This window comes from Streptomyces sp. NPDC057617, from assembly GCF_042800555.1.
Taxonomy (GTDB): Bacteria; Actinomycetota; Actinomycetes; order Streptomycetales; family Streptomycetaceae; genus Streptomyces.
This window is the reverse complement of sequence record NZ_JBHVGV010000001.1, coordinates 346558-403083: the sequence shown is the minus strand read 5'-3', so window position 1 is coordinate 403083 and position 56526 is coordinate 346558. Positions and strand designations below refer to the sequence as shown.

Here is a 56526-nt window from a genome sequence, read left to right as displayed (position 1 = left end):
GATCCGCCAGCTCGGCGTCGGTCAGTTCGGTCAGCGCCGCCTCGCCGGAGCCCAGCACCGCGTCGGCCAGTTCCTTCTTGCGGGCGAGCATCCCGGCGATCCGGTCCTCGATCGTGCCTTCGGTGATCATCCGGTGCACCTGTACGGGCCGGTGCTGCCCGATGCGGTACGCGCGGTCCGTCGCCTGAGCCTCCACCGCGGGGTTCCACCAGCGGTCGAAGTGGACGACATGCTCGGCCCGGGTGAGATTGAGCCCGGTGCCCGCCGCCTTCAACGACAGCAGGAAGACCGGCACTTCACCGTTCTGGAACCGGTCCACCATCGCCTCGCGCTCGGCGACCGGCGTACCACCGTGCAGAAACTGTGTCGGCACTCCGCGCGCCGCGAGATGCTGTTCGAGCAGCCGCGCCATCCGTACGTACTGCGTGAAGACCAGCACGCTCGCGCCCTCCGCGAGGATCGTGCCGAGCAGTTCGTCCAGCAGCTCCAGCTTGCCGGAGCGGTTCGCGATGCGCGGGTGCTCCTCCTTGAGGAACTGCGCCGGGTGGTTGCAGATCTGCTTGAGCCCGGTCAGCAGTTTGACGATCAGCCCGCGGCGCTCCATCCCGCCCGCCGCGCCGATCGCCGCGAGGGTCTCCCGTACCAGCGCCTCGTACAGCCCCGTCTGCTCCGTGGTGAGGGAGACGGCCCGGTCGGTCTCCGTCTTGGGCGGCAGCTCCGGCGCGATGCCCGGATCGGACTTGCGGCGGCGCAGCAGGAACGGGCCGACCAGAGCGGCGAGCCGCTCGGCCGCCGCCGGGTCGTCGCCGCTCTCGACGGACCGCGCGTACCGGGTACGGAAGGTGCCGAGGCGGCCGAGGAGCCCGGGGGTCGTCCAGTCGAGAATCGCCCACAGCTCGGAGAGGTTGTTCTCCACCGGGGTGCCGGAGAGCGCGACCCTGGCCCGGGCGCCGATCGTCCGCAGCGCCTTGGCGGTGGCGGAGTACGGATTCTTGATGTGCTGTGCCTCGTCCGCGACGACCATGCCCCAGTCGGTGCGGGCGAGCCCGGCCGCGTCGAGCCGCATCGTGCCGTAGGTGGTGAGGACGAACTCGCCGTCCGCCAGGGCCTCCAGGCCGCGGGTGGCGCCATGGAAGCGGCGTACGGGCGTACCGGGCGCGAACCGTTCGATCTCGCGCTGCCAGTTGCCCATCAGCGAGGCGGGACAGACCACCAGGGTCGGACCCGCGGCCGAGGCGTCGGTCTGCCGGTGGAGATGGAGCGCGATGAGGGTGATGGTCTTGCCGAGGCCCATGTCGTCCGCGAGACAGCCGCCGAGACCGAGCGAGGTCATCCGGTGCAGCCAGTTGAGGCCGCGGAGCTGGTAGTCGCGCAGTGTCGCGTCGAGCCCGGCGGGCGGGCCGATCTCCTGCTCCGTCCCGCCGGTCCGCTCGGGATCGGCGAGCCGGTCGCGCAGCCGCGCGAGCCAGCCGGACGCCTCGACCTCGACCCGGCGCCCTTCGACCTCGGTGGAACCGGTCAGTACGGCGCCGAGCGCGTCGAGCGGAGTGATCTTGTGGTCCCGGCTGTCCCGGGCGCGCCGGGCCTCGGCGGGGTCGATGAGCACCCACTGGTCGCGCAGCCGGACCACGGGGCGGCCGGCTTCGGCGAGCCGGTCCAGTTCGGCGGGGGTGAGCCGCTGACCGCCCAGCGCGAACTGCCAGTTGAAGGCGAGAAGGGCATCGGCCGAGAGGAAGGCGGGCAGGCCGCTGCTGGATCGCTGTTCGTTCTCGCTCGTGCCTTGGGTGTCGGTGTCGGTGTCGGAAGGGCCTATGACCGCGCGGGCCGTCAGGATACGGGCCAGCTCCCTCGGCCAGTGCACCTGGATGCCGGTCGTGGCCAGCGCGACGGACGCCTCGCCCAGCAGATCGGTGATGTCCTCGTCCGCGAGTTCGATGGCGTCGGGTACGGCGGCCGAGAGCAGCGGGGCGAGCGGGGGCCAGGCGCGGGCGGCGCGGCGCAGTGCGAGCAGCGCGTCCATCCGGGCGCGCGGGCCGAAGGCCGTACCGGTACCGGCGGATCCCGTACCCGTACCCGTACCCGCACCCTTGCCTGTCGCGCCCGTACCAGCACCTGTACCCGACCACACGGTGGCGGCGTCGGCGACGACCGTGGGATTCGCGGCGCTGTACATCTGGAGTACGGCGCGGAAGGCGGGCAGCGCGACATCCCCCGTGAAATCCCCCGCGCCGTCCGGGAGTTCGGGGCCCGGCGGCGCGGCGTCCGCGAGCCCCGGCAGTTCGACGCGCAGCGACAGCCGTACGCCCGCGTCATGACCGGCCGCCACATCTGCGGCCCAGCCGCGCAGTCCTGGAAACCGGCGCGCCGGCCCGGCGGCGAACGCGGGCCCCGCGGCGGCGAGTTCGGCGGCAGGTGTACGGGGCAGCGTGTCGACGACCGCGTCCAGGAAATCCCGCAACAGCCCTTCGGGCGCGGGCAGCATCAGCGGCCCCGGCTGTGCCGCGGGGAGCGGTACGGCGTGCGCGGACGGCGGCATCGCGGCGGCCAGCGCACGGATCCGCTCCAGATCCTCGGCCGTCAGCGGCCCGGCCCGCCAGGCGTCATGGTCCGTACCGGTGAGCCCCGGCAGCAGCCGTCCACGTGCCGCGAAGTGCAGCGCGAGCAGCGCGGCCGCGCCCCAGAAGGCCGTCGACGGTGAGGCATCCGCGTGCGTACGGGCCCTGGTGAGCAGCGGAAGCGAGGCCGGCACGGGCATCAGCAGTGCTCTGACCGTGAGAGGGTGGCCACAGGTGTCGACGACGGCCAGCTCCTCCACGGAGCCCAGTGCGGACGGTGGCTCCGCGCCGTCGGGGTGCCAGTGGGCCGTCCGGCCGGTACGGGCCGGGTCCGCGGGGAGAAAGACCGTGGAGCAGCGGGCGAGTTCGGAGATCCGGGAGAGCGTTGCCGCGGGGAGCCTGTGCACAGCGAAGACGCATTCCTCAAGTTTGACTACTGCGGGTCGGAGCCGCCGAGGGTACCTCACCGCGAAGCCACGCGGGAGCGGCACCACCGTGACCTGACTCACGCCAAGACCGGCCGGGTGTAGCCAGCACCACCGTCGGCCCCGGGGTAACCCCCATCTCTTCCGGGTGGTGGCCACATGGTCGCCGGCGTCCCCTCCCCGTACGTTTCAAGAGGTCAGCGCGTTGCGCGACCTTTCCCCCGCTGGACATCGGCCGATAGACCGGAGACCCACATGCCCCACACCGTCACCGCCACCGTCGCGGAGCCCATACCCGATGCCGCGCCGGGCCGCGCGGGCGGCAGCGACTTCGCGCCCCTGATGCGGACGGTCAAGGAACAGGGCCTCCTGGAGCGCCGGGTCGCCTGGTACGCCCGGGGTATCACCGTCAACTTCCTCTTCCTGGGCGCGATCATCGCCGGGATGGCACTCCTCGGACCGTCCTGGTGGACGCTGCTCCTCGCACCGCCGCTGGCCGTCGTCTCCGCACGGATGGCGTTCATCGGCCATGACGCGGGACACGCCCAGATCACCGCGGACCGGGGGCGCGGCCGTCTGGTGCAGCTCGTCCACGCCAATCTGCTGCTGGGAATGAGCCAGGAGTGGTGGAACGACAAGCACAACCGGCACCACGCCAACCCCAACCACATAGACAAGGACCCGGATGTCGCCGCGGACATCCTGGTCTTCACCCAGCACCAGGCCGTGGGCCGCTCGGGGCTGCGCCGCTGGCTCACCCAGCACCAGGCCTGGCTGTTCTTCCCGCTGACCACACTGGAGGGTGTCGCCCTCAAGGCGTACGGCTTCCGGGCTGTCTTCTCCGGCGGAGACGGCTCGATGGCGCCCCGGCGCCGCGTGGTGGAGGGCCTGCTGCTCGCCGCTCACGTTGCCGCGTATCTCACGCTGCTGCTGACCACCATGACCCTCGCCCAGGCCCTTGTCTTCGCGATGATCAACCAGATGCTCCTCGGACTCCACCTCGGGATGGCCTTCGCGCCCAACCACAAGGGGATGGAGATGCCCGACCCCGAGAGCTGCGCGGACTGGGGCCATCTGCGGCGGCAGGTCCTCACCTCGCGCAATGTGCGCGGCGGTGTGCTCACCGACTGGTTCCTGGGCGGGCTGAACTACCAGATCGAGCACCACCTCTTCCCGAGCATGCCCCGCCCGCATCTGCGGCTCGCCCAGCCACTGGTGCGTGCGCACTGCCGGGCGCTGGGCGTCCCGTACACCGAGACCGGGCTGATCGAGTCGTACCGGCAGGCCCTCGGACACATGCGCGACGTCGGCGAACCGCTGCGCGCGGGCGCATAGTGGAACTGGCGGACGCCGGTGCGCGTTCACCGAGCAGAGCGGCTCTGCCGCGAAGGAGGCGTCGAATGTCGACAAAGGCGAAGATCGCCATCGGGGGAGTGGCCGTAGGCCTTCTTCTGTGGCCCCTGATCGGATTCTGGTTCTCGCTGCTGGTGGTGCTCGGAGTGCCCACGGCCGCGTATCTGATGCTGGACCCGTCGCAGCGACGGAGGCTGCGCAGGATCAGCCGCAAGGAGATAGGCCGCTGAGCCGGCTGAGATCCGTACGGGCTCGCTGAGCCGGGCGGCTCGTCGGGTCGTGGGGTCGTACGGTCCTGTCGGGCCGGGCCGGGGTCAGGCCGGGCGTACGGCCATGTCGTCGAGGGCCGCGAGCAGCGCGGGGAGTTCGGTGCCGCGCCCGATCGGCAGGGCCTCGCCCGGCTCCTCGTCCAGCAGCACGAATGCCATGTCGTCGGTCCTGGCGACGAAGGACCAGCCGGGGCCGTCGGCGCGGAGTGTCCGGGCGTCGCCCGGGGCGAAGCTGGAGCGGACGCGGCCGAGCGGCGGGGCCTTGTCCAGATAGCCGTGGAGTTCCTTCAGTACGCGCCGTATGCCCGGATGCCCGGCGGGCATGGGCTTCTCGCCGGTGTTCTCTCCGGTGCCCTCCGGGTCGACGACGTCCTTGGCGTCGATCTTTGGGGATTTCGCGGGGTCCGGGGGTTTGGGCTCCGCGATCGGCACCCCGGCGAGCCGTTCCCGCCATGAGGCCCACTGCAGGGCGATCTCGTCCGCGCCGAGGCGGCGCTGCGCCGGGCCCCAGCTCTCGGTGTCGGGGGGTGTCAGCACCGGCCAGTCGTCGTCCTCCTCGCAGCCGGGTTCCTGCGCGGGATCGTGCGGCGCGGGCAGGCCGGGTGCGCGTACGGACAGGGCGACCGGCCAGCCGGGCAGCGCGCAGACCACGGTCCGTTCCCCCGGTGACAGGTCGTACTCCATACCGCAGTCCCAGGATGCGATCGCGACGGCGACCAGGGAGACGTCGTCGATCACGACCGTCCAGCGGGCGCCACCGCCGTCCTGGCCCATGACCAGCCCGTATCCCCGGTCGTAGGGGTCAAGGCCCAGCGCGGCGCAGGCCTCCGGATAGTCGTCGCCGAGTACGGCGGGGAAGCGCGCGGGAGTGAGCAGCGCGGCGGTCAGCACATACAGCGGGTCGTCGTCCACGGAGTCGTCCGTTCCGGCCACGGCGCACCTCCCCATACGGTCCGTTGTCGGCGCACCCTAACCAGTGAGTAACGCGGACGTCGAGACTCCGGAACCGAGCCGGTGGTCACACAGCCGGGAGCCGGTGGTCACAGCGCGGGCAGCCGCTCGTCACAGTGAGGGCAGCCCCAGCAGGGTCCGTGCCACGGCCTGCGGAGACTCGTCGCGCTCCCGGGCCAGCGCGATCACCGCGCGGCAGGCGAGTTCGCTGATACCGAAGGCGAGCGCCTCCGGTGAGACCCAGCCCGCAGCCTCGTCGGCCTGCCGCTGGTCGTCCTCCGCGCACGCCGCGACATGGGTGGCGGCGGCCTCGAACAGATTGTGCGGCCGGGGGCGGGGCCGGGGCTGGTGCGCCGCCGGGGCGGTGGCGCGCTCCTGGCCGAGGATTCTGCGCACTCTGCTGAACACCGGGTCCACCTTCCCCCTGCTGTCTGGCATGCCGCTGCGAGGCGTGGGCGCCGCACCGTACGGCCGTCCGCGCCCGCCCCTCCAACGTACGGTCGCCAAGCCTCCGGCAGAAGACCGCCCGACAGGGACGGGACCCCGACAGGGACGGGACGGGGACGGGACCCGGATCAGTCCTGCCGTACCGCCACGGCCAGAAAGCGGGACTCCTCGTCGGTGTACGACTCCAGCCGCCAGCCCGCCCCCGCCAGCAGCGGCCGCAGACGCGGCTCGGCCCGCAGATCGTCGTCCGAGATCTGCCGCCCCTGCCGGGCGGCCAGTGCCGCCCGGCCGAGCGGATGGAACAGCGCGAGCTTGCCGCCGGGCCTGACGACCCTGGCCAGCTCGCGCAGATTCTCGCCGGGGTGCGGAAGATGCGCGATCAGCCCCGCACCGAAGACCGCGTCCAGCGCGTGCGAGCGCAGCGGCAGCCGGCTCACATCGGCGAGCAGCAGCGTCCCGCTGGCCCGGCGGCCGGCCCGTACCGCCTGTTCCAGCATCTCCGGTGTGAGATCCACGCCCAGCACCGTGCCCCGCGGACCCACGGCCTCGCGCAGCGGTGGCAGCGCACGCCCCGTCCCGCAGCCCGCGTCCAGGACGGTGTCACCGGGGCGCAGCCCGAGATCCGCGACGGCAGCGGCGTAGGCGGGACCGTCGTCCGGGAACCGTGCGTCCCAGCCGGCCGCCCTGGCGCCGAAGAATTCCCGTACCCGCGTGTGATCGTGAGGCATGGGAACATGATCGCGCAGTACCGGTTTCCGCCGCGACGCGCGGGCCGCCCCGATTGCCGATAACTTTTTCTGAGAAATCTTCGCGTGTCCTCGTCGGGGACGTCGAAATCGCGGTGCGTGCTTCGACCTGTCCGTGAGAGCGCCCGCAGGGGCGCGACAGTGAGGAGAAGGTCATGAAGTACATGCTGCTCATGCAGTTCAGCGAGAAGACCGTGGACTTCCCGCCGATCACGGAGTGGTCGCCCGAGGAGATCCGGGCCCATATCGCCTTCATGCACGACACCAACGACAAGCTCTCGAAGGCGGGCGAGCTGGTGACGGCGGAGGGCCTCGCGGGCGCCGAGCAGGCCAGGGTCGTACGGGCGGGCAGCGGCGGGACGCCCATTGTCACCGAGGGTCCCTACCCCGAGACCAAGGAGTTCCTGGCCGGGTTCTGGATCGTGGACTGCGACAGCGCGGAGCGCGCGGTCGAGCTGGCCGCGCATGTGTCGGCGGCCCCCGGGCCCGGTGGCAGGCCCCTGAACATGCCGATCGAGGTCCGCCAGGTGATGGCGGGACCGCCGGAGGAGTTGTGAGCACTGACTGATCCGAACGCCCCCGCCGGCCGGGGCGCCGGTCGCCCGGCCCGTCCGGGAGCCGATCCCGTGGGCAAGCCCGTCGAGGACCTGCTGCGCACCCTGGCGCCGCAGGTCGTCGGCGTGCTCACCCGCAGGTTCGGGGACTTCGGCACCGCCGAGGACGCCGTACAGGAAGCACTGCTGGCCGCGGCCGTTCAGTGGCCCGCCGAGGGCGTGCCCGGCAATCCGCGCGGCTGGCTGATCCAGGTCGCGAGCCGCCGTATGACCGAGCAGGTACGGGGCGAGCAGGCGCGCCGACGCCGGGAGGATCTGGTGGCCGCCCGTGAGCCCGCCGACCGGCGGACGGCGCCGCCCGCCGACAGCGACGACCCCGCCGCCCGGGACGACTCACTGATCCTGCTCTTCCTGTGCTGCCATCCCGCGCTGTCCGCCACGGCGGCGATCGCGCTGACGCTGCGCTGTGTGGGCGGTCTGACGACGGCCGAGATCGCCCGCGCCTTCATGGTGCCCGAGGCGACCATGGGACAGCGGATCAGCCGGGCCAAGCAGCGGATCAAGGCGTCGGGGATCCCGTTCGTGATGCCGGACGAGAAGGACCGCGCGGGGCGGCTCGACGCCGTGCTGCATGTCCTCTATCTGATCTTCAACGAGGGGTATGCCGCCGGCGAGGGGCCCGATCTGCAGCGGGTCGAGCTGTCCCGGGAGGCGATCCGGCTGACCAGGGCGGCGTACGGCATGCTCCCGGACGACAGCGAGGTCGCGGGCCTGCTCGCACTGATGCTGCTCACCGACGCCAGGAGCGCGGCACGCACGGGCCCGGCCGGTGAGCTGATCCCGCTGGAGGAACAGGACCGGCGGCTCTGGGACACAGAGGCCATGGAGGAAGGCACGGCGCTGATCACGGCCACCCTGCCCAAGGGGCCGCTCGGCCCGTATCAGGTCCAGGCGGCGATCGCCGCCGTGCACGACGAGGCGGAGACGGCCGAGGACACGGACTGGCCGCAGATCCTCGCCCTGTACGGAGTGCTGGAGCAGCTCGGCCCCAATCCGGTGGTCTCGCTCAACCGGGCGGTGGCGGTGGCCATGGTGCGCGGCGCGAAGGCCGGGCTCGACATCGTCGAGTCCCTCGACGCGGACGGGCGGCTGAAGGGGAATCACCGGTTGGCCGTGGTCCGTGCGCATCTGCTGGAGATGGCGGGTGACCGGCAGGGGGCGATGGAGAACTACCGGGAGGCGGCGAACCGTACGACCAGCCTTCCGGAGCGGCACTATCTGACGATACGGGCGGCGAGGCTGGCGGGGGCTTCCTGAGCGGGCCGGGGGCGCTGCCCACTCAGGGACGGCGGCCGCTGTTGTCTGTCAGACGGCCGCTGTTGTCGATCAGGAGACGCCGCTCTCGCGCAGCCGCTTGCGCTCCCGCGAGGCGCGGAGGTTGACGGCGTTGCCGCAGACCTTGGCGTCGTGCCAGACACCGCTGTTGTTGCGCGAGGTGTCGTAGAAGGCCGAGGCGCACTCGGTGTTACGGCACAACTTGAGCCGTGGCCAGATCCCCGCCCGCTGGGCGAGCAGGGTCTCCGACCAGAGCGCCGACTCCAGCCACTGGCGTCCCCGGCCGACGGGGACCATCCGTACCCGGCCTTCGGCGTCGGGAGCGAGCCGTACGGCGGCGCCTTGACCGGCCGTGCTCGCCTTGCCCGAGCCGGAGGTGTCGCTTCCCGTACCGCCTCCCGTATCGCCTCCTGCGCCGGCGATCAGTTCCTGGAAGACCGCCCTGAGGCCGCGCAGCGCGCCCGGATCCGCCTCCGACAGCGAGCAGTCCGGGGCGTCGAGCCCATGGATACGGGCCCAGGCCCCGGCGGCGCCGGTCAGCCACTCCTCGGCGGACTCGCGGCCGGCCAGCAGATCAGGCGCGTAATGCCTGATCGCGCGCGTGTTGATCAGATCCTGCACCAGTGCGAGCCCATCGGGAGCCTGTCGTATGCGATACCGCCCACTGGCTTCCCAAGACATAGGCAAATCGTACTTGACTATGTCGCGGAAGGCGAGCACTGTGGTCGGCGACAGAAGCTAATCGATAACGCTCCTGTCGCAGGCCCGTTTGATGCGCGCGGTGTGCGCATCCGTAACGCAGTGAGTCGTCACCCCGAGGAGAAGCCATGACCGCCGTCAGTGGAGCAACCGTCCTGGTCACCGGTGGACAGCGCGGACTGGGCCGCGCTTTCGTACAGGAACTGCTGGAGGCGGGGGCCGTCAAGGTGTACGCCACGGCCCGTACGCCCGTCGCCGATCCCGACCCCAGGGTCGTTCCGCTGCCGCTTGAGGTGACCGACGCCGACTCGGTCGCCGAGCTGGCCCGCGCCGCGGGCGATGTCTCGATCGTCTTCAACAACGCGGGGATCGGGGACATGGCCCCACTCCTCACGGCCGATCTGGACCAGGCCAGGGCCCTCTTCGAGACCAATGTCCTCGGCGCGCTGCGGATCGCCCAGACCTTCGCGCCGGTCCTGGCGGCCCAGGGCGGCGGCGCGCTGGTCGATATCCACTCGGCACTGTCCTGGGCGGCCGGCAGCGGCGCCTATGGCGCTACGAAGGCGGCCTTCTGGTCGCTCACCAACACGCTCCGGCTGGAACTGCGCCCTCAGGGCACTCAGGTGCTGGGCGTGCATCTCGGTTACACCGACACCGACATGATCCGGGGGCTGGATGTGCCCAAGGCCGATCCCAGGACCGTGGCGCGCGAGGTGCTGACCGCGCTGGAGAAGGGCGAGAGCGAGGTCCTCGTGGATGAGGCCAGCCGTCACTTCAAGGCCGCGCTCTCGGGCCCGGTGGAGGGGCTGAGCATGTCGGGCCGGTAAGGCCGGCAGCCATCAAGCCGACAGATCGACAGATTGACAGATCGACCAAGTCGGCGAGGTGAAGGGATTCGGGTCCTGACTCCGTTCCAGGCGGAGCCGGGACCCATTCCTTTTGGTCCTTCGGTCCTTCGGCGTCTCGGTCCTTTCGGTCTGTGCGGATTGCCCTTTCACTCCGCCACGGACTCGTAGGCCGAGACCTTGTCGGGCCTCAGGCGCACCAGCAGCTCACCCGGCACACCGTTGCGCTCCCCGTACTCCTCCGCGCGCTCCTCGCCCATATAGCGTGCCGCGATGCGCGTCGCCCATGCGCGCAACTGCCCCGGATCCTCGTCGATTTCGGCCCGGCCCTGGATCACCACGAAGGCGAACGGCGGGCGTTCGTCGTCCACACACAGCGCTGCCCTGCCCTCACGCAGCAGATTGCGTCCTTTCACGGTCTCCCGGCCGGTGTTGAAAACAAGATCGTCCCCGTCCAGCAGAAACCAGATGGACGCGATATGAGGGCTTCCGTCGGCCCGTACGGTGGACAGTTTTCCGGTGCGTGTCCCTTTGGAGACAAAGGCCCGCCACTCGTCCTTGTTCATGTGAGTCGCCATGTCCGCAATTTTCCGTCGGGTACGCGCCCCGCGCGATACGACGCCCCGGGTGTGCGCCGGGTGCCGGGGGCCCGGGGAACGCTTGCCCGGGAGCGGCGGGTGCGGAAGGCTACGGGGCGTTGCCGGCCACGGGGAACATCTGAACGGGGAGGAACGACAATGCCACTCGAAAAGGGACTTGACTGGCTGCTGGACGACCTGACGGAGCGGGTCGAGCACATACAGCACGCGCTGGTCCTGTCCAACGACGGTCTGGTGACCGGGGCGAGTACGGGACTGGTGCGCGAGGACGCGGAGCATCTCGCGGCGGTCTCGTCGGGGCTGCACAGCCTCGCCCGGGGGTCCGGTCGCCACTTCAGGGCCGGTCAGGCCCGGCAGACCATGGTCGAGTTCGATGAGGCGCTGCTGTTTGTCACCGCTGCGGGGGACGGAAGCTGTCTGTGTGTCCTGACCACGGCCGAGGCCGATGTCGGGCAGGTCGCGTACGAGATGACGCTGCTCGTCAACCGGGTCGGCGAACACCTCGGAGTCGCGATCAGGCATCCGGGCGAGACCAGTCTGAGCGGCCTCTGAACTGGGCCTTTCGCTGGGCCTGCTGAGTTGTCCACAGGCCGCGCGAGAAATACCGCCGGCGCGCTACGGTCGTCACCGAGAGTAGTTACGACTCACGGGGGAGGACCACCATGTCTGTCAACGACGCCCACAGCGATTTCCGGAACGAGCAGTGGATCCGGGATCAGGAGCAGGGCCGGAATCCGGATGGCGGAGCGGCAGGGGCCGGTGTCGGCGCCGGTACCGATGCCGTCGCTGGTGTCAGTGCCGCGGGGAAACGGGCGCGTACGGTCGGGGTCGTGCGGGCCGCGCGGGAGCTGGAGCTGAGACGCGGAGAGTTCGAGCTGGCCGCGCAGTTGGGCCATATCCGCACCATCGCCGGACCGGCCGCGGGACGGCGGCAGGTCACCCGGCAGGAGATCGACCGCCTGCGGGCGGCGGAAGGGTTCCCGGACGCGCTGCGCGAGCTGGTGCGGACCGTGGGTACGGCGGAGGGCGCGGAGCTGATCTCCGTCAGCCCTGGCCGCTTCACCCGGCTGGCGCGCGTGGGGTGCGTCGCCCCGGTGACGTTCTATCTGAATCGCTATCGCGCCGTCGTCTGGCTCTATCTGGCCGATGAACTCAAGAAGTTCGCGGACAAGGAACCGGCCCTGCTCACCGGCCGGCTGCCACGACAGCTACGCCTCGGCTCGGACGCGGACGAGGATCGGCGTCCCCGCAACTGGCGGGGCAGACGCATCGGCCAGCTGCTGCACCAGAGCGAGGATCCCTGGGAGCGCGCGGCCGTCGTCGGCTCCGTGCTCGACCCGGCGCATCTGGCCGAGCTGGTGCGTGACCCGTACGAACGGGCTTGTCTGAACCGGCTGCGGCCCGAGCTGGCCCCCGGCCACCCGGAGTCCGAGGCGGCGCAGGCGACGGTACGGCGTCTGCTGCTGGCCGATCATCCGGACGAGATCCAATGGCACCGAGGCAGCCTGGACGTGCTTCTGGAGGAGGCCCGGCGTACGCGCCCCGCCCCGCGCCCCGGCGAACCCGCTCCTGGCCTCGCCGGCCCGCCGGTTGACGGCCTGACCGATGACGACGATCCGGGCGATGACCGGACGGAGCTGGTGCCGGAGATGGTGCCGGTATCCGGGCCCCCGCTGCGCCGGGACGACCGCAAGGGACTGCTGACCCGGCTGAGGATCAGAAGGGAGCGAAGGCCGAAACCCGGCTTCGGGGCGTCGGCCCCAAGGCGCTGACGAACACGCTGCGCAGACCGGAGGAGCACCTCGACGAGACAGGACCGGCCGCTCCAGGAGTCAGCGCCGGGTCGCACCCGTGACGATGGAGCGCTCCTCGGAGAACTTGCCCCAGTTGCCGTCGGGAAGCTTGGCGCGGAGCTTCACCCGGTAGGTCTCGCCGGCCTTCTTGCTCACGAACACGCTGTAGGTGGCCCGGCCCTTGGGAGGCTCGCCGCCCCAGATCAGGGTCGTCGCGAACGCCCCGTTGACATAGATCTGGTACGAGGGGACATCGGTGCCGGTCTTCGGTGCGAACCAGGACAGATCGACATAGTGACCGCCGTCGGCGGAGTGCGTCGCCGCGCGGAAGTCGATCGGGGCGGTGTCGGGGTCGTCGCCGGGGCCGCGCGGCGTGGTGATCTCGATGGCACGGCTGGCGGGCGACGTGTTGTCGGCCGCGTCGCGGGCGGCGACCGTGAAGCGGTAGTGGGTCCCGGGCCGCAGCCGGGTGATGTGGGCCGAGGTCGCGTCGCCGCTCACGCTGTGGATCTTCGAGCCGCCCTGGTAGATGTCGTAGGAGGTGATGCCCTGGTCGCCGGGGGCCTTGGCCCAGCTCAGCCGGGCCGCCCGTGCGCCGTCGCTCCTGCCCGCCAGCTTCTGGGGCTGCGCCGGGGCCACCTTGTCCTCCGCGACCGCGGCGGGCGTGGTGACGGGTATCTCGCCGCTGCGGGGCGAGAACGTGCCGTCGTCGGTCCTGGCCCGGACGGAGAAGGTGTACGAGGTCGACGGCTTCAGCCCGGTGACATCGATCATGGTCGTGCCGGCCGGGACGTCCTTGACCTTGCTCTTGCCCCGGTACACCTCGTAGCCGGTGATCCCGGACTTCTCCGAGGGCTGGTTCCACATCACATGGACCGAAGTGGCGCTGCCCGCCTGGGCGGTGACCCCGGCCGGTGGTGAAGGCGCCTTCTGCTCCTCGTCGTTCGAGCCGCAGGCGGCCGCGGTGAGGACGACGGCGGACGTGAGCGCGGCAAGACTGATGAACCTTCGCATGGCCGTGTCCTCCACCCGGGGGGCAATGGTCTAGACATATATGACACAGGTGTCACGACCACATCAAGGGGGAGGGGTGTATTCGTTCCCTGACCGGGGCGCTGTCCGGCCCCGGTCAGGGGCGGCTCACAGAGAAACGGCGTCAGACGACCCGGTGGACGAGCTGAGTGGTGAGTTCGTAGCGGGCGCCGACGATGGCCAGCTTGCCCTCGGCCACCTTGGCCGCGAGGTCGGGCTCCGCGGCCAGCAGGCCGTGGACGCGGGCGACATTGGCGGTGACGGTCGCGTCCACTCGGGCGTCGCCCTGCTGGGCGTGGTCGATCGCGGGGCGGATCTGGTCGGCCAAGTACTGTATGTGGGCGGGGAGTTCCTCGCCGCTGGTCTCGGCGGCGACGGCCGCGGCCACGGCGCCGCAGGACTGGTGCCCGAGCACGAGGACCAGCGGGATCTCCAGCTCCAGCACGCCGTAGGCGATGCTGCCGAGGACGGCCTCGTCGAGGACCTCGCCGGCCGAGCGCACGGTCATCAGATCGCCCAAGCCCTGGTCGAAGACCAGCTCCGGGGGCACCCGGGAGTCGATGCAGCCGAGGACGAGGGCGAAGGGGTGCTGACCCGAGACGAGCGCCTGACGGAAGGTCTCCGTCTCGTGCGGGTGCTGCTCCCGGAAGGTGCGCCAGCGCCGGTTGCCCTCGTTGAGTTCGCGGAGGGCCTCGTCCGGGGTGGCCGGGCGGGGGCGGGGCTGGGGCCTCTTGCTTGCCGCGCCGGCGGAGGGTGCGGTGAGGGCCACGCCGGCGGTGGCGGCGCCGCCGGCCAGGGCCGCGCGCAGCAGCGTACGGCGAGGTGTGCCGTCGGGCGTGTGGGGCCTATTCGTATGTCTGGTCGATATCACGGCCGGAGACTATCCAGGACACACTCGTCCCTTGGCCGGTCTTGGCGCATTGTTGACCCTCTCTTGAATCAACCGCATCTCAAGCACCGGCTATTGACAGCAAATGCGGACGTAGTCCCGTCACAGTCCGGCCATCCCGTTGCCCGTCCCGACGGCCTGGCCCGGGTGCGTGATCGCTCCCGGCGTGGCAAGGACCCCATGGCCGGTTGTGGTTGCATGGTTCGGTGAATCGACAGACCATGCCGATGGCCGATGACATCCCCATGTGCGATGTCCGGCGTCGCGACGAGGGGGATCTCGGCGATTGCCTTGAGGTGCTCGCCGAGGTGCACGAAGTTGACGGCTACCCGGTGAACTGGCCGCAGTGCCCCGCCGACTGGCTCGCGCGGCCCACCCAGCTCGCGGCCTGGGTCGCCGAACTGGACGGACGGATCGTCGGCCATCTCGCGCTCTCCCCGGCCGGTGCGGGCGATGTGGCCCCGGCGCTGTGGAGCAGCCGCGCGGGAACGGCCGTCGCCGACACCGGTGTGCTCAGCCGCCTGTTCGTCTCCCCGGGGGCGCGCGGCCATGGGATCGGTGCCCTTCTGATGTCCCAGGCGGCCCGGGCCGCCCGCGAACGCGGACTGCACCCGGTCCTGGACGTCGTGGCCTCCGACTCCGCCGCGGCCGCGCTCTACGAGCGCCTCGGCTGGAGCCTGCTGGCCGTGGTCGACCAGCGCTGGAGTCCGGAACAGACCGTCAAGGTCCGCTGCTACGCCGCTCCCTAGGGCCCGGCGGGTCACACGGATGGGGGAATCTTCACAGCCCCCGGAGGACCCTGAAACCCCGGACGCTCGCGGCCCCGGCCCGTCGTCGGGCCGGTGAACACGTCGGTGGACGGATCAGTGAACCGGCCGCCTCAGGCGGCGCGTTGAACTCCGTACCACCAGCTCCGGCTGGAGCACGACCGAGCGGTGCGTGTGGTGCTCGCCGCCCGGGCCTGTCTCCTCCATCAGCATCTCCGCCGCCGCGCGCCCCATCGCGTCGGCCGGCTGCCGTACGGAGGTGAGCGGTACGACGGCCGCCGCGGCGAACTCGATGTCGTCGTAGCCGACGATCGACACATCGCCGGGCACGTCCACCCCGGCCCCGTACATGGCCTGCAGTACCCCCAGCGCCAGCAGGTCATTGGCGCAGAACACCGCGGTGGGACGCTCCGCGAGACCCAGCAGCCGGGCCCCCGCGTCAATGCCGGAGGCGACATCCAGCCGAGCCGACTCGACCTGCCGCAGCGCCTGTTCGGGCAGACCCGCCTCACGCAGCGCGGCCAGCGCGCCGGTACGGCGGTCCCGGCACTGGGGAAGGGACATCGGGCCGCTGATATAGGTCACCGAGCGGTGCCCCGCCGCCAGCAGATGCCGGACCGCGAGCGCGCCGCCCGCCACATCGTCCACCGACACGGAGCACCCCTCGGCGGCGGGCACGGCCCGGTCGACATGGACGTACGGAATGCCCTGGCGCGCGAACTCCCGCACATTGCGCCCGGACGCGTCGGCCGGGGTGAGCAGCACACCGCGTACCCGCTGTTCGGCGAAGAGCGCCAGATACTCCGCCTCCTCGGCCGCGCTGCCCGCGCTGTTGCAGAGCATCACCCCGAGCCCGGCCTCACGTGCCGCGCGCTCGGCGCCCTTGGCGACCGCGACGAAGAACGGATTCGCCATGTCGAGCACGAGGATGGCCAGAATGCGGCTGGTGCCGACCCTGAGCTGGCGGGCCGTCTCGCTCCGTACGAAACCGAGCTGGTCGATCACCGCGCGCACCCGGACGAGGGTCTGCTCCGACACCTTCTCCGGCCGGTTCAGGACATTCGAGACGGTCCCGACCGAGACCCCGGCCAGCCGGGCCACGTCCTTGATGCCGACCGTCTGCGCCACTCGTCCTGCCCGTCCGTCCTGATCACTTCACCTTGGGACCTCTGACCGGTGTGACCATCATATGTGGGGTATGCCCCGCGATCCGCGCCGCGGCCCGGTCCCAGGCTCCCCGCTCACCGCGCGGCTCGTACCGGCGCGGCTCCAGCGTGGCGCGGACCAGGGCGCGCAGTTCGGGGAGCCCACCCTCGACGGCACCCGCCGCGCGCGCCTGGACGAGTACGTTTCCGAGCGCCGCGGCCTCCGCCGGCCCCGCCAGGACGGGCAGCCCGCAGGCGTCCGCGGTCAGCGCGCACAGAAGCGCGTTGCGCGCTCCGCCGCCGACGACATGCACGATGTCCACGGCCCGTCCCGAAAGGCGCTGGGCGTCCTCGACCGCCCGCCGGTGCGCGAGCGCCAGCGAGTCCAGCACACAGCGGGTGATCTCGGCCCGCCCCTCCGGTGCCCGTACACCCAGGCGCCGGCAGGCGTCCGCGATCCGCCGCGGCATGTCCCCGGGCGCGAGGAACACCGGGTCGTCGGCGTCGACGTACGACCGCAGCCCCGGCACCCCGGCGGCCTCGCGCAGCAACCGGTCCAGCGGCTGCGGTGTGCCGGCCGCCTCCCAGCTCCGCAGGCACTCCTGGAGCAGCCAGAGCCCCATGATGTTGCGCAGATAGCGGACCGTGCCGTCGACGCCCAGTTCATTGGTGAAGTTGGCGCGTCTGCTCTCCTCCGTGAGAACGGGCGCGTCCAGTTCCAGCCCGGCCAGGGACCAGGTGCCGGTCGCCACATACGCGAACCGGTCGCCCGAAGCCGGGACCGCCACGACGGCGGACGCCGTGTCGTGCGAACCGACCGCCGTCACCGGGACAGGCCCCGCCAGACCGGTTTCGGCCAGTACATCGGGGAGCAGCTCGCCCGCGGGATCGCCCGGTCCGTGCAGCGGCGCGAAGAGGGTGAGATCGATCCCCAGCGCGTCGGCGACATACCGCGACCAGCCCCGGGTGCGGGGGTCGATGAGCTGGGTGGTGGAGGCGTTGGTGAGTTCGGTGCCCGCCTCGCCGGTGAGCCAGTACGTGAGGAGATCCGGGATCAGCAGCAGCCGCCGCGCCGCCCCGAACACCGCGCTGTCCCGCGCCGCCAGGAGCTGGTAGACGGTGTTGAACGGGAGGTACTGGATGCCCGTCGCCGCGTACAGCCCGGACGGCGGCAGCACCGCCTCCACGGCCGCCGCCCGGCCCTCGGTGCGCGTATCGCGGTAGTGCACCGGGTTCCCGAGCAGCGCCCCGTCCGCGTCGAGCAGTCCGTAGTCGACCGCCCAGGTGTCGATACCGACGCTCGCCGGCGCCCGACCCGCCGCCGTACCCGCGGCCCGCAGCCCGTCCAGCACCCCTCCGTACAGCGACAGGATGTCCCAGTGCAGTGTGCCGCCGGTCCGCACCGGGCGGTTGGGGAACCGGTGCACCTCCTGGAGGCGCAGTGTGCCCGTACCCCCACCGCCGCCACCGCCACCGCCGGAGACATGGCCGACCATGACCCGGCCACTGGACGCGCCGAGATCGACGGCGGCGAAGGGGAGCGGTGCGGTGGGGGACACGAAGGACCTCGTGGATCGGTGACTCGGCAGACAGACAGGTAGACAGGTCGACGGCCGACGGAGCGGACGGCCGCAACAGCGGGCCGCGACGCCCGCCGCACGGACACTCAGCGCAGGAACGCCGCCGCCACCCCCGCGTCCACGGGCACATGCAGCCCCGTCGTGTGGCTCAGATCGCCCCCCGCCAGCGCGAACACCGCGTTCGCCACATGCTCGGGCAGCACCTCCCGCTTGAGCAGGGTGCGCTGGGCGTAGAACTCGCCGAGCTTCGCCTCCTCCACCCCGTACACCGCCGCCCGCAGCGCCCCCCAGCCGCCCGCGAAGATCCCCGAACCCCGCACCACCCCATCGGGGTTGACCCCGTTGACGCGGATCGACAGCCCACCCAGCTCGGCCGCGAGGAGCCGGACCTGATGCGCCTGGTCGGCCTTGGCGGCGGAGTACGCGATGTTGTTGGGACCCGCGAACACCGCGTTCTTGGAGGCGACATAGACGATGTCGCCGCCGAATCCCTGATCGGTCATCACCCGGACCGCCTCCCGCGAGACCAGGAACGAGCCGCGGGCCATGATGGAGTGCTGGAGGTCCCAGTCCCGCGCGGTGGTCTCCAGCAGCGGCTTGGAGATCGAGATACCGGCGTTGTTGACGATGAGGTCCACCCCGCCGAAGGCGAGGACGGCCGCGTCGAAGGCCGCCCCGATCTGCTCCTCGTCCGTCACATCGACGGTGACCGCCACGGCCCGGTCTGCGCCGCCCAGTTCCTCCGCGACCTTCACCGCGCTCTCGCCGTTGAGATCGGCGACCACCACACACGCGCCCTCGGCGGCCAGCCGCCGGGCGATCGCCCTGCCGATGCCCGAGCCCGCCCCCGTCACCAGCGCGACCCGCGTCGCCAGCGGCTTCGGAGCGGGCATCCGGCGCAGCTTGGCCTCCTCCAGCTCCCAGTACTCGATACGGAACTTCTCGGACTCCTCGATCGGCGTGTACGAGGAGACCGCCTCGGCGCCCCGCATCACATTGACGGCGTTCACATAGAACTCACCGGCGACCCGCGCGGTCTGCTTGTCCTTGCCGAAGGAGAACATGCCGACCCCGGGCACCAGCACGATCGCCGGATCCGCCCCGCGCATCGGCGGCGAACCGGGCAGCGCGTGCCGCTCGTAGTACGCCCGGTACTCCTCGCGGTACGCGGAGTGCAGCTCGCCCAGCCGCTCCCGCATCCGCTCCAGCGACGCCCCCGTGGGCAGATCGAGCACCAGGGGACGGACCTTGGTGCGCAGGAAGTGGTCGGGGCAGGAGGTGCCGAGGGCCGCGAGCCGCGGATGTTCCGTACGGGAGAGGAAGTCCAGGACCGGTTCCGTGGCCGTGTAGTGGCCGACCTGACGGCGGTCGGTGGAGACCAGCCCGCGGATCAGCGGGGCCAGCGCGGCCGCCTTCGCCCGCCGCTCGCGCTCGGGCAGCGGCTCGTACCCCGGCAGAACCGGACCGAAGGGCTCCGGCCTGCCACGCTCGGCCAGGAACGCCTCGGCGGTACGGATGATCCGCAGCGAGTTGCTCTCGCACTCCTGCGAGGTGGCGCCCCAGGCGGTGATGCCATGGCCGCCGAGCACACAGCCGATCGCCTGCGGATTCGCCTCCTTGACCGCCGCGATGTCCAGCCCGAGCTGGAAACCGGGCCGGCGCCAGGGCACCCACACCACCGTGTCGCCGAAGCACTCGGCCGTCAGTTTCTCCCCGTCGGCCGCGCAGGCCAGGGCGATCCCCGAGTCGGGGTGGAGATGGTCCACATGGGGGGAGTCGACCAGGCCGTGCATCGCCGTGTCGATGGAGGGGGCCGCCCCGCCCTTGCCGTGCAGGCAGTAGTCGAAGGCGGCCACCATCTCGTCCTCGCGCGCCACGCCCGGGTAGACGCCGGTCAGCGCGCGCAGCCGGTCGACGCGCAGCACGGCGAGTCCGTCGGCGGTGAGGGTGCCCAGATCGCCGCCGGATCCCTTGACCCACATCAGCTCGACATCGTCGCCGGTCACGGGATCGGTGGCGGATCCCTTCGCGGAGGTGTTGCCCCCGGCGTAGTTGGTGGTGCGCGGATCGGCACCGAGCCGGTGCGAACGGTCGAGCAACTCGGCCGCCACCGGATGGAGATGAGGCTGGTCGGTCATCATGTCCCTCTGTGCGAACGGATCTGGTGCGGGTGGTCACGGGATGAGTCTCAGGCGCCCCAGCCGGCCGGGGTGCCGCCGACCCGCTCGGCGGCGATCCGCTTGCCGTAGCCGGAGGCGTGGTACGCGGCCACCGGGTCGGCGTCCGCGTCGAGTCCGGTCCGTACCTCCGCGACCAGAGGCCGCACATCGGTGTTGAACGCGTCCATCAGCACCGCGTTCGCCGCCAGCACATCGCCGCCCCGCTGGGCCGCGTCCAGTGCCTCCGCGTCCACCAGCAGCGCCTTGGCCGTGGCCTCCTGGACATTCATCACCGAGCGGATGATCGCGGGGATCTTCTCCTCGATGTTGTGGCACTGGTCGAGCATGAACGCCGTGTCCGCCGTGAACCCGCCGCCCCTGATCACCTCGTACATGATCCGGAAGAGCTGGAAGGGGTCCGCGGCCCCGGCCATCAGATCGTCGTCCGCGTAGAAACGGGAGTTGAAGTCGAATCCGCCGAGCTTCCCCTCGCGCAGCAGCACCGCCACGATGAACTCGATATTGGTGCCCGGCGCGTGGTGCCCGGTGTCCACGACCACCCGCGCCTTCGGCCCCAGCTTCAGACAGTGCGCGTACGCCGTGCCCCAGTCAGGAACGTCCGTGGCGTAGAAGGCCGGTTCGAACAGCTTGTACTCCAGCAGCATCCGCTGGTCGTCGCCGAGCCGCTCGTACACCGCCGCCAGGGCCTCCGCGAGCCGTCCCTGGCGCGCCGAGATGTCGTCCTGGCCCGGGTAGTTGATGCCGTCGGAGAACCACAGCTTCAGATCGCGCGACCCGGTGGCGTCCATGATGTCCACGCACTCCAGGAGATGGTCCAGCGCCTTGCGGCGCACGGCCGGCTCCGGGTGCGTGACGGAGCCCAGCTTGTAGTCGTCGTCCTGGAAGACATTCGAGTTGACGGCTCCGATGCGCAGCCCCAGCTCCCCGGCGTGGGCGGCGAGCGCGCCGTAGTCGTCCACGCGGTCCCAGGGGATGTGCAGCGCCACCGTGGGTGCCACGCCCGTGTGCGCGTGCACCCGCGCGGCGTCCGCGAGCTTCTCCCGCGGGGTACGCGGCACGCCGGGCTGGGCGAACACCTTGAACCGGGTGCCGGAGTTCCCGAACGCCCAGGACGGTGTCTCGACGGCCTGTGATCCGAGCGCCGCCTTCACCGCGGACTCGGCGGATCGATCCGTCATATCTCAGCGCTCCCGTGGTGCGGACTCGCGGGGCGAGCCGGGGTCGGTGCCGCGATTCCGTGTGAATCGTTTCATCGCGGTGAAGTTATGGGAGTCGTCGAGAGGTGTCAACCCTGCGTGCGGCCCCTCCTTCTGTTCGGACCGTGCCCCACGGAATTCACCCGGAAATGTCGAGCACGGGCCATTGACGCCGCCCGCGAAGGCCGTTTAGCTTCCGGGGAACCCTCGTTGAAACCTTTCACGATGCGAAACCTTTCACGGCACCGGGCGCCGGCCCGCCGCCGCCGAGGAGCCCCCGATGAACCAGCCCGCCCCGGGCCCCGCCCCGGTCCTGGCCCTGAAGGACGTGAGCAAGTCCTTCGGCGCCGTACGGGCCTTGCGGGACGTCTCCCTGCGTCTGTTCCCCGGCGAGGCGCACGCGCTCGCCGGGGAGAACGGCGCGGGCAAGTCCACCCTCATCAAGACCCTCGCCGGGGTGCACAGGCCCGACAGCGGCGAGGTACTCCTCGACGGCAGACCGGTCGTCTTCCACGGCCCGGCCGATGCCCGGGACGCCGGTATCGCCGTCATCTACCAGGAACCGACGCTCTTCCCCGATCTGTCGATCGCGGAGAACATCTTCATGGGCCGTCAGCCCCGCCGCTCCCTGGGCCGTATCGACCACCGGGCGGTACGGGAGACCACCGCGGCCCTGCTGCGGCGGCTCGGTGTGGCGCTCGACCCGGACCGGCCGGCGCGCGGGCTCTCCATCGCGGACCAGCAGATCGTCGAGATCGCCAAGGCGCTCTCCTTCGACGCGCGCGTCCTCATCATGGACGAGCCCACCGCCGCGCTGACCGGCAGCGAGACCGCCCGGCTCTTCTCCGTCGTCAGGAGCCTGCTGGCCGAGGGCGCCGCCGTTCTCTTCATCTCCCACCGGCTCACGGAGATATTCGATCTGTGCCGGCGGGTCACCACCCTGCGCGACGGCCGCCTGATCTCCTCCGGGCTCCTGGCCGGACTCACCGAGGACGACCTGGTCCGCGGCATGGTCGGCCGCGATCTCGGCGAGCTGTACCCCAAGCAGCGGGCGGCGCTGGGGGAGACCGCCCTGTCGGTGCGCAGGCTGACTCGCGAGGGCGTGTTCCGGGACATCTCCTTCGAGGTACGGCGGGGCGAGATCGTCGCCCTCGCCGGGCTCGTCGGCGCGGGCCGCAGCGAGGTGGCGCAGGCCGTCTTCGGAGTCGACCGGGCCGACGCGGGCGAGGTACGGGTCAACGGCCGGGCCCTGCCCGCCGGTTCACCGACCGCCGCCATGGACGCCGGGCTCGCGCTGGTGCCCGAGGACCGGCGGCTGCGCGGACTGGTCATGGAGATGTCCATCGAGCGCAATATCGGACTGACCGGTCTGGGCCGGCTCGGCAGGGCGGGGCTGGTACGGCGGGCCCTGGAGCACCGCAGGGCCGCCGACTGGGCCGTACGCCTCCGCCTCACCTTCAACCGGCTCGGCGACCCCGTCGGCGTGCTCTCCGGCGGCAACCAGCAGAAGGTCGTCCTCGCCAAATGGCTGGCCACGGAACCGGCCGTACTGATCGTCGACGAACCCACCCGGGGCATCGACGTCGGCACCAAGGCGGAGGTGCACCGGCTGCTCTCCTCCCTGGCCGCCGAAGGGCTCGCCGTCCTGATGATCTCCTCCGACCTGCCCGAGGTCCTGGGCATGGCCGACCGGGTGCTCGTCATGCACGAAGGCCGGCTCGCCGCGGAGATCCCGCGCGCCGAGGCCACCGAGGAGACGGTGATGGCCGCCGCGACCGGACGCGCCGAGAGGGCGGCGGCATGACCACCCTGCTGGACAAGCCCGCCGGAACGGGCCGGGACGAGCGGCGCTCGGCCCGCTCGCTCGCCGACACCGTGTTCCGGGCCCGGGAGATCAGCATCGCCGGAGCGCTGGCGCTGCTCGTCCTCGGCACCTGGCTCGCCAACCCGCGCTTCCTCGACGACCAGGGCATCAAGGACCTCCTCCTCAACGCCTCCATCCTGGTCCTGCTCGCCGTCGGCCAGTCCGTGGTCGTCGTCACCCGCAATATCGACCTCTCCGTCGGCTCCGTCGTCGGGCTTTCCGCCTTCGCCTGCGGCACCTTCGTGGCGGGAACCGACCACGGCGTGCTCACCGTGATGCTGCTGGGCACCGCCCTCGGTACGGGATGCGGTCTGGTCAGCGGCGCCCTTGTCAGCTTCGGCCGGATCCCGGCCCTCGTGGTCACCCTCGGGATGCTCTACATCATCCAGGGCCTCGACTACTGGTGGGCGCAGGGCGAGCAGATCAGCGCCAACGACATCCCGCGCCCGGTCCTCGACCTGGGCAGCGGCAGCGTCCTCGGCGTTCCGTACCTCCCGCTCATATCCCTGGCGCTGGTCGCCGTCACCTCGTACTACCTGCGCGCCTACCGCTCGGGGCGCGAGCTGTACGCGATCGGCTCCAGCCCCGAGGCCGCGCGGCTGGCCGGCGTACCGATCCGCCGCAGGATCCTCGGCGCGTACGCCTTCTCCGGCGCGGTCGCCGGATTCGCCGGCGCCCTCTGGCTCGCCCGCTTCGGCACCGTCGTCGCCGACAACGCCCACGGCTGGGAACTCACCGTCGTCAGCGCCGTGGTCGTCGGCGGTGTCGCCATCACCGGCGGTACGGGGACGGTGTGGGGCGCGGCGCTCGGCGCGCTGCTGCTCACCACCATCGGCAGCGCGCTGGTCGCCCTGAAGGTCGACGCGTTCTGGCAGGGCGCCATCACCGGCGCGCTGCTTCTCGCGGCGATCGGTGCCGACCGGGTCGTGTCCCTGCGTATGACCGCCGCACTGAGGAAGAGGAGCGCCCGCCATGGGAACGGCGCCTGAGACGGAGACCACCACGGGGACGGGGGCGCCCGCGCCCCGGCCATCCGCGAAATCGCCCGAGCCCCGGCGCGCGGCGAGTGCCGGAGCGTTCATCAGGGCCGTCGGGCCGCGCTGGGACACCGCGGTCGGCGCGCTGCTCGTAGCGGTCTTCGTCGTCGGCCTCTTCACCACCGACGGCTTCGCCTCCGGCGGGAATCTCGCCTTCGCCTTCAACGACATCGCCGAAGTCGCCCTGATCGCCCTGCCCATGACCCTGCTGGTGGTCGCCGGTCAGGTCGATCTCTCCGTGGCCTCCATGCTGGGCCTCGGCAGCGCGCTCACCGGGGCGCTGTGGAACGCGGGCTGGGCCTTCGAACTGATCGTGCCCGTGGTGCTGCTGGCCGGAGTCGCGGGCGGCCTTCTCAACGGCTGGCTGGTCACCCGTGTCGGGCTGCCCTCGCTCGCCGTCACCATCGGCACCCTCGCCCTCTACCGCGGCCTCGCCTCCGTCGTCCTGGGCAGCGACGCCGTCACCGACTTCCCCCAGGTGTACGCCGACTGGGCCGTGGACACCACGACCGTCCCCGGCACCTTTCTGACCTATCCCGTCGTCCTGTTCCTGGTCCTGGCCGCCGCCACGGCCGTACTGCTGCACTCCACCGCCTTCGGACGGTCCCTGTTCGCCATCGGCGCGCAGGAGGAGGCCGCCCGCTTCGCCGGGATCAGGGTCAGACGGTTCAAGCTGATCCTCTTCGTGCTCGCCGGCGTGTTCTCGGCCTTCGCCGGGATCGTCTTCACCCTCCGGTACGGCAGCGCCCGCGCCGACAACGGCCTCGGCTTCGAGATGCTCGTCATCGCCGCCGTCCTGCTCGGCGGGGTCGACTTCGACGGCGGCAAGGGCACGCTCTTCGGCGCGGTCGCCGGTGTGCTGCTGATCGGGGTCCTCAAGAACCTGCTCACGCTGAACGATGTGCCGAACGAGGTCCAGGTCATCGTGACCGGGCTGCTGCTCGTCGCTTCCGTCCTCACCCCACGGATCGTCACGGCCCTGGCAGAACGACGCCACCGGCGCGCGGCCGGTGTCCCGACCGAGCCCTGAGCCCGCCCTCAGCCCCCCCGAGCCCCGAGTTCCGCCCCTGCGCCCGAAAGGTCCCGCCCGCCATGACCATCCGTACCGCCGCCCGGCGCCGCGCGGCGGCCACCGCCGCTCTCGCCTGCACCTTCGCCGTCGTACTGACCGCCTGCTCCGGCACCACCAAGAACAGCGCGGGGAACGACACCGGAAAGGCGGCCACCTCTGCCGAGGCCGACCCGGACGCGCCCCTGAAGAAGGGGCTCAAACTCGCCTTCCTGCCCAAGCAGATCAACAACCCGTACGAGAAGATCGTCGACGAGGCCGGGATCGCCGCCGCGGCCGAGTACGGCGGCACCGGAAAGGAGGTCGGCCCCTCCGACGCCAGCGCCTCCTCGCAGGTCTCGTACATCAACACCCTCATCCAGCAGCGCCAGGACGCCATCCTGATCGCGGCCAACGATCCGAACGCGGTGTGCGGCCCGCTCAAGCAGGCCATGAAGAAGGACATCAAGGTCGTCGCGTACGACTCCGACACCGCCAAGGACTGCCGCCAGCTCTTCATCAACCAGGCCAGCTCCGAGGAGATCGGCCGCAGCCTCGTCCAGCACCTCGGCGAACAGCTCGGCTACCGCGGCAAGTTCGCCATACTCTCGGCCACCCAGAACGCCACGAACCAGAACACCTGGATCGAGTTCATGAAGGACGAGCTGACGCTTCCCAAGTACCGGAACATGGAGCTGGTCAAGGTCGCGTACGGCGACGACGCGGACCAGAAGTCGTTCCAGCAGACCCAGGGCCTGCTCCAGGCGTACCCCGACCTCAAGGGCATCATCTCGCCCACCACCGTCGGGATCGCGGCCGCCGCCCGCTACCTCAGCGACTCCTCGTACAAGGGCAAGGTCGTCCTCAACGGCCTCGGCACACCGAACCAGATGCGCACGTACGTCAAGGACGGCACCGTCGAGCAGTTCTCGCTCTGGAACCCCGAGGAACTGGGCTATCTCGGGTCGTACGCCGCCGCCGCCCTGGCGTCCGGGCAGATCACCGGCGCCGAGGGCGAGAAGCTCAAGGCGGGCAGGCTCGGCGAATACACCATCGGCAAGGACGGCGAGGTCATCCTCGGCGAGCCGACCGTCTTCGACAAGAACAACATCGACAAGTTCGACTTCTGACCCGGGCCCCGGCAGCCGGCCGGAGGCCCCCGCACCGCTACGGAGCCGCCATGACCGTCCGTACCCCAGCCGTCGTCCGCACGCCCAGGATCGGGCTGGTCGCAGGCGGCCTCGGCGCCTACTGGCCGCAGTTCCCCGGACTGCTTCCGCAGCTCAGGCGATCCGCCGCCCGGGTCACCGAACGCATGCGGGAGTTCGACGCCGACGTCGTCGACGTGGGGTTCATCTCCGATGCGCAGGAGGGCGCGGAGGCCGCCGAGAAGCTGCGCGCCGCCGACTGCGATCTGATCGTCGGCTTCCTCACCACCTATATGACGGCCACGATGCTCGTCCCGGTGGCGCAGCGCGCGGGCGCGCCGGTCCTGCTGATCAACCTCCAGCCCACCCCGGCCATGGACCATGCCTCCTTCGACACCGGCCAGTGGCTGGCGTACTGCGGTGCCTGCCCGCTGCCGGAGATGGCCAACGCCTTCGAACGCGTCGGTGTCCCCTTCCGCTCCGTCTCCGGGCATCTGGAGGACGAGCGCGCCTGGGCGCGTATCGGCCGCTGGATCCGCGCCGCCGGGGTCCGCTCCGTCCTGCGCAACGGCCGGCACGGACTGATGGGGCATCTCTACCCCGGCATGTACGACGTCTCCACCGACCTCACCATGGTCCCGGCGAGTCTCGGCGGCCACGTCGAGGTCCTCGAATTCGACGATCTGCGGGTCCGGGTCGAGCAGGTCGAGGACGGTGAACTCACCGCGAAACTCGACGAGACCCGGGAGGTCTTCACACTCGCCGACTCCGTGGCCGAGGACGACCTTCGCTGGGCCGCGCGGGTCTCCGCCGGACTGGACCGGCTCGTCGCCGACTTCGACCTGGACTCGCTCGCGTACTACCACCGGGGGCTCGACGCCGAGATCCACGAACGGCTCGGCGCGGGCATGATCCTCGGCTCCTCGCTGCTGACCGCCCGTGGCATTCCGGCCTGCGGGGAGTACGAGCTGCGCACCTCGCTCGCCATGCTGATCGCGGACCGCCTCGGCGCGGGCGGCTCGTTCACCGAACTCCAGGCGCTGGACTTCACCGCGGGGGTGGTCGAGATGGGCCATGACGGTCCCGGACATCTCGCCATCAGCGCGCGCAAGCCCCTGCTGCGCGGGCTCGGCGTCTACCACGGCAAGCGCGGCTGGGGCGTCTCGGTCGAGTTCGACGTACGGCACGGCCCGGTCACCCTGGTCGGGGTGGGACAGAGCCGCGACGGCCGGTACCGGCTGGTGGCGGCCGAGGGCGAGGTCGTCCCCGGGCCGCATCTGGAGATCGGCAACACCACCTCCCGGGTCGACTTCGGCCGTGACCCCGGTGAGTGGACCGACGACTGGAGCGCCAGCGGTGTCGGCCACCACTGGGCGCTCGCCACCGGTCGGCTGCTGCCCGACCTGCGGGCGCTCGCCGGACTGACCGGTCTGGACCTGGTTGAGGTGCCGGGCTGACACGGGCCGGGCTGGCCCGCGGTCCTCGCATGGCCGGATCGGCCGGATGTGACAGGCCGTCGGCTCCGCCACTTGGTCTAGACCTTGACAGGTTCACGTGATTCCGGTTTGGTTCCCTCACCCCCCATGGCGAGCGGCCGGACCCCCGGCTGCCCGCGCGAAGGAGTGAGTCGTTTGAGACAGCGCGTCCTTGCCCTGTTCGCGGCGATGGTCTCGGCCATCGCCCTCGCGGTCTTCCTGCCCGCGTCCACCGCCTCCGCCGCCACCTGCGCGGCGGGATGGAGCGCGTCCGCCGTGTACACCGGCGGCAACACCGCTTCGTACAACGGTCACAACTGGTCGGCGAAGTGGTGGACCCAGGGGGAGACCCCCGGCACCACCGACGTCTGGGCCGACCAGGGAGGCTGTGACGGCTCCAGCCCCGGCGGCGGCTCCGGTGCGTGTGACTACCCGGCCTGGGTCGCGGGCCGGGCGTATGTCACCGGAAACATCGTCAAGTACACCGACGGCAAGTTCTACATCGCCGAGCACGACAACCCGGGCTACGACCCGGTCATCAGCACCTGGTACTGGGAGCCGTACACCTGCAGTGGCACCCCGCCGACCGACCCGCCGCCGGCCGGTGGCTTCGTGGTCAGCGAGTCCCAGTTCAACCAGATGTTCCCGAGCCGGAATCCCTTCTACACGTACAGCGGTCTGACCGCCGCGCTCAGCGCCTACCCGGGCTTCGCCAACACCGGAAGCGACACGGTCAAGCGCCAGGAGGCCGCCGCCTTCCTCGCCAATGTCAGCCACGAGACCGGCGGCCTGGTCCATATCGTCGAGCAGAACACCGCGAACTACCCGCACTACTGCGACCCCAGCCAGTCGTACGGCTGCCCGGCGGGGCAGGCGGCGTACTACGGTCGCGGTCCGATCCAGCTGAGCTGGAACTTCAACTACAAGGCCGCGGGCGACGCGCTCGGCATCAACCTGCTGGCCGACCCGTGGCGCGTCGAGCGTGAGTCGGCCGTCGCCTGGAAGACCGGCCTCTGGTACTGGAACACCCAGACCGGTCCGGGCACCATGACCCCGCACAACGCCATGGTCAACGGCCGGGGCTTCGGAGAGACCATCCGGAGCATCAACGGCAGCCTCGAATGCAATGGCGGCAACCCCGGCCAGGTACAGAGCCGGATCAACAACTATCAGCGCTTCGTGCAGATCCTCGGAACCACCCCCGGTTCCAACCTGAGCTGCTGATTTTCTGCCGCCGGACGCGAGGGCCGGTACGGAGACCTCCGGGTCGCCGTACCGGCCCTTGTACGTGCACCCGCCTGCGTGCGTCCGCCTGCCTGCACCCGCCGTAACCGGGATAACTGTTTGTCCATCGCGTCGTTGTGCCGGGCGGGCGATCGCCCCGGACACACCGTCCCGAACGCGACAAGCGGAGGTCCTTCGATGCCGAGTGGAATCCAGGTCGAGCCCAGACCCGTGCGGGTACGGCGTCCCGAGCCGGAGCCCGGCCGTACGGAAGAAGCCCCGGGGCCCGGCCGCGCCCCGACAGGCCGGCGCCGGCTGCTGCGCGCCATGTTCACGCTCGGCATGGTCGCGGGCACCTCGGCGGTGCTCGCGCCGGTCGTCAGGGCGGGCCGGGCATCCGAGGGAGCGGCCGCCGGCACGGTCGACGAGATCTACCGCGGACGGCATATCCGTATCGGCGCCACGGCGACGGCCTCCGGCGCGTCCGACGCGCACGGCGCGCGGTCGTCCGGCTCCACGGCGCCCGAGGTCCGTATCGACGGCCGGCCCCTCCAGCTCATGCGGCGCGCGGACGGCAGCTATATGAGCATCGTCAACCACTACGACTCGTTCCCGACCCCGCTCGCGGCGGCCCGTGCGGCGGTCGACGAGCTGGCGGGCGCCCAGCTCTCGTTCGGCGGACCGACCCACCATCTCTGACCCCCGGGAGGGCCTTCACGGTGTACACCAGAAAGAACTCGCGGAATCTGACCGGCGAGGAGAGACGGAGATTCGTCGGCGCGGTACTGGAGCTGAAGCGGACGGGGGAGTACGACGACTTCGTACGGATGCATATCGAGTTCTACGTCACCGACGGCGAGGACGGACTCCGCGCCGCCCATATGACCCCGTCCTTCTTCCCCTGGCACCGCCGCTTTCTGCTGGAGTTCGAGCGTGCCCTCCAGCGGGTCGATCCTGCGGTGACCGTCCCGTACTGGGACTGGACGACCGACAACAGCCCCGCCGCCGCGCTCTGGTCCGACGACTTCCTCGGTGGCAACGGCAGGGGCGATGACCAGCAGGTCATGACCGGGCCCTTCGCCTACGAGTCCGGACAATGGAGGATCAGCAGCGGGGTGACGGACCGTGAGTACCTCACCCGGAACTTCGGCCGGCCGTCCGCGCCGATCGCCCTGCCCACCAGGGACGAACTGGCCTGGGCGATGAACGAGCCGGTGTACGACAGGGCGCCCTGGAACTCCACCGTCACCTCGGGGTTCCGCAACAGGCTGGAGGGCTGGCTGTCCTCCGGGGCCGAGCGCTGGCGCAACCACAACCGGGTCCACCGCTGGGTCGGCGGGCACATGCTGGGCGCCTCCTCACCCAACGATCCCGTCTTCTGGCTCCACCACTCGTTCGTCGATCTGCTCTGGGACCGCTGGCGGCGCAAGCACCCGAAGGCGGTGTACCAGCCGAAGAACAGGCTGCGCCCGGACGATCCGCAGCACGGCCGGGTCATCAGCCTGAACGAGCCCATGCCGCCGTGGGACGTCAGGCCGTCCGAACTGATGGACCACAGCCGTCTGTACCGTTACGCGCCCTGAAGCCCGGGCTTCGCGGCCCGAGCCCTGACGCGGCCCGGTGTGCTCGCCGTCCTCGCCACCGGTCGCCGCCGGGAAAGTGCGACGGCCCCCCGCGCGGAGGCGCGGGAGGCCGTCTCTCACTGGCCTAGGCGCGGTCTCGGGGGCCGCGCCGTGTCAGACGGTGGTCAGCCGCCGTAACCACCGTGGCCCTCGTGGTGCTCACCACCGTGGTGCTTGTTGTCTTCGTGGTGCATGCCTTCGTGGTGCTTCTTCTCTTCGTGGCGCATGCCCTCGTGGTGCTTCTTCTCTTCGTGGTGCTTCTTCTTGGCCGAGACATTGGCGCAGTGGTTGCCGAACGCCGGGTTGAGGATTCCGACCAGGTCGACGGTGTTGCCGCAGACGTTGAGCGGGATGTGCAGTGGCACCTGGATCACATTGCCGGACAGGACACCGGGCGAGCCGACAGCGGCCGCCTTGGCATCGGCGTCGGCGGCGGCCACACCGGCGCCACCGGCCAGCATGGCGCCTGTGCCGACGAGAACAGCGGTTGCCTTCGCGATACGCGACATCAAGTTTTCTCCTTGGACGTGTGAGGCGCAGCCGCACGATGTGCGGCCTTCACGCACTTCAACGCCGTGACTCACGCTCGGTAACGGACAACCAGCCATTCGGTGCTCGATCCCGCCCATCAGTGACACACCGTATGAAATCCCCCGTTCAGTTGAGCAGCTCCGGCCGGGCCCGACGCCGTCCCCGACCCCGGGTCAGCCGGAGCGGCGGGGCTGGAGGGTGGTGGCGTACGGGCCGCCCCGGGCCAGCAGCTCGTGGTGGCTGCCCGCCTCGACGATCCGGCCGTGCTCCATCACGATGATGCGGTCGGCGTTCCTGATGGTGGAGAGCCGGTGCGCGACGACGAACACTGTTCGGCCCCGGACGAGATGGGACAGCGCGTCCTGGATCAGCCCCTCCGACCGGTTGTCCAGCGCCGAGGTCGCCTCGTCGAGCACCAGCACCCGTGGATCCCTGATCAGCGCCCGGGCGATCGCGAGCCGCTGCTTCTGGCCGCCCGACAGCCGGGCGCCGCGCTGCCCCACCACCGTGTCGAGACCGTCGGGCAGCCGCTCGACGAACTCCATGGCATGGGCCGCGACCAGCGCCTCCCGCAGCGCGCTCTCGTCCGCGCCGCCCTCCAGACCGTAGGTGACGTTCTCCCGGATGGTCCCCTCGAACAGGATCGACTCCTGCGGTACGACGGACAGGAAGCGCCGGTAGGTGCGCAGGTCCAGGGACGCCATGTCCGCGCCGTCGAGCAGGATCCGGCCCTCCGTGGGCCTGATGAAACCGATCAGCAGATTGAGGATCGTGGACTTGCCCGCGCCGGACGCCCCCACCAGCGCGATGGTCTCGCCGGGCCGCACCGACAGGTCGAACCCGCTCACCGAGTGCTCGGTCGCCCCGGGGTAGCGGAAGCCCGTGCCCTGGAAGTCGATCCGCCCCCCGACCCGTTCGACGGAGGTCTTGCCCTCGTTGCTCTCCAGGTCGGGCGCCTGGAGGACCTCGCCGACCGACCGTACCGACTCCAGGCCCTTGGAGATGATCGGGGTCAGATTCATCAGGGTCGTCAGCGAGGCCGTCAGCGCGGTGAAGAAGGTGCTGATCATCACGACATCGCCCGCGGTGAGCCCCATCCATCCGTAGTACGCGACGGCCGCCGAGCCCGAGAGACAGCCGACCGCCATGGTGTTGAGCAGAATCCAGGAGAGCGATCCGAAGCGGCCGTTGAGCAGATCGAGCCGGAATCCGGCGGTGACGACCCGCTCCAGGGTGTTGTCGACCCGGTGCAGGGCCGCGCGCTCCAGACCGTGGGCGCGGGTGATCGGGATCAGGGTGGTCATCTCGCCGACCCGGGAGGAGAGCCGCTCGACCTCCAGCCGGAACTCCTCGTTGTTGCTGCGGATCCGGGAGCGGAGCCGGCGTACCAGCAGCGCCGCCAGCGGGACGACGACCAGGAACACCGGCAGCACGACCGGGGTGCGGTAGCCGATCACCGCAAGACCGCCCAGCAGCGTCATGATGGCGCCGAGCCCCATGTCGGCGCTCTGCTGGGTCATTGTCTCCACGGCCTCGACATCCCGTACGACCTTGGTCTGGAGCACGCCCGCGCTGACCCGGGAGTGGTAGCCGATGGAGAGATGCTGCATCCGGCGGCAGAGGGCCGAGCGCAGCTCACGGCCCATCCTGCGGATGCTGGTGCTCATCAGGCGCGCGTACAGCAGATGCAGCGGGAAGTTGAGGACGAGGACCAGCACCACGGCCCCCGTGTTGAACCAGAGATGGGCGATGGGCCTGTGGTCCACCACCACATCGATGATGTTGGCCGTGATCAGCGGCAGCAGCCAGACCGGGATGTGCTTGACGGCGAAGACGACGACGGCCAGCACCAGCCGGTGACGGTCGGGGCGGAAGAGATAGGCGAGCGTGCGGAGCGGGTGCTCCCCCGAGTAGTGGTGGTCCAGCGGACTCGAACGGGGAGATTCGGGATTCTGCATGGAGAGCGGAGTCCTCTTTCATGATGATCATATAAGCCCTCGGCGTGCAGACAAGCAGTCTCCTCCCACCCGGCCACTGCCGGAAGCGCTTTCCGGGGCGGCTTCCCGGGACGTGGGGCGGCCCGATCGATGAGATGGTGGCCCCATGGCTGATCGGGGTCGTCCTCCGGCCGCCGTGTCGCTGCCGGACGACTGGCCCGCCCATCCGGATCTGAGCCTCGCGCTGAACCACATGGGCGGTTTCGACTGGAATCTCGACAGCGGGCTGGTCCATCTCGACGGGCCCGCGCTCGAGATCTTCGGTCTGCGCCCCGAGGAGTTCGACGGCGATCCCGGCACCCTGCTCGATCTGGTCCCGAACGGCGAGGCGGCCCGGCTCAAGGCCATGATCGCCCAGGCGCTCAAGGAGGGCACATCCTCCTACGGCGCGTACTTCCGGATCCGCCACGGCGACGGATCACTCCGCTGGACCCACACCCAGGCCCATATCCGGCACGAGGCCGGGCGGCCCCGCCGGATCATCGGCATCGTACGGAGCGCCGAGGAGGAGCTGGCCCAGGCCGCCCTCAGAAGCGATATCGACGAGGGGCGGCGCCGGCTGACCGGGCTGGTGGGCCGTACCACCGATCTGCTCGCCCACGCCTCCTCGATGGACGACGTCATCGCCGTACTGACGGACGAGCAGGCACTCGGACAGCTCAAGGCCGTCAGTGTGATGCTCGGGGTGATCGAGGGCGGCCGGATCCGGCTGGTCTCCGAGGGGCGTCTCGGCGCGTATGTACCGGAGCTGCGCTACACCCGGATCGACGAGCGGTTCCCGATGAGCGACGTGGTCCGCACCCAGCGGCCGCTCTTCATCACCTCCTGGAAGGAGTTCCGCTCCGGCTACCCCCTTCTCTGGCCGTATGTCGAACGGCTGTCGGTCGGCTCCGCCGCGTATCTGCCGCTGACCGCCCAGGCCCGGCCGATCGGCGCGCTCGGCCTGCTCTACCCCCGGCACGGCGACTTCAGCGACGAGGAGCGCAATCTGCTGATCGCCCTCAGCAGCGGCATCGCGCAGAGCCTGCAACGCGCCATGCTGTACGAGCAGGAGCACGACCTCGCCGAGGGCCTCCAGCAGGCGATGCTCCCGCGCCGTATCCCCGACGTCCCCGGCGCGCGGACCGCCGTGCGCTACCTCTCCGCGCGGATGGGCCGCAGTGTCGGCGGCGACTGGTACGACGTGCTTCCGCTGCCCGGCGACCGGGTGGGGCTGACCATCGGCGATGTCCAGGGACATGACACCGACGCGGCGGTGGTCATGGGGCAACTGCGCATGGCGCTCTGGGCGTACGCGGCCGAGGGGCATCCGCCCCCGACCGCGCTGGCCCGTGCCTCGGCGCTGCTGCACGAGCTGGGCACCGACCGCTTCGCGACCTGTACGTACGCGGAGGTGAACCTCGTGAGCGGGGCGCTGCGGATCGTGCGCGCCGGGCATCTCGATCCGCTGCTGCGGCACGTGGACGGGACCTGCCACTGGATCCCGGCGGCGGGCGGGCTGCCGCTCGGGCTCTCGACGGAGTTCACCCGGCCGGACGAGATCGGCTACCCCCTCACCACCGGGGTGCTGGGCCCCGGCGAGACCCTGCTGCTCTTCACCGACGGCCTGGTGGAGCAGCGGGGCACCGATCTGGGGGAGCGGCTCGACGTACTGAAGGAGAAGGTACGGACGGGGCCCGCGGATCCGGCGGAGCTGGCGGACCTGCTGTTCGAGGAGCTGGGGCAGGAGAGCGGGGAGGACGACATGGCGCTGTTGCTGCTGCGCCGCGACGCGGCGGGACTCGTGCGCCCTCCGGCGGACGGGGTGCCCCGGGTGTGACCGGGCGCTCCTGAGGTACTTCAGGCACTTCTTCTGTACGGCGGTGTGCGACCGGCTCCTGACGGCCCCTCGGAAACCGGTGCGCCTCCCTCCGCTTCACCGTGTCATCGCGTGTTCTCCCCGGTGTTCCCGCGAACCCCTGGTTCATTGGTGTGTGCACGGCAATGCTGGCGGCCGACAGCGCTTACCAACCGCGCATCCACCGTCTTCCAGGAGAAGTTGTGGGCCCAGGCTTTGCCCGGCGGTCCGCCGTGCTGTTCGCGGCGGTCACCGCTCTGACGGCGGGGGCGGCAGCCCCGTCCTTCGCCGACTCCGTCCCCGACCCCCGTCCCCGCACCGCCGCCGAGATCCTGCGGCCGGTCGCCCCGCCGCCCGCGAGCGCGGCCACCGCCGTTCCGCAGTCCGCCGGGAACGCCGCATCCACCGGCGGCACCAGAGCCATCGCCGACGGCGACGGCATCGAGACCGCGCGAGCCTCGCGTCCGATCGCCCCCGGCATCCGGCTCACCTCGTACGACCGGCTCGAATCCGACAAGTGGCTGCGGGTCGACGCGCTCTCCGTCGATCTCGACGGCACGGGCGCCCAGGCCGACTACCTCTCCTCCGGCAAGGTCTCCGAGCGCCGTACGGTCTCCCAGCTCGCCGCGGCGCACGACGCCGGGCCGGGACGCCGTACCGTCGCCGCCATCAACGCCGACTTCTTCGACATCAACGAGACGGGCGCGCCCCAGGGCCCCGGTATCGCCGACGGACAGCCCGTCCACTCCCCGGCGGCCGGCGCCAACCAGGCCGTCGGTATCGGCCCCGGGAGCGCGGGCCGGATCCTGAAGCTCTACTTCGACGGCACCGTCACCCTTCCCTCGGGACCGCGGGCGCTGGCGGCGTACAACGCGGCCAATGTGCCCGCCGGTGGTATCGGCGCCTACACGTCGGGCTGGGGCGAGGCCGACCGGCGCCTCACCGTGGACCGGGCGACACCCGTCGCGGAGGCGGCCGTCCGGGACGGAAAGGTCGTCTCGGTGTCGGCCGCGCCCGGCACGGGCCCGATCGCCGAGGGTACGACCGTCCTCGTCGGCCGGGAGGCGGGCGCCGTGGCACTGGCCGCGCTGCGGCCCGGCGACCCGGTGGCGCTGGAGTTCCGGCCGCGCACCGACAGCGGCCCCGTGCCGCGCACCGCCGTCGGCGGCAGGGAACTGCTCGTCGTGGACGGCGTGGCACGGAGCCACGAGGGCGAGGGCAACAACACCGCCGCCCCCCGTACCGCCGTCGGCTTCTCCCAGGACGGCAGCACCATGCAGGTGATCACCGTCGACGGCCGGCAGGCCGACAGCGGCGGAGTCACCCTCACCGAGCTGGGCCTGATGATGCGTGAGGCCGGGGCGTACAACGCCCTCAACCTCGACGGCGGCGGCTCCTCCACCCTGGTCGCCCGCGCCCCCGGCAGCGACGCCCTGCGCGTGGAGAACAGCCCCTCCGACGGCAGCGAGCGCACCGTGCCCAACGGTCTCGCCCTCACCGCGCCGGACGGCACCGGCCGGCTCACCGGCTTCTGGGTCGAGACCCGTACCCCCGCGGGCGCGGCACCGACCGTCGACCCGGTCAGGGGCGGCCACCCCGAGCGGGTCTTCCCCGGGCTGACCCGCCGCCTCACCGCCGCCGGATACGACGAGACGTACGGCCCCGCGGCCGGCACACCGCGCTGGCGGGCCGTACGGTCCTCGGTCGGCCGGGTCGACAGCCAGGGGGTGTTCACCGCGCGCGCCAGTGGCACCACCGAGGTGCGCGCCGAGCGCGGACACGCGGCGGGCGGTACGGAACTGACCGTGCTCGGCCCGCTCGACCGCATCCAGCCGACCACCCGGCGCGTGGGACTCGCCGGGGCGGACGCGACCGGCACCTTCGGCCTCGTCGGCCTCGACGCCCAGGGCACCAGCGCGCCCGTCGAACCCCGGGACGTACGGCTGGAGTACGACCACTCGCTGTTCAGCGTCACCGACGACGGCCGGGGCTCCTTCACCGTGAAGTCCCTCGGGGACACCGGCGCCGGACAGATCACCGCGAAGGCCGGCGGCGCCACGGCCGTACTCGCCGTGAGCGTCGGCCTTGAGGAGCAGCGGGTCTCCGGCTTCGACGACGCCGCGTCCTGGACCTTCAGCCAGGCCCGCGCGAGCGGCTCGGTCTCGCCCACGCCCGACGGCCACACCGGCACCGGGCTCACCCTCTCGTACGACTTCACCCAGTCCACCGCCACCCGCGCCGCCTACGCCAGTCCGCCCGCGCAGATCGCGGTGCCGGGACAGCCGCAGTCCTTCAAGCTCTGGATCAAGGGCGACGGCAAGGGCGCCTGGCCCACCCTGCACCTCAAGGACGCGGCGGGCTCCGACCAGTTGCTGCGCGGACCGTATGTCACCTGGACCGGCTGGCAGCAGGTGACGTTCGCCGTGCCGGCCGGAGCGGCGACACCGCTGAGCGTCTACCGCTTCTATCTCGCCGAGACCGCCGCCACCAAGCTGTACACGGGCGGGATCGTGATCGACGATCTGACGGCCCAGGTGCCGCCGACCGTGAACCTGCCCGAACAGCCTCGGGTGGCCGACCCGTTGATCGACTCGGCGGCGGACACGGAGGGCAGGGACTGGCGGTTCGCGGTGATGTCCGACGCCCAGTTCGTCGCCCGGGCCCCGGACAGTCCGCTGGTCGCGCAGGCCCGCCGTACCCTGCGCGAGATCAGGGCCGCGCGGCCGGACTTCGTGGTGATCAACGGCGATCTCGTCGACGAGGGCTCTCCCGCGGATCTCGCCTTCGCCCGTACGGTGCTGACGGAGGAGCTGGGGGACGCCGTGCCCTGGTACTACGTGCCCGGCAACCACGAGGTGATGGGCGGCTCCACCAAGAACTTCACCGACCAGTTCGGCCCCGCCCAGCGGACCTTCGACCACGAGGGCACGCGCTTCCTCACCCTCGACACATCGAGCCTGACCCTGCGCGGCGGCGGGCTCGCCCAGATCAGGGCCGTACGCGAGCAGTTGGACGCGGCGGCGCGGGACAGCCGCGTCCACTCGGTCATGCTGATCGAGCACGTACCGCCGCGCGACCCGACGGTCCAGAAGGCCAGCGAGCTGAGCGACCGCAAGGAGGCCGCCCTGATCGAACAGTGGCTCGCGGAGTTCCGCCGTACGACCGGCAAGGGTGCGGGGCTCATCGGCAGCCATGTCGGGGTCTTCCACGCCTCGCACGTGGACGGCGTGCCGTATCTGATCAACGGCAACTCGGGCAAGGCGCCCGCCGCCCCCGCCGCCGAGGGCGGCTTCACCGGCTGGTCGCTGATCGGCGTCGACCGGATCTCGCGCGGCGAGCAGGCGGCGGCGCGGCTCAAGCCGTGGCAGGGTGGGCCCGACTGGGTCTCCGTACAGACCCGCGCGCACACGGACGCGCTGACGCTGGACGCGCCGGCCGTGCTGACGCCCCGGCACAGCGCCCGGGTCACTGCGGCCGTCACCCAGGGGACCCGGCAGGTCCCGGTCGGCTTCCCGCTGAGCGCCGACTGGACCGGATCCCCGAATCTCCGGATCGGGGGTTGGGACGGGGCGCGTCCGCGCCATACGGCGGTCTTCGACCCGGTGACGGGCACACTGACCGCGCTGCGGCCGGGCACGGTCACGCTCGCGGTGACCGTGAACGGGGTGACGCAGCGGGCCGAGATCCGCATCGCCGCGTCCTCGGCGGGCGGAGCGGTTCAGGTCACGCCCGCGGCCTGATGTTCCGAGGTGAGTACGGTGGTCCGCGCCCGGCACGGGGCGCGGACCACCGCTGCTTCCGGCTTCCGGCGGGGCTCCTGTCGCCGCCGGGCCGGGGCGGCAGTGCGGCCTCTGTCGCCCCGGTGCGTCAGGACAGGTCGTCGAGGCGCAGCGCCGTGAAACGGGCCGTGAAGCCCTTCCCGTCGGGAGAGGCGCACATCGGTCCTGCCTGCGCGGCCACTTCCGGCGGGAAGTAGGCGAGCCGCAGCATGGTCTCCGGGTTCCCGTCGACGCCGTAGTGCACCGTGACGGTGTCGCCCTCGCGCAGCAGCTCGACGGTCACAGGACCGGGGGTGTCGGTGAAACGGTCGAGCGGTACGACATTCCAGTCGGACACCTCACGGGTGACGACGGCGCTGAGCTGCTGCCGGCCGTCGACGTACTCGATGCCCGTCTTGATCCAGTTCTTCTCGTCGAGCCGGAGCAACAGCCCGGCCTGGTCGTACTGTTCGCGGTAGTCGCCGGAGAAGGTGATGCGCAGCCGGAAGCTCGCGGGCACCGGCCGCAGCAGGGCATGGCCGGTGTCGCGGACGAAGCCGTAGTGGGTCTTCACCCAGAAGTCCGTGTCGGGGGCCGTGGTGACATCCAGGGCTTCGTCATAAGCGGCCCAGTGGGCGGGCGGGTTGAGCCAGGTCCAGTCGGTGAGGCCCAGGCATGACTCCGTACCGGTGGCGCTCTCGCCCATGTCGCTCCTCGTATCGGTGCTCGGTGTACCAGTGCACGGTCCATCGGCGGTGCCCGCCGATGGACCGTGCCCGCCGTTGATCAGGATCAAGAATCCCATGACCGCCGACGGCGGACCGCGGAATTGCTCAGGCGGTCAAGTGCGTCCGTTCGTGTGCCTCCGTTTGCCCTGGAGCGCGCTCCAGGGTGGAGTCTGGATCCATGGCTTCAGTGGTTCACCGGCCGGTGCCGGACGAGGAGATCCCGAACGGCGGGCTGACGATCGGCGAGGCCGCGGCGGTCTGCGGGCTCAGCGTCGACACCCTGCGCTACTACGAGCGCGAGGGGCTGACCGCGCTGCCCGCCGACCGCGCCCCCTCGGGCCAGCGGCGGTACTTCGCCCGCGATCTGAACTGGCTCGCGGGCATCGTCATGCTCCGGGGCACCGGAATGCCGATCCGGGACATCCGCGCCTACACCGAGATCTGCCGGCGCGAGGGCAATGAGGCGGAGCGGCTGGCCGTACTGGAGCAGCACCGCGAGCGCGTACTCGAACAGCTCGACGAGACCCGGCGACATCTCGCCGCCATCGAGAAGAAGATCGACTTCTACCGCACGGGCAGGGGCGCCGCCTCGTCCGAGCGGCACACATCCGAGCAGCACGCCGACCGCCGATGAACGGGAGGCGGTGGTGAGCCGGGGCCGGGCGGCCTTCCGCCGTCGTTGGCCGCGCGGTCACCCGGCCGTCGTCCCGGCGCGTGACCATGGACCGGTGGATGCCACCGCACTGGCGCGTACGCTGCTGGACCCCGTCCCCGCCCACCGCACGGCCGGGATCGAGGTGCTGCGTGCGGCGGACGGCGCGGCCGAACTCGCCCTCTCGACGTCTCGCGCCCTGACCAATGTGATCGGCTCGCTGCACTCCAGCGGTCTGATCGCCCTGGTCGACGCAACCGGGCTCGCCGCCATGATCGCGGTGAGCGAGAGCGCGGACGCCTTCCGGGGCGTGGTGCCGCTGGGCGCCGCCGCCTCCATGGAGTTCCTGGCCCCCGCCCGGGGCCGGCTGGTCGCGTCCTGCCGACTGGACGACACGGCCCGCGAGGCGCTGCGGGCCGTCCTCTCCGGCGAGAGCGACCGCGCCCGTCTCAGCACCTCCGCCGAGGTCGTCGACGGTACGGGCACACCGGTGTGCCGGGGAACCTTCGACTGGAGCGTCCGGCGGATGCCTGAAGCCGCCTGACCGTCCTCGGCCGGGGCTTGCCGGATGTTCCGGACCACCCGGAGATCCCCGACCGGTCGGAGCCGAGCGGCCGGGGCGAGGTCAGGCGGGCCGGAAGGCCCGGCGGTGGTCCGTCGCCCAGGAGCGGTACGAACCGGCCGGGCGGCCCAGGAGCGCCTCCACCGTCGGCTCCACCCCGGTCTTGCCGCCCGCCCGCTGCCGCTCGGCGCTCTCCATCAGGGCGCCGGCCACCGCTGCCGGATACCGGGCGAGCAGCCTCTCGTACGCCTGGTCCCGCGTCAGTTCCGCGAACCTCAGGGGGCGTGCCATCACCTCGGACAGCACGGCCACCTGCTGTACGGGGCTGATCGCGGCCGGGCCGGTGAGGGCATGGGCCCGGCCGGAGGGGACGGCTCCGGTGAGGCAGAGCACGGCGATGTCGGCGATGTCCCGGGGATCGACGGTGGCATTGGGCGCCGCGCCGCCGAACCCCCGTACCACGCCCTCCTCCCGGACCGAGCGCGCCCAGCCCAGGGTGTTGGACATGAAGGACCGGGGGCGGAGAAAGATCCACTCCAGGCCGGAGGCGCGGATGAGATCTTCACTCCGACGCTGCCAGCGCGTGATCAGATCCATGGCGTCCGGCTCGGCCACCGCCTGCGCGGAGAGCTTCACGACATGCCGTACCCCCGCGGACCGCGCCGCCGCGACCAGGTGCTCGTCATGGGCCGGGGCGAGCGGGTCGGCCGTCACCAGCAGCGCGGCTCCGACCCCCTTCATCGCCGCGGCCAGACTGTCCGGCTCCGTGAAGTCGCCGCCCACGATCTCCGTCCGGGGGCCGGCGAACGCGGCGATACGGCGAGGGTCGCGCGCGAGCAGCCGTACGGGCTCCCCGGCGCGGGGAGCGGCCGGGACGGCAGCGGGGGGAGCGGGGAGCGTGGCGCACAGACGCTCCGCCACCAGCCGCCCGACCGTCCCGGTGACCCCGGTGAGCAGGATCATCGCCGAAGACTCCTCAGCCCCGGTAGTCCGCCGCCGTCACACGCGCGCCCCGGTCCGGCGCGGTGTCGATACTGGGCATCAGCCCGGGGACCGCGATGCTCGGCAGAATATGACCCCAGAGCGTGGAGACCCGGTGCCCGAGATCCTCGCGCTGGGTGAGCGCCCGGGACATGATCTGGATGCCCGCGAACGCGCCGACCAGCAGCTCCACCGTCTCCCGCGGCTGCACATTGGGCAGCAACTCGCCCTGCTCACGGGCCTGTTCCATCAGTGTGATGAGGTGCTCCGGCCACTGTCGGAAGGGGCCGCTGTGATCGATCCCGGGAGGCGCGCCCTGGTCCACGGTGAGTCGGACACTCCCCCTGAGCAGCGCGTTGTCCAGGAGCCGATGGGCGACGGCGAAGGTGATGTCGACGACTTCTTGTAACTTGCAGGGCTGCGGCGGAACGGCTCCGAGCTGCACCTGCTCGTCGAGGACGGCCTGGGCCAGTGCCTCCTTGGACTGGAAGTGGAAGTAGAGGGCGCCCTTGGTGACGCGGGCACGCTGGAGAACCATCGTGAGCGTGGTCGACGCGTAGCCGTACTCGTCGAAGACCGCTCCGGCCGCTTCCAGGATCGCCGTGCGCGTCCGGATGGCGCGCTCCTGTGTTGCCATGAAATGCCTCTCTACCGACCGTCGAACGGGCACCCCAAAAAACAAACCGCCCACCCCGTACTATAGTGCTCAACGGGATGCGGAATATATCCTCTTCGCCATAACAATTTGGGACGGACGCGGAGACTCGTACACTGCCGTGTCCCGTACCGGTCGGCGACCGTACGCGTGTCGGTGTGCGGATCGGATTCAGGGTGCCTTGAAACAGGGCAATCGGTTTGGTTTGGATCCGGTGCGGTCGGCTCGGTGCGCCCCTCGCGAGGATCTGTACGGGACACCGCGCCCGACGGCGCGCGGTACCGCCCGAACGGCCCAACCGGCCCGCTCCGTCCCTACGTTCCGTAGTCGGCGCACGGAGCCCTGACGGTTCTTCGCATCCCGCGCCGATCCCTCCGGGACGGCCCTCTCCGCGCGCCTTCCGCCCGCGTTCCCCGGGTTGCGTGGTGATTGACCACCCATGAGTGTGGGCCGCAGTTCACTGCGATCACGAATGAAGGAGAGCGCTCGTGGCGACCCTGTGCAAACCCGCTGTCTCGGTTCCCGAGCATGTGATCACCATGGAAGACACACTCGCTCTCGCCCGTTCGCTGCACCCGGACCACCCGCAACTGGCTCTCGCGCTGCGGCTGATCCGGAACACCGGGGTGGCCAAGCGCCATATCGTCCAGCCCATCCAGGACACACTGCGCCATCCGGGCTTCGAACACCGGAATCTGCTGTACGAGTCCGAGGCCAAGGCCCGTGTGCCCGCCGTGATCGACAGCGCCCTCGACCACGCGCAGCTCCGTCCCGCGGACATCGATCTGATCGTCTATGTCTCGTGCACCGGGTTCATGATGCCGTCGCTCACGGCCTGGCTGATCAACACCATGGAGTTCCCCACCCACACCCGCCAGCTCCCCATCGCCCAGCTCGGCTGCGCGGCCGGCGGCGCGGCCATCAACAGGGCGCACGACTTCTGCCGGGCCTACCCCGGGGCCAATGTGCTCATCGTCGCCTGCGAGTTCTGCTCGCTCTGCTACCAGCCCACCGACCTCGGGGTGGGCTCACTGCTGTCCAACGGCCTGTTCGGGGACGCGGTCGCCGCCGCCGTCGTCCGGGGCGAGGGCGGCACCGGTATCGCCCTGGAGCGCAACGGCTCCCACCTGGTGCCCGACACCACCGACTGGATCGCGTACAGCGTCCGGGCCACCGGCTTCCACTTCCTGCTGGACAAGCGCGTACCCACCACCATGGAGCCGCTGGCCCCGGCGCTCCGCGCGATCGCCGATCAGCACGGCTGGGACGCCACCGGCCTCGACTTCTACATCATCCACGCCGGCGGCCCGCGCATCCTCGACGACCTCAGCCACTTCCTGGAGGTGGCCCCCGAGGCGTTCCGGTTCAGCCGGGGGACCCTGACCGAGTACGGGAACATCGCCAGCGCCGTCGTCCTCGACGCCGTAAGAAGACTCTTCGACGAGGGCGGGCTCGCCCCCGGGGAGCGGGGCATCATCGCCGGGTTCGGGCCCGGCATCACCGCCGAGATGGCCCTGGGCCGGTGGACGACCACCGGGGCGGGGCCCGTGTCCGCCGTGGCGGAGCGCCATGTCTTCGGGACGCGCGGCCGCAGCGCCCATCCGGCGACCGAACCGGTGAGCTGACCATGACGGGCCCGGCCATGGCCGCCGCCGTCACCCGGCCGGCGGTGAGGCGCCGCCGCGGAACGCCCGTCCGCGGCCCCGAGACGCGGCCGGCCGCCCGGTGACCGGCCTCCCACCGCACCCCACCGTCCTGGAGCACCGCATGACCGAGCTGACGAAGTCCGAGGGCCTGATCGTGCCCCCGGGCGGGGGCACCGTCATCCGTACCGCGGCCCAGCAGGTGACCTTCAAGGTCACCGGAGAGCACTCCCGGGTCTCCTCCACCTTCGAGGTCGTCGTACCGCCCGGCTTCGACGTCGGCGCCCACCGCCACACCCGCAGCGAGGAGCTGTTCTACCTCCTCGACGGCGAGCTGGACGTACTGGCCTTCGAACCGCGTGTACTGAGCGAGGACTGGCGCCACTGGGAGTCCGCCTCGGGGCTGAAGTCCGTACGGGCCACCCCCGGCACGGTCGTCGTCGTACCGCCCGGCTGCCCCCACGCCTTCGCCAACCGGAGCGACAAGGACGCCAAGATGTTCTTCCAGTCGTCCCCGCCGGCCGACCACGAGCGGTACTTCGAGGAACTGCTCGACATCCTCAAGGACGGCGGCACGCCCGACCCCGAAGCCATCGCCGAACTGCGCGTCCGTTACGACATCGAGCAGCTCACGCCGCTGCGCCACGACGTCTAGGCGCCCCGCCGCATGGACACCGCAGCGGTCACCAGGCGCCTGCCCCGCCGGCCGGTACGCCCCCGGCGCTGGGCCGTCGTCGCCGTCCTGCTCGTCATGGCCGCCCTCACCGCAGGCTGGCCGCTGATCGACCGCGCCCTCGCCGACAAGGAGCCCGTACCGTCCGGCACGGTGCTGGAGCTGGGGCCCGGCAGCAATATGGCCGCGCTGCGGGTGACCGGGGCGGGCTGGCGGCTGAGCAAGTCACGGAGCGACCCCGACTCCTCGTACGCGCTGTCCCGGGGCGGTGTCGACCTGGTCGCCGGCTATGTCGACCTGTCCTCCGGCGCCAGCGCCGGGCAGCTCTGGACGGGGCTGCGCCGGGTCCTGTCCGTCGCGGACCAGGACACCCGGCTGGGCGGCCCGCGGCCCGTCACCAGCACGGCGGGCGCGACCGGGCTGACCGGCGCGCTGACCCGGGAGAACCGCGCAGGCACCGCCACCGTGTGGGTGCCGCCCGAGCAGGACTACGCCGTGCAGATCACCGTACTGGCCGAGCCGGGCACCGCACCGCGCACGGTGGCCGACGCGATGGCGGTGGCCCGCAGCGTCGCCTTTCCGCAGGAGGCGTCATGACCATGGCCGTACCGTCGTCGGCGTACGCGTCGGTACGCGGGTCCTTCCGCAGGCAGCCGGTGGGCTGGCTCTGCGCGCTGCTGTGCCTGCTCGGCGGCGCGCTGATCGTCGCCGACTTCTCCGCGATCATCCGGGTCTTTCCCGGCGCCGCGCTGCTCGCCTTCGTCCTGCTGCTGATCACGGTGGGGATCGGCGTGACGGTCCTTCAGCGGGTACGGCCCTTCCGGGCGGCGCCGCGCGGCTGGGTCTGGAGCGGTGTCGTCTGGGGCGCCACCGCGGCGACCGGCTGCGCCATCGTGGCCAACACCGGGCTCACCGGTATCTGGTTCAAGACCGGGGGCATCGACTTCGGCTCCGAGTGGGCCGCGGCCCTCACCGCACCCCTCAACGAGGAACTCCTCAAACTCTGCGGGGTCGCGCTGATCGCCCTGGGCGCACGGCAGTTGGTCCGCGGCCCGCTCGACGGGTTCTTCCTCGGCGCGTTCACCGGCCTCGGCTTCCAGGTGGTGGAGAACTGGACGTACGCCATGAACTCCGTCCTGGCCGGCGGGGGAGTGGCGGGGGGCACCGATGTGCTGCAGTCCTTCGCCACCCGGGTCGTGGTGACCGGACTCGGCTCGCACTGGGCGATGACCGGCGTCGCCGGAGCCGGCATCGGCTTTCTGCTCGCGCACGACGCCCGGCCGCCGCGCCGGCGGATCGTCCCCGCCGTGCTCTGCCTGCTGACCGCCATGGCCATGCACTGGTTCTTCGACGCGCCCCTGCTCGTCTCGGCCGGGGGCACCATCGGCAAAGTGGCCGTCAACTTCGTTGTGGCGGCGGGCTTTTATCTTGTTCTGCGGCACCGGTCGCGGCGGCGGGCGCGCGCCTTCCTGCGGTCACCCCGTACCCCGCTCTCGGCCGACCTGCTCACCCGCGGCTCCCGGCGGCGGGCGCTGCGGAGGGTGCCCCCGGCGCTGCGTCCCGCGGCCGAGGCGAGGGCCTCCGCCTATCTCAATGTGGTCGAGGAACACGCGGCCGACAGCACGGGAACCGGGCCCGGTTCGGATCCCCGCCATGGACAAGCGTATTAATCGGTTGTTCAGCTCGGAAAAACCTCAAGAGCGCTCCATGCCGGTCCGCCCGCTGGCACACTCCGGCACATGTCGACCAACTCACACACGCTGACGGGCAAGTCCGCCCTCATCACCGGAGCGAGCAGCGGCGTCGGGGCGTGCGCCGCCCGGGTGTTCGCGCGCGAGGGGGCCTCGGTGGTCCTGATGGCGCGCCGGGAGGAACGACTCGCCGCCGTCGCCGAGGAGGTGAGACAGGCGGGAGGACGGGCCGAGTACACCGTGGGGGATGTGACGAAGCCGGCCGACATGGCCCGCGCGGTGCGGACGGCGGTGGAGTCCTTCGGGGGACTCGACATGGCCTTCAACAACGCGGGGGTGGGGGCCCATCAGACTCCGCTGCACCTCACGGGCGACGACGAGTACGACGAGATCATGGACACCAATGTCCGGGGGGTGTGGAACGGACTGAGATACCAGGTCGCGGCCATGCTCGACAGCGGCCGGGGCGGCTCGATCGTCAACAACAGCAGTGTCGCCGGGCTGGTGGCCACCCCCGTCTCCGCGGCCTTCATCGCGGCGAAGCACGCGGTGATCGGGCTGAGCAGGGCGGCCGCCGCGGAGTACGGGGCCCGGGGGATACGGGTCAACGCCATCGCACCGGGCATCGCGGGCAGCGAGGTGGTCCAGGAGTGGTTCAGCAGGCACCCCGAGGCGGAGAAGCTGCTGCACCGGTCGACCCCCCAGCCCCGTACCCCGGAACCGGAGGAGGTGGCGGAGGCGGCGGCCTGGCTCTGCAGCGACCGCGCCTCCTTTGTGACCGGCGTGGTCCTGCCGGTGGACGGCGGCTTCACCGTGCTCTGAGCGGACAGCGGACAGCGAGGAGCCTCAGGCGCCGGGCCGGGCGGCGGTGACCACACCGCTGAAGACCTGCTCGCCCTCCTGATGCCCGGTCACCAGGACCGAGGACTCGCCGCCGAGCCGCCGCGACAGCCGCCGCGCCTGGATCCGGCACGGTACGTCCAGCTCGGCGAAGCGCGGGAACTCGGCGGTGCAGCCGGTCAGTACGAGACCGCCGCCGCCCCGCAGCACCGAGGTGGCCGCCTGCCGTGCGGCTTCCAGCAGGACCATGCCCGGGATGTGGTCGACCGGGTGGTCGAAGAGCACCGGATGCCCGGTGTCCACGCGCAGCAGCCAGCCCGGCTCGTCCCCGCCCGGGGAGAGGACCACGTCGTACGGGCCGGTGCGGCCGACGCTCCACGGCGCCACCGGCGTGGTCAGGGGCGGCCGCCGTACGTCGGAGCGGGAGGCGCGCTCGCCGCGCAGCCTGCGGTAGACGGCCGGTACGGCGCAGACGAACGAGGCGCGCCCGGTGGCGACGGTCCGCCCGTCGCGGCGGACGACCGCTTCGTAGCGCAGCCCCGCGAGTTCACCGTCGCGTCTTCGCGTGATCTCCGGGCAGACGACATCGAGTTCGAGCCCGGCGGGCACACCGCCGACCGCGAGCTGCCCGGGCTCGACGGTGAAGGACAGATCCCGCATCAGGAACTGGTGTCCCAGCGGGGTGCCGAACTCGGCATGCGCCAGCAGAGAACCGACCTGTCGGACTGTTTCTGCGGCCAGCAGTGGATCGTGCAGGCCGTCGATCGGTGTGTAGAAGCAGTGCAGCCGCGGCCACTGCCCCGTCACCGTGAAGCGCGCCTCGTCGACCCGGCGCCAGCCGGTGAGCAGGACCTCCGCCACCGCCGCGCGGTGCACGAACTCCCTGGGCACGGTGGTGGTGAGCTGCGGGGCGGGGGCGCTGATTCCGGCCGGGCCCGCCGGTCTCCCGGTGCGCGGCGTACCGTTCGTCCGGACCGCCCGGACCGTCATTTCGGACATGGAGTCTCCCCGTGGCGCACGGATGCTGTCGGGAGCGGCCGAGTGCTCCCACGAGCGGGGGAATATACAGACCACCCGGTTTAGTCGGTAGGCTTGACCGCGAACGGCGGGGGAGCCACCTCAGGGCGTCACGAGGACCCCTGGAACTGCACGACGGGAGCCACCCGCATGGCGCAGCAACAGCGTGCGATCAAAACGCGCGCCGCCATTCTGGAGGCCGCGGCCTCGGTCTTCGACCAGTACGGCTACGACGCCGCCACCATCTCCGAGATCCTGGCGCGGTCCGAGGTCACCAAAGGCGCACTCTACTTCCACTTCCCGTCCAAGGAGGACCTGGCCCGGGGGGTGCTGAGGGACCAGACAAGGGACCTGGTACCGGCGCCCACGGACTCCAAGGTCCAGGAGCTGATCGACGTCACCATGGTCGTCGCCCACCGCTCCCTGCACGACATGATCCTCAGGGCCGGCACCCGGCTGGCCGTGGAGCAGGGGTCGGTCGACTTCTCCGACGTCAGCCCCTTCCCGGTGTGGTCGTCCCTGAGCGCGGAACTGCTCGTCCAGGCCAAGGAGCGGGGCGAGCTGCTGCCGTACGTCAAACCGCGCGAGACGGCCGAGCTGGTGGTCGGCGCCTGGACGGGGATCCATGTCTACTCGCGGGTGGTGGCCGACCGCCGGGACGTGGAGCGGCGGGTGTCGGTGATGTGGGAGCACCTGCTGCCCAGCATGGTGATGCCGCGTCTGCTGCTCGGGCTCGATGTGGCGTACGACCGCGGGGCCCGGGTCGAGGCCCGCAGGCTCGCCGCCGAGGAGGGGGCCGGGGACGACGCGGAGTGATGACGGGCCGTGACCGAACGGTCCTCCGCGCGCGGGCGGAGAGCCCTCCGGTGTGGCCGCCGTGCGCACGGGCGAGGCCCGTGTGAGGTTCATCCGATCAGATCGGTCTCCACGCGTTCTCCAGGCACTCTCCAGGAGGTCTTGAGCGGGTCTTGAGCCACTGAGGTGCGGGAGCGGTTCCGGACATCAGGAGTGGCGTAAAGCTTATACAAACCGCGTCGACGGTTTGTTAATGTCGCAGCGCACACCGCTTTCGCTTCCGGTCATCCCGACAATCTGGAGCCGTTGATGGTCAAGCAGGAGCGCGCCGCCCGTACACGACGATCACTGATCCGGGCCGCGGCGGAGGTGTTCGCGGGGGAGGGCTTCATGCCGGCGTCGCTCACCATGATCAGCCGCCGGGCCGGAGTGAGCAACGGCGCGCTGCATTTCCACTTCTCCAGCAAAGAGGCCCTGGCCAGGGCGGTGGAGGAAGAGGCGGCACAGGAGGTGCGGCAGATCGCCGAGCGCTGCCGGGCCACGGGCGCGGTGGGGGTCCAGTTACTGGTCGACGCCACGCACTGCCTGATGCGCAGCCTCGACGACGATGTCGTGGTGCGCGCCGGGTTCGAACTCAGTGGCGACATCTCCCGCCGGGGCGGGATCAATCTGCGGCGCCAGTGGCGCCAGTGGGTCGAGAGTGAACTCGAACGGGCGGCGTCCGAAGGCGCGCTGGCCGACGGGCTGGCACCCGACGATGTGGCGAGTGCGCTGATGGCGGCGACGGTCGGTTTCGAAGTGCTGGGTGCCAGGGAGGACCGGGACTGGATCTCCCGGCGTACGCTGACCCGGTTCTGGGAGCTGATGCTACCCGCGATGGCCGCCGGACAGCATCTGGACACCCTGGTGACCTGCGGATCCTGCCGGTCGGACGATGGCCGGGAGGTGCCTGTGGGGGAAGCCGTTTGACGGGAGTACGCTGCCCGTGTCGTGCCCGTATTCCGAGCGTTCGGTAACCAGCGAGTGACCCCGATGTACGGAGCGTTAACAAAAAACAGTCTGTACGGTTTGGTATTGACAAACCGTCTGTCCTGTTTTTGAATCCATGCGCAGCAATCGCACCCCGTGAGCGGCCTCGAACGGTACTGACTTCACCTGCAGGGATTGGGGAGACGCGTGGACATCGACGTACTGGGCGCATTGGCTGTGCGGGAGAACGGCAGATCGATCACGCCGACGGCGCCGAAGCCCCGGCAGGTGCTCGCCTTACTGTCGCTCCACGCCGACCAGGTCGTGCCGGTGGCCGCGCTGATCGAGGAGCTGTGGGCGGGGGAGCCCCCGCGCAGCGCGAGGACCACCCTCCAGACCTATGTGCTGCAACTGCGGTCGCTGATCGCGGCGGCGCTCAAGCACGGTACCCAGGAGGGCCCCGCGCGGACCGCCAAGGAGGTGCTGGAGACACTGCCCGGCGGCTACCGCCTCGACAGCGGCGGCGGCACCAGCGACGTCCGTGAGTTCGACCGGCTCGCCGGACTCGGTTACCGGGCGATGGACGCGGGCGACTACTCCGGCGCGGCCCGCCAGCTCCGCGAGGCGCTCGCCCTGTGGAGCGGACCCGCCTTCGCCGATGTGCACGGCGGCGCCCAGCTCGACATGGAGATCAAGCGGCTGGAGGAGAGCCGGCTGTGCGCGCTCGACCAGCGCATCGAGGCCGACCTCCGGCTCGGCCGCCACCGCGAACTGCTCGCCGAACTCACCGTCCTCGTCAGCCGTTACCGCACCCACGAGAATCTGCACGGGCAGTTCATGCTCGCGCTGCACCGTTCGGGACGCCGCGGTGAGGCGCTGAACGTGTACCACCGGCTGCGCGGCACCCTCGTACGGGAACTGGGCCTCGAACCGTCCGCCGGGCTGCGCCGGCTCCAGCGCTCGATCCTGATGGCCGGACCGGAGTCCGCGGCGCCGGTGGAGAATCCCCGCGAGCCCCTTGTCCGGGTGAGCTGACCGAACGGGCGCGGCCGTCCCCGTACCACCGGGGATTTCATTCCCTTTGTTTCCCGGCGTTCCCGTTGTTTCCCGGCGTTCCCGCGGAATTGTTCCGGCACACCACTCTTCACCTTGGCATGACGCCCGCCATGACCATTCGGGCAGTGGAAATGGCATTCCGTTTACGGATGTTGGAGCCGTGCTAGACAGGTACTCAAGAATTAAAGAACTAAAGCGTGGGCGCGACTACCGTACCTGCCGTCGAAGAGTTTCGGTTCGACGGGGATTCGACGAGGTACGGAGGGAAACCGTGGAGATTCAGGTTCGGGGCCCGCGGAGTGCCGGGGAAATCCGGTGAAGGCGCCCAGAAACCCGGTGGCTCTGATCACGGGAGCGACCCGCGGAATCGGTCTGGGGGTCGCCCGTGAACTCGGCGGGCGCGGCCACCGCGTGTTCATCTGCGCGCGGACCGGCCAGGAGGTCAAGCAGACCGTCGAGGATCTGCGCGCCGAGGGGTACGAGGCCGAGGGCACGGTGGCCGATGTGCGGGACCGGTCCTCGGTCGCCGCCCTGGTGGCCGCGGTGGTCGCACAGTTCGGCCCGGTCAACATCCTGGTGAACAACGCCGGCCGGGGCGGCGGAGGGCCCACGGCCGAGATCGCCGACGAACTCTGGTACGACGTCATCGACACCAACCTCAACGGAGTGTTCCTGCTGACCCGTGAGGTCCTGCTGAACGGCGGTCTGGTGGAGGCGGGACACGGCCGCATCATCAACATCGCCTCCACCGCCGGGAAGCAGGGCGTCCTGATGGGCGCTCCGTACTCGGCCTCCAAGCACGGCGTCGTCGGCTTCACCAGGGCGCTGGGCAAGGAGCTGGCGCCGGTCGGTGTCACCGTGAACGCGGTCTGCCCCGGCTATGTGGAGACCCCCATGGCCGAGCAGGTGCGCCAGGGGTACGCGGCGGCGTGGAACACCACCGAGGACTTCGTCCAGGAGCAGTTCGAGTCGAAGATCCCCCTCGGCCGCTACTCCACACCCGAGGAGGTCGCGGGACTGGTCGGCTACCTCACCACGGAGAGCGCCGCCTCCATCACCGCCCAGGCGATCAATGTCTGCGGCGGTATGGGCAGTTCGTGAGCCCACCGGGAGACTCCACGGTCGGGGTGTAGACGGACGCGTATGGAACTGAGCTTCACAGCTATGTTGCGTCTCAGCGGAGTGGACTTGACTGTACTCATGACTCAGACCACGCAGAACGCCCAGACAGAGACGAAGACGACGCTCGTCATCGGTGGCACCGGCAAGACCGGCCGCCGGGTCGCCGAACGGCTCGCCGCCAAGGGCCTTCCCGTGCGCATCGGTTCGCGCAACGCCGACCGTCCCTTCGTGTGGGAGGACCCGGCCACCTGGGAAGGTGCGCTGGAGGGCGTCGGAGCCGTCTATGTCACCTACTACCCCGACCTCGCCTTCCCCGGTGCCGCCGAGAGCGTCGGCGAGTTCTCCAAGGTCGCCGTCGCGAACGGCGCGCGCCGTCTGGTGCTGCTCTCCGGCCGCGGTGAGGAGGGCGCGCAGATCAGCGAGAACAAGCTGAAGGAGTCCGGCGCCGACTGGACGGTCGTCCGGTCGAGCTGGTTCAACCAGAACTTCAACGAGAGCTTCTTCCTGGAGCCCGTACTCGCCGGTGAGCTGGCGCTGCCGACCGGTCACGCCGTTGAGCCCTTCGTGGACGCCGACGACATCGCCGACGTGGTCGTCGCCGCGCTGACCGACCCCAAGCACATCGGCAAGACCTACGAGCTGTCGGGCCCCCGGCTGCTCAGCTACCAGGACGTGGCCGACGAGCTGACCAAGGCCACCGGCCGGGAGATCAAGTACATCTCGGTCACCAGCGACGAGTACCGTGCCTTCCTGAAGGAGAACGACCTTCCGGAGGACTTCGTCGAGCTGTTCGCCCTGACCCTCGACGGCCGCAACGCCCACCTGGTGCACGGTGTGGAGGAGGTCCTCGGCCGCAAGCCCCGCGACTTCTCCGAGTTCGCCAGGGACGCCGCCGCCACGGGCGTCTGGAACGTCTGACCCGTACCCCGGCCGGCGGGCCGTACCGCGAGCACCCTCGCGAGTACGGCCCGCCTCCCGGGGGAGTGATCCAGCAGCGATGACGCGTCAGCCATGAGGAGACGGCCATGAGTACCCCCATGTCCAGCGAGTTCGGACTCGCTTCCCTGCCCGCTCACTTCCACGGGTTCGCGCTGATGCACATCGCGATGCGCCGTGACGCCCAGCGGCTGCTGGCCGCCGCGCCCCGGCTGACCCACGCCGGACTCGGCGCCGCCGGCGCCTGGTGGCAGCAGCTCCGCGACATCATCGACTGGCACCACCGCAGCGAGGACAACGTGCTGTGGCCCGGACTGCTCAGGCGGGCACCGGAGTTCGCCCCGCAGGCGCGCCAGCTCGGTGACGACCATGTGCTGCTCGACCGGGCCATGGAGGCCGTCACGGCCGCGCTCAGGCCCGGCGGCGATCTGCCGGCCCTCCAACTGGCGGCCAACCGCTTCGCCTCCGTCCTGCGCGACCATCTGCGGGACGAGGAGGCCGTGTCCTTCCCGGTGTTCGCCCGGCTCGTGCCGGACGAGTACCTCGCGGTCGAGCGGAAGGTGATCGCCAGCGCGCCGCTCAAGGTGATGACCCAGCTCCAGCCCTGGATGTTCGACGGCGCGGACAAGCGGTCGGTGGCACAGGTCGCGGCCACCATCCCGCCGCCGGTGCGGCTGATCGGCAATACGGTGCTGCGCAGGCGGTACGAGAGGACCCTGGCCGGAGTGACCCGGCCCTCCTGACCGGGCCGGGGCCTCCCCGTCCCGTCCCGGCCCTTCCTTCTTCTGGCCCGCCCGCGACCCGTTCCCGTTCCAGCTCCACCGACCGACCGGATGAGGAAGCCCGATGCAGACCCTTCCCGCGGCCGCCGGCCCCGTGCTCACCGCCGCCACCATCGGTACCGGGCTGATGGCCGGGCTCTACCTCAGCTTCGACGTGGGGGTCATGCCCGCCCTGGCCCGCCGCGACGACCGTACGTATGTCACCGTGATGCGGCGGATCAACGAAGTGCTCGACAACAGCGCCCTGTTCGGGCTGCTCTTCGTCGGTGTCTTCCTCGCCACCGGCGTCGCCGCGGCCCTCCAGCGCCGTCTGGGGCGGCCGGACGCCGCGCGCTGGACCCGGGCCGCCTTCGTCCTCTACGGCGTCTCCATCGCCGTCACGATGTGCGTCAACATCCCCCTCAACCGGATGCTGGCCCGCGCCGGAGCGCCCGCCGCGAGCCCCGACTTCGGTGCCGTACGCGGCCGGTTCGAGCGACCGTGGACCGCGGCCAACATCGCGCGCACGGTGGCCTGTACGGCGGCGCTGGGCGCCCTCGGCCGCGCGCTCGTCCTCCACCACCGGGCGGCGGCTCCGCGGCCCTGACCGCCTCCCCGACCGCCGCCCCGGGCCACCGGCCCGCCCCGAACTGCGCCCGTCCTCCCACTCGTTCCCCCGCGGGGAGGGCGGGCGCACCCCTTCCGTACCCCTCCCCGCGGCGCCCCGCTGCCCGTACGGCCTGAGACGGATCCGGTGAAAGTGGTGACCATTCATACGGGGTCGTCTAAGGTGATGGCATGGACACACTGACAGGTCTGCTCGAAGGCCCGAAGGCCCGCGGCGCGTTCCTGCTGAAGTCGGTCTTCAATCCGCCGTGGTCCCTCCGGGTCGAGGACCGGGCGCCGATCTCCGTGGTCACCATGGTGCGCGGCGACGCCTGGGTGCTCCCCGACAAGGCGCATCCCGTACGGCTGTGCCCCGGCGATGTCGCGGTGATCCGCGGCCCCGACCCGTACACGATCTCCGACCGGCCGGAGACGGACGTCCAGATCGTCGTCGGGCCCGAGCAGCGCTGCAACACCACCGACGGCGAGGACGTCACCGAGACGATGGCGCTGGGCGTCCGCACCTGGGGCGACGACAGCAGGGCCGGCTCCTCCGTCATGCTGAGCGGCACCTACCAGGCGCCCAGCGAGATCGGCCGGCGGCTGCTGGCCGCCCTGCCCGTGCTGCTGATACGGCCCGCGGAGGCCGGCGACAACCCGCTCGTCCACATCCTCGCCGAGGAGATCAGCAAGGACGAGATCGGCCAGGAACTGGTCCTGGACCGGCTGCTGGACCTGCTGCTCGTCAGCGTGCTGCGCACCTGGCTGGCGGTGCCCGAGTCGGGCGCCCCCGCGTGGTACCGCGCCCAGAGCGACCCGGTGGTCGGCCCCGCGCTGCGGCTGCTGCACGAACAGCCCGGCAAGGCCTGGACGGTGGCCTCGCTCGCGGACACCGTGGGGGTCTCCCGCGCCGGTCTCGCCCGCCACTTCACCACGCTCGTCGGCGAGCCTCCGATGGCGTATCTGACGGGCTGGCGGCTCACCCTCGCCGCAGACCTGCTGCGCGAGCCCGACGCGACGGTGGCGACGGTGGCCCGCCGGGTCGGCTACAGCGGCGCGTTCGCCCTGAGCGCCGCGTTCAAGCGGGTACGGGGCGTGAGCCCGCAGGAATACCGCCAGGAGTACCGCAGGGGCGGCCGGATCCACACGGCCCACCACCTGAGCGCCCCGACCCAGACGGTGGTCCTGGACCGCTGATCGACCGCTAATTTTGAGGGCTCGGTTCGCCGCGGATGGCTATCGCCGTCAGCAGCAGCCCGTTCCGTACCAGCCAGCGGCCCTCGAAGTGCGTGGGGGCTCCCGGTGGGGGCTCCGCGGGGTGCAGGCGGGCCGTGAAGGTGCCCCGGGGGCTGAACCGTACGTCCGCGTCCGCGAAGCCCAGCCAGCGTTCCGCCGCCGGGTACCAGGCCTTGTAGACCGCCTCCTTGGCGGAGAACAGCAGCCGGTCCCAGCACACCCCCGGGCGCTCCGCCGACAGCCGCTCCAGCGCCGCCCGTTCGTCCTCCGAGGCGACCAGGCCGAGGACACCCCGGGGCAGCGGCTCCGCGGGCTCCGCGTCGATCCCCAGCGCCGTCACCTCCGCCGCCCTGGCGGCCACAGCGGCCCGGTAGCCGTCGCAGTGGGTGATACTGCCCACCACCCCCGCGGGCCAGCGAGGAGCGCCGCCCGGGCCCGGCAGCAGGGGAGCGGGCGCCAGACCGAGACCGGCGAGCGACCGCCGCGCGCAGGCGCGCGCCGTGGCGAACTGCGCCCGCCGCCGCTCCCGGCGCCCCGCCATCAGCGCGGCCTCCTCCGGAAACAGCGGAGCGGGGGTCCGGGCTTCTGACGCTTTCCCCACTCTTCCGCCCCGTGGGCAAACCTCCCCCCCCCCCGCGCGCGCTTCCCCGCGCGCGACCAGGGGAACAACCCCCTGAAAGCCCCGCCAACCTCCTCCTGTCT

At 71.1% G+C, this 56526-nt stretch carries 51 protein-coding genes and 1 pseudogene (1 of these 52 only partly in view); 33 read left to right on the top strand and 19 right to left on the bottom strand.

Features of this window, described 5'->3' with window-relative positions:
• On the bottom strand, positions 1-2962 hold the 5' portion of the coding sequence (locus ACFU9P_RS01780; RefSeq protein ID WP_384077103.1) for a DEAD/DEAH box helicase. The gene continues 29 nt to the left of window position 1, outside the view; 2962 of the gene's 2991 nt are visible here — the first part of the coding sequence; the start codon lies at positions 2960-2962; its stop codon lies beyond the left edge, outside the window.
• A gap of 273 nt (positions 2963-3235) precedes the next feature.
• Between ACFU9P_RS01780 and ACFU9P_RS01775 the strand changes: the two genes are divergently transcribed.
• Both ACFU9P_RS01775 and ACFU9P_RS01770 read left to right on the top strand, forming a co-directional pair.
• The gene (locus ACFU9P_RS01775; RefSeq protein WP_384077101.1) at positions 3236-4315 is read left to right on the top strand and encodes a fatty acid desaturase family protein; all 1080 of its coding nucleotides are present in this window, start codon (positions 3236-3238) and stop codon (positions 4313-4315) included.
• 65 nt (positions 4316-4380) lie between these two features.
• Complete coding sequence (locus ACFU9P_RS01770; protein WP_376376540.1) at positions 4381-4563, top strand: hypothetical protein; 183 nt, start codon at positions 4381-4383, stop codon at positions 4561-4563.
• A gap of 84 nt (positions 4564-4647) precedes the next feature.
• Here ACFU9P_RS01770 and ACFU9P_RS01765 read toward each other — a convergent pair whose 3' ends face one another.
• From ACFU9P_RS01765 to ACFU9P_RS01755, 3 genes are all read right to left on the bottom strand, one after another.
• Positions 4648-5535: a hypothetical protein gene (locus ACFU9P_RS01765; RefSeq protein WP_384077098.1), complete on the bottom strand. Its 888-nt coding sequence runs from the start codon at positions 5533-5535 to the stop codon at positions 4648-4650.
• Positions 5536-5664: 129 nt separating this feature from the next.
• Positions 5665-5961 carry a hypothetical protein gene (locus ACFU9P_RS01760; protein WP_376376536.1) on the bottom strand — a complete coding sequence of 99 codons (297 nt, stop codon included), beginning with the start codon at positions 5959-5961 and terminating at the stop codon, positions 5665-5667.
• Positions 5962-6128: 167 nt separating this feature from the next.
• Positions 6129-6728, bottom strand: coding sequence for a class I SAM-dependent methyltransferase (locus ACFU9P_RS01755; protein WP_384077096.1), 600 nt, complete (start codon positions 6726-6728; stop codon positions 6129-6131).
• Between the two features lie 173 nt (positions 6729-6901).
• On the opposite strand from ACFU9P_RS01755, the gene ACFU9P_RS01750 reads away from it, so the two are divergent.
• Positions 6902-7303 (top strand): YciI family protein, encoded by a 402-nt coding sequence (locus ACFU9P_RS01750; RefSeq protein ID WP_384077094.1) that lies wholly within the window; start codon positions 6902-6904, stop codon positions 7301-7303.
• 69 nt (positions 7304-7372) lie between these two features.
• Positions 7373-8617: an RNA polymerase sigma factor gene (locus tag ACFU9P_RS01745; protein ID WP_376376530.1), complete on the top strand. Its 1245-nt coding sequence runs from the start codon at positions 7373-7375 to the stop codon at positions 8615-8617.
• A 69-nt stretch (positions 8618-8686) separates the two neighbouring features.
• Here ACFU9P_RS01745 and ACFU9P_RS01740 read toward each other — a convergent pair whose 3' ends face one another.
• On the bottom strand, positions 8687-9256 hold the full coding sequence (locus ACFU9P_RS01740) for a CGNR zinc finger domain-containing protein (protein ID WP_376376528.1): 570 nt from the start codon (positions 9254-9256) through the stop codon (positions 8687-8689).
• A gap of 206 nt (positions 9257-9462) precedes the next feature.
• Here ACFU9P_RS01740 and ACFU9P_RS01735 point away from each other — a divergent pair, with 206 nt between their 5' ends.
• On the top strand, positions 9463-10161 hold the full coding sequence (locus tag ACFU9P_RS01735) for an SDR family oxidoreductase (RefSeq protein ID WP_384077092.1): 699 nt from the start codon (positions 9463-9465) through the stop codon (positions 10159-10161).
• 167 nt (positions 10162-10328) lie between these two features.
• On the opposite strand, the gene ACFU9P_RS01730 is transcribed toward ACFU9P_RS01735, so the two are convergent.
• Positions 10329-10757, bottom strand: a complete 429-nt coding sequence (locus ACFU9P_RS01730) for a PPOX class F420-dependent oxidoreductase (protein WP_384077090.1) — start codon at positions 10755-10757, stop codon at positions 10329-10331.
• A 159-nt stretch (positions 10758-10916) separates the two neighbouring features.
• Between ACFU9P_RS01730 and ACFU9P_RS01725 the strand changes: the two genes are divergently transcribed.
• Complete coding sequence (locus ACFU9P_RS01725; protein ID WP_376376522.1) at positions 10917-11330, top strand: roadblock/LC7 domain-containing protein; 414 nt, start codon at positions 10917-10919, stop codon at positions 11328-11330.
• Positions 11331-11440: 110 nt separating this feature from the next.
• Complete coding sequence (locus ACFU9P_RS01720; protein ID WP_384077087.1) at positions 11441-12550, top strand: DUF6397 family protein; 1110 nt, start codon at positions 11441-11443, stop codon at positions 12548-12550.
• 60 nt (positions 12551-12610) lie between these two features.
• Here the strand turns inward: ACFU9P_RS01720 and ACFU9P_RS01715 are convergent, their stop codons facing one another.
• Positions 12611-13585: a fibronectin type III domain-containing protein gene (locus ACFU9P_RS01715; protein ID WP_384077085.1), complete on the bottom strand. Its 975-nt coding sequence runs from the start codon at positions 13583-13585 to the stop codon at positions 12611-12613.
• A 142-nt stretch (positions 13586-13727) separates the two neighbouring features.
• Positions 13728-14474, bottom strand: a complete 747-nt coding sequence (locus ACFU9P_RS01710; RefSeq protein WP_376376516.1) for a carbonic anhydrase — start codon at positions 14472-14474, stop codon at positions 13728-13730.
• 245 nt (positions 14475-14719) lie between these two features.
• Between ACFU9P_RS01710 and ACFU9P_RS01705 the strand changes: the two genes are divergently transcribed.
• Complete coding sequence (locus tag ACFU9P_RS01705; RefSeq protein ID WP_384077895.1) at positions 14720-15241, top strand: GNAT family N-acetyltransferase; 522 nt, start codon at positions 14720-14722, stop codon at positions 15239-15241.
• A 114-nt stretch (positions 15242-15355) separates the two neighbouring features.
• On the opposite strand, the gene ACFU9P_RS01700 is transcribed toward ACFU9P_RS01705, so the two are convergent.
• The 4 genes from ACFU9P_RS01700 to rhaI all read right to left on the bottom strand — a co-directional run bounded on the left by ACFU9P_RS01700 (position 15356) and on the right by rhaI (position 21342).
• Positions 15356-16387, bottom strand: a complete 1032-nt coding sequence (locus ACFU9P_RS01700) for a LacI family DNA-binding transcriptional regulator (RefSeq protein ID WP_376376512.1) — start codon at positions 16385-16387, stop codon at positions 15356-15358.
• Between the two features lie 22 nt (positions 16388-16409).
• A complete protein-coding gene (locus tag ACFU9P_RS01695; protein ID WP_384077894.1) occupies positions 16410-17900 on the bottom strand; it encodes a rhamnulokinase family protein in 1491 nt (496 codons plus the stop codon).
• A gap of 170 nt (positions 17901-18070) precedes the next feature.
• Complete coding sequence (locus tag ACFU9P_RS01690) at positions 18071-20122, bottom strand: bifunctional aldolase/short-chain dehydrogenase (protein WP_384077082.1); 2052 nt, start codon at positions 20120-20122, stop codon at positions 18071-18073.
• A gap of 50 nt (positions 20123-20172) precedes the next feature.
• Entirely contained in the window at positions 20173-21342 is a 1170-nt protein-coding gene (rhaI, locus tag ACFU9P_RS01685; RefSeq protein ID WP_384077080.1) for an L-rhamnose isomerase, read from the bottom strand.
• Between the two features lie 298 nt (positions 21343-21640).
• On the opposite strand from rhaI, the gene ACFU9P_RS01680 reads away from it, so the two are divergent.
• From ACFU9P_RS01680 to ACFU9P_RS01645, 8 genes are all read left to right on the top strand, one after another.
• A complete protein-coding gene (locus ACFU9P_RS01680) occupies positions 21641-23164 on the top strand; it encodes a sugar ABC transporter ATP-binding protein (RefSeq protein ID WP_384077078.1) in 1524 nt (507 codons plus the stop codon).
• Entirely contained in the window at positions 23161-24213 is a 1053-nt protein-coding gene (locus ACFU9P_RS01675) for an ABC transporter permease (protein ID WP_384077076.1), read from the top strand. The genes ACFU9P_RS01680 and ACFU9P_RS01675 overlap by 4 nt, the downstream gene beginning before the upstream one ends.
• Positions 24197-25291 (top strand): ABC transporter permease, encoded by a 1095-nt coding sequence (locus ACFU9P_RS01670; protein ID WP_384077074.1) that lies wholly within the window; start codon positions 24197-24199, stop codon positions 25289-25291. The genes ACFU9P_RS01675 and ACFU9P_RS01670 overlap by 17 nt, the downstream gene beginning before the upstream one ends.
• A gap of 62 nt (positions 25292-25353) precedes the next feature.
• Complete coding sequence (rhaS, locus tag ACFU9P_RS01665; protein WP_384077072.1) at positions 25354-26439, top strand: rhamnose ABC transporter substrate-binding protein; 1086 nt, start codon at positions 25354-25356, stop codon at positions 26437-26439.
• 50 nt (positions 26440-26489) lie between these two features.
• Positions 26490-27914, top strand: coding sequence for an arabinose isomerase (locus ACFU9P_RS01660; RefSeq protein WP_384077070.1), 1425 nt, complete (start codon positions 26490-26492; stop codon positions 27912-27914).
• Positions 27915-28088: 174 nt separating this feature from the next.
• Entirely contained in the window at positions 28089-29156 is a 1068-nt protein-coding gene (locus tag ACFU9P_RS01655) for a glycoside hydrolase family 19 protein (protein ID WP_376376496.1), read from the top strand.
• A 198-nt stretch (positions 29157-29354) separates the two neighbouring features.
• Positions 29355-29855, top strand: a complete 501-nt coding sequence (locus ACFU9P_RS01650; protein ID WP_376376494.1) for a tyrosinase family oxidase copper chaperone — start codon at positions 29355-29357, stop codon at positions 29853-29855.
• Between the two features lie 20 nt (positions 29856-29875).
• Entirely contained in the window at positions 29876-30739 is an 864-nt protein-coding gene (locus tag ACFU9P_RS01645; protein ID WP_376376492.1) for a tyrosinase family protein, read from the top strand.
• Between the two features lie 293 nt (positions 30740-31032).
• On the opposite strand, the pseudogene ACFU9P_RS01640 reads toward ACFU9P_RS01645, so the two are convergent.
• Positions 31033-31287: pseudogene (locus ACFU9P_RS01640) on the bottom strand (chaplin); the annotation flags it as partial.
• A 195-nt stretch (positions 31288-31482) separates the two neighbouring features.
• Entirely contained in the window at positions 31483-33267 is a 1785-nt protein-coding gene (locus ACFU9P_RS01635) for an ABC transporter ATP-binding protein (protein ID WP_376376489.1), read from the bottom strand.
• Positions 33268-33412: 145 nt separating this feature from the next.
• Here ACFU9P_RS01635 and ACFU9P_RS01630 point away from each other — a divergent pair, with 145 nt between their 5' ends.
• Positions 33413-35125, top strand: coding sequence for a SpoIIE family protein phosphatase (locus tag ACFU9P_RS01630; RefSeq protein ID WP_384077067.1), 1713 nt, complete (start codon positions 33413-33415; stop codon positions 35123-35125).
• A 221-nt stretch (positions 35126-35346) separates the two neighbouring features.
• Positions 35347-38883 (top strand): phosphodiester glycosidase family protein, encoded by a 3537-nt coding sequence (locus tag ACFU9P_RS01625; RefSeq protein ID WP_384077065.1) that lies wholly within the window; start codon positions 35347-35349, stop codon positions 38881-38883.
• Between the two features lie 127 nt (positions 38884-39010).
• On the opposite strand, the gene ACFU9P_RS01620 is transcribed toward ACFU9P_RS01625, so the two are convergent.
• Positions 39011-39607, bottom strand: coding sequence for a DUF1349 domain-containing protein (locus tag ACFU9P_RS01620; protein WP_376385774.1), 597 nt, complete (start codon positions 39605-39607; stop codon positions 39011-39013).
• 200 nt (positions 39608-39807) lie between these two features.
• Here ACFU9P_RS01620 and ACFU9P_RS01615 point away from each other — a divergent pair, with 200 nt between their 5' ends.
• Both ACFU9P_RS01615 and ACFU9P_RS01610 read left to right on the top strand, forming a co-directional pair.
• On the top strand, positions 39808-40263 hold the full coding sequence (locus tag ACFU9P_RS01615; RefSeq protein ID WP_384077062.1) for a MerR family transcriptional regulator: 456 nt from the start codon (positions 39808-39810) through the stop codon (positions 40261-40263).
• Between the two features lie 94 nt (positions 40264-40357).
• Positions 40358-40825 (top strand): PaaI family thioesterase, encoded by a 468-nt coding sequence (locus tag ACFU9P_RS01610; RefSeq protein WP_384077059.1) that lies wholly within the window; start codon positions 40358-40360, stop codon positions 40823-40825.
• A gap of 81 nt (positions 40826-40906) precedes the next feature.
• Here the strand turns inward: ACFU9P_RS01610 and ACFU9P_RS01605 are convergent, their stop codons facing one another.
• Positions 40907-41806: an NAD(P)H-binding protein gene (locus tag ACFU9P_RS01605; protein ID WP_384077056.1), complete on the bottom strand. Its 900-nt coding sequence runs from the start codon at positions 41804-41806 to the stop codon at positions 40907-40909.
• Between the two features lie 13 nt (positions 41807-41819).
• A complete protein-coding gene (locus tag ACFU9P_RS01600; RefSeq protein WP_046504204.1) occupies positions 41820-42461 on the bottom strand; it encodes a ScbR family autoregulator-binding transcription factor in 642 nt (213 codons plus the stop codon).
• Between the two features lie 506 nt (positions 42462-42967).
• Here ACFU9P_RS01600 and ACFU9P_RS01595 point away from each other — a divergent pair.
• From ACFU9P_RS01595 to ACFU9P_RS01575, 5 genes are all read left to right on the top strand, one after another.
• Positions 42968-44104 carry a type III polyketide synthase gene (locus ACFU9P_RS01595; protein ID WP_376385782.1) on the top strand — a complete coding sequence of 379 codons (1137 nt, stop codon included), beginning with the start codon at positions 42968-42970 and terminating at the stop codon, positions 44102-44104.
• Positions 44105-44246: 142 nt separating this feature from the next.
• Positions 44247-44777, top strand: coding sequence for a cupin domain-containing protein (locus ACFU9P_RS01590; RefSeq protein ID WP_376385784.1), 531 nt, complete (start codon positions 44247-44249; stop codon positions 44775-44777).
• 12 nt (positions 44778-44789) lie between these two features.
• A complete protein-coding gene (locus tag ACFU9P_RS01585; RefSeq protein WP_376385786.1) occupies positions 44790-45392 on the top strand; it encodes a hypothetical protein in 603 nt (200 codons plus the stop codon).
• Positions 45389-46465 (top strand): PrsW family intramembrane metalloprotease, encoded by a 1077-nt coding sequence (locus tag ACFU9P_RS01580; RefSeq protein ID WP_384077053.1) that lies wholly within the window; start codon positions 45389-45391, stop codon positions 46463-46465. The genes ACFU9P_RS01585 and ACFU9P_RS01580 overlap by 4 nt, the downstream gene beginning before the upstream one ends.
• Positions 46466-46534: 69 nt before the next feature.
• A complete protein-coding gene (locus ACFU9P_RS01575; protein WP_376385790.1) occupies positions 46535-47308 on the top strand; it encodes an SDR family NAD(P)-dependent oxidoreductase in 774 nt (257 codons plus the stop codon).
• A 24-nt stretch (positions 47309-47332) separates the two neighbouring features.
• Here ACFU9P_RS01575 and ACFU9P_RS01570 read toward each other — a convergent pair whose 3' ends face one another.
• Positions 47333-48325 carry a ScbA/BarX family gamma-butyrolactone biosynthesis protein gene (locus ACFU9P_RS01570; protein WP_384077050.1) on the bottom strand — a complete coding sequence of 331 codons (993 nt, stop codon included), beginning with the start codon at positions 48323-48325 and terminating at the stop codon, positions 47333-47335.
• Positions 48326-48493: 168 nt separating this feature from the next.
• On the opposite strand from ACFU9P_RS01570, the gene ACFU9P_RS01565 reads away from it, so the two are divergent.
• From ACFU9P_RS01565 to ACFU9P_RS01530, 8 genes are all read left to right on the top strand, one after another.
• The gene (locus ACFU9P_RS01565; protein WP_384077047.1) at positions 48494-49159 is read left to right on the top strand and encodes a ScbR family autoregulator-binding transcription factor; all 666 of its coding nucleotides are present in this window, start codon (positions 48494-48496) and stop codon (positions 49157-49159) included.
• Positions 49160-49447: 288 nt separating this feature from the next.
• Positions 49448-50107 (top strand): ScbR family autoregulator-binding transcription factor, encoded by a 660-nt coding sequence (locus ACFU9P_RS01560; RefSeq protein ID WP_376385796.1) that lies wholly within the window; start codon positions 49448-49450, stop codon positions 50105-50107.
• 207 nt (positions 50108-50314) lie between these two features.
• Positions 50315-51142, top strand: coding sequence for a BTAD domain-containing putative transcriptional regulator (locus tag ACFU9P_RS01555; protein WP_376385798.1), 828 nt, complete (start codon positions 50315-50317; stop codon positions 51140-51142).
• Between the two features lie 336 nt (positions 51143-51478).
• Positions 51479-52264: an SDR family NAD(P)-dependent oxidoreductase gene (locus ACFU9P_RS01550; protein WP_376385800.1), complete on the top strand. Its 786-nt coding sequence runs from the start codon at positions 51479-51481 to the stop codon at positions 52262-52264.
• A 99-nt stretch (positions 52265-52363) separates the two neighbouring features.
• Positions 52364-53203: an NAD(P)H-binding protein gene (locus ACFU9P_RS01545; protein ID WP_376385802.1), complete on the top strand. Its 840-nt coding sequence runs from the start codon at positions 52364-52366 to the stop codon at positions 53201-53203.
• Positions 53204-53310: 107 nt separating this feature from the next.
• A complete protein-coding gene (locus tag ACFU9P_RS01540; protein ID WP_384077043.1) occupies positions 53311-53964 on the top strand; it encodes a hemerythrin domain-containing protein in 654 nt (217 codons plus the stop codon).
• A 103-nt stretch (positions 53965-54067) separates the two neighbouring features.
• Positions 54068-54589 carry a DUF1772 domain-containing protein gene (locus ACFU9P_RS01535; protein WP_376385806.1) on the top strand — a complete coding sequence of 174 codons (522 nt, stop codon included), beginning with the start codon at positions 54068-54070 and terminating at the stop codon, positions 54587-54589.
• A 191-nt stretch (positions 54590-54780) separates the two neighbouring features.
• Positions 54781-55785: an AraC family transcriptional regulator gene (locus ACFU9P_RS01530; RefSeq protein WP_384077040.1), complete on the top strand. Its 1005-nt coding sequence runs from the start codon at positions 54781-54783 to the stop codon at positions 55783-55785.
• Between the two features lie 7 nt (positions 55786-55792).
• On the opposite strand, the gene ACFU9P_RS01525 is transcribed toward ACFU9P_RS01530, so the two are convergent.
• The gene (locus ACFU9P_RS01525; protein ID WP_384077037.1) at positions 55793-56425 is read right to left on the bottom strand and encodes a 4'-phosphopantetheinyl transferase; all 633 of its coding nucleotides are present in this window, start codon (positions 56423-56425) and stop codon (positions 55793-55795) included.
• Positions 56426-56526: the final 101 nt, after the last annotated feature.

What these genes read in the sequence shown, in the direction of transcription:
- ACFU9P_RS01775 (WP_384077101.1), top strand. Translation starts at nt 3,236, where the DNA reads ATGCCCCACACCGTCACCGCCACCGTCGCGGAGCCCATACCCGATGCC.
- ACFU9P_RS01770 (WP_376376540.1), top strand. Translation starts at nt 4,381, where the DNA reads ATGTCGACAAAGGCGAAGATCGCCATCGGGGGAGTGGCCGTAGGCCTT.
- ACFU9P_RS01755 (WP_384077096.1), bottom strand. Translation starts at nt 6,728, where the DNA reads ATGCCTCACGATCACACGCGGGTACGGGAATTCTTCGGCGCCAGGGCG.
- ACFU9P_RS01750 (WP_384077094.1), top strand. Translation starts at nt 6,902, where the DNA reads ATGAAGTACATGCTGCTCATGCAGTTCAGCGAGAAGACCGTGGACTTC.
- ACFU9P_RS01735 (WP_384077092.1), top strand. Translation starts at nt 9,463, where the DNA reads ATGACCGCCGTCAGTGGAGCAACCGTCCTGGTCACCGGTGGACAGCGC.
- ACFU9P_RS01730 (WP_384077090.1), bottom strand. Translation starts at nt 10,757, where the DNA reads ATGGCGACTCACATGAACAAGGACGAGTGGCGGGCCTTTGTCTCCAAA.
- ACFU9P_RS01725 (WP_376376522.1), top strand. Translation starts at nt 10,917, where the DNA reads ATGCCACTCGAAAAGGGACTTGACTGGCTGCTGGACGACCTGACGGAG.
- ACFU9P_RS01720 (WP_384077087.1), top strand. Translation starts at nt 11,441, where the DNA reads ATGTCTGTCAACGACGCCCACAGCGATTTCCGGAACGAGCAGTGGATC.
- ACFU9P_RS01715 (WP_384077085.1), bottom strand. Translation starts at nt 13,585, where the DNA reads ATGCGAAGGTTCATCAGTCTTGCCGCGCTCACGTCCGCCGTCGTCCTC.
- ACFU9P_RS01705 (WP_384077895.1), top strand. Translation starts at nt 14,720, where the DNA reads ATGGCCGATGACATCCCCATGTGCGATGTCCGGCGTCGCGACGAGGGG.
- ACFU9P_RS01695 (WP_384077894.1), bottom strand. Translation starts at nt 17,900, where the DNA reads ATGGTCGGCCATGTCTCCGGCGGTGGCGGTGGCGGCGGTGGGGGTACG.
- ACFU9P_RS01690 (WP_384077082.1), bottom strand. Translation starts at nt 20,122, where the DNA reads ATGACCGACCAGCCTCATCTCCATCCGGTGGCGGCCGAGTTGCTCGAC.
- rhaI (WP_384077080.1), bottom strand. Translation starts at nt 21,342, where the DNA reads ATGACGGATCGATCCGCCGAGTCCGCGGTGAAGGCGGCGCTCGGATCA.
- ACFU9P_RS01680 (WP_384077078.1), top strand. Translation starts at nt 21,641, where the DNA reads ATGAACCAGCCCGCCCCGGGCCCCGCCCCGGTCCTGGCCCTGAAGGAC.
- ACFU9P_RS01675 (WP_384077076.1), top strand. Translation starts at nt 23,161, where the DNA reads ATGACCACCCTGCTGGACAAGCCCGCCGGAACGGGCCGGGACGAGCGG.
- ACFU9P_RS01670 (WP_384077074.1), top strand. Translation starts at nt 24,197, where the DNA reads ATGGGAACGGCGCCTGAGACGGAGACCACCACGGGGACGGGGGCGCCC.
- rhaS (WP_384077072.1), top strand. Translation starts at nt 25,354, where the DNA reads ATGACCATCCGTACCGCCGCCCGGCGCCGCGCGGCGGCCACCGCCGCT.
- ACFU9P_RS01660 (WP_384077070.1), top strand. Translation starts at nt 26,490, where the DNA reads ATGACCGTCCGTACCCCAGCCGTCGTCCGCACGCCCAGGATCGGGCTG.
- ACFU9P_RS01650 (WP_376376494.1), top strand. Translation starts at nt 29,355, where the DNA reads ATGCCGAGTGGAATCCAGGTCGAGCCCAGACCCGTGCGGGTACGGCGT.
- ACFU9P_RS01635 (WP_376376489.1), bottom strand. Translation starts at nt 33,267, where the DNA reads ATGCAGAATCCCGAATCTCCCCGTTCGAGTCCGCTGGACCACCACTAC.
- ACFU9P_RS01630 (WP_384077067.1), top strand. Translation starts at nt 33,413, where the DNA reads ATGGCTGATCGGGGTCGTCCTCCGGCCGCCGTGTCGCTGCCGGACGAC.
- ACFU9P_RS01620 (WP_376385774.1), bottom strand. Translation starts at nt 39,607, where the DNA reads ATGGGCGAGAGCGCCACCGGTACGGAGTCATGCCTGGGCCTCACCGAC.
- ACFU9P_RS01615 (WP_384077062.1), top strand. Translation starts at nt 39,808, where the DNA reads ATGGCTTCAGTGGTTCACCGGCCGGTGCCGGACGAGGAGATCCCGAAC.
- ACFU9P_RS01605 (WP_384077056.1), bottom strand. Translation starts at nt 41,806, where the DNA reads ATGATCCTGCTCACCGGGGTCACCGGGACGGTCGGGCGGCTGGTGGCG.
- ACFU9P_RS01600 (WP_046504204.1), bottom strand. Translation starts at nt 42,461, where the DNA reads ATGGCAACACAGGAGCGCGCCATCCGGACGCGCACGGCGATCCTGGAA.
- ACFU9P_RS01590 (WP_376385784.1), top strand. Translation starts at nt 44,247, where the DNA reads ATGACCGAGCTGACGAAGTCCGAGGGCCTGATCGTGCCCCCGGGCGGG.
- ACFU9P_RS01585 (WP_376385786.1), top strand. Translation starts at nt 44,790, where the DNA reads ATGGACACCGCAGCGGTCACCAGGCGCCTGCCCCGCCGGCCGGTACGC.
- ACFU9P_RS01580 (WP_384077053.1), top strand. Translation starts at nt 45,389, where the DNA reads ATGACCATGGCCGTACCGTCGTCGGCGTACGCGTCGGTACGCGGGTCC.
- ACFU9P_RS01575 (WP_376385790.1), top strand. Translation starts at nt 46,535, where the DNA reads ATGTCGACCAACTCACACACGCTGACGGGCAAGTCCGCCCTCATCACC.
- ACFU9P_RS01570 (WP_384077050.1), bottom strand. Translation starts at nt 48,325, where the DNA reads ATGTCCGAAATGACGGTCCGGGCGGTCCGGACGAACGGTACGCCGCGC.
- ACFU9P_RS01565 (WP_384077047.1), top strand. Translation starts at nt 48,494, where the DNA reads ATGGCGCAGCAACAGCGTGCGATCAAAACGCGCGCCGCCATTCTGGAG.
- ACFU9P_RS01560 (WP_376385796.1), top strand. Translation starts at nt 49,448, where the DNA reads ATGGTCAAGCAGGAGCGCGCCGCCCGTACACGACGATCACTGATCCGG.
- ACFU9P_RS01545 (WP_376385802.1), top strand. Translation starts at nt 52,364, where the DNA reads ATGACTCAGACCACGCAGAACGCCCAGACAGAGACGAAGACGACGCTC.
- ACFU9P_RS01540 (WP_384077043.1), top strand. Translation starts at nt 53,311, where the DNA reads ATGAGTACCCCCATGTCCAGCGAGTTCGGACTCGCTTCCCTGCCCGCT.
- ACFU9P_RS01535 (WP_376385806.1), top strand. Translation starts at nt 54,068, where the DNA reads ATGCAGACCCTTCCCGCGGCCGCCGGCCCCGTGCTCACCGCCGCCACC.
- ACFU9P_RS01530 (WP_384077040.1), top strand. Translation starts at nt 54,781, where the DNA reads ATGGACACACTGACAGGTCTGCTCGAAGGCCCGAAGGCCCGCGGCGCG.